Below are 57,671 nucleotides of genomic sequence, written 5' to 3'. Positions count from 1 at the left end.
GGGCTACGGTGGCGGTTATTATGACCGGTTCGCAGCTCGTCAGGCTCAGATCAGGGAGCAGAGCAGCTCACGAATGAAGACGATCTGGTTCGGAACGGGCTTCTCAGCTCAAGTGGTTGATGATGTCCCTATGCAAGGTCATGATCAACGAATGGATGGTCTTGTGACAGAGAACGGCGTCCATATGTGTAAGGAAATATGATTGTGGAGTGACAAGAATGGAATTCACGCATTTCAATGAGCAAGGCAGAGCTCACATGGTTGATGTAAGCGATAAGGAAGTCACAACCCGAACCGCTGCAGCTCGAACATCAGTTACAATGGCTCCAGAGACACTATCTCGAATCAAGGCGGGCAAGATCGGCAAAGGTGATGTTCTAGCGGTATCCCAGGTAGCAGCAATCATGGCTGCCAAGAAGACGTCGGACTTTATACCAATGTGCCATCCGCTTCCATTAACAGGGATTAATGTTGCATTCGATGACAATGGAACGAATGAGCTTTATATAGAAGCAACTGTGAAGACGACTGGCAAGACAGGTGTAGAGATGGAAGCCTTGACGGCAGTGTCAGCAGCAGCACTTACCGTGTACGACATGTGTAAAGCGCTGCAGAAGGACATGGTAATTGGACCTACCTATCTCGTCATGAAGACAGGCGGCAAAAACGGTGATTACCAAATAGAAAACCCATGATCGGACTAGGGATGGGAGGAAAAGTACATGCACTGGAAAGTAGCCATATTGACAGCAAGCGACAAAGGTTCACGCGGGGAACGTGAAGATACGAGTGCGCAGGTTATACGCGAGCTAGTAGAAGAGGAAATAGGCGGCGTCATCGTTGACTATCGAATCGTACCGGATGAACAGGACGAGATTATGGCAGCCATTATAGAGATGACAGAGTATTATCAGGCAGATCTAGTTCTGACCACTGGCGGTACGGGTCTTGCGCTCAGAGATGTAACTCCCGAGGCGACATTGAAGGTTGTCGACAGAGTTGTCCCTGGGATTGCAGAAGCAATGCGAATAGGTGCTCTGCAGAAAACTAGACGTGCTATGCTGTCCAGAGGTGTATGTGGGATAAGAGGACGCTCGCTAATCATTAATTTGCCCGGAAGTCCAAAAGGGGTTCAAGAGGGCTTGATGGCGATTATGGATCAGCTGCCTCACGCACTGGAGATTCTCTCTGGTCGGCATGGAGATCATGGCTGATGGTGAATGGGAACCATAAGGAGACTCAACAACAGGAAGCGGCAGTTCCCCCTGCGATTAGCGGAACGATTCTGAAGGAAGTACCGGTGCATGAAGCGGTAGGCATGCGTCTTGCTCATGACTTGACTCGCATTATACCAGGTGAATTCAAAGGCCGTCTTTTCACCAAAGGTCATATTATTGAGGAAGCAGATATTCCTAAGCTTCTCGATATTGGCAAAGAGCATATTTATATTATGGAGCTAGGGCCTGATGAGCTGCATGAGGATGATGCCGCTATTCGAATGGCTGAAGCATTATATGGAGAAGGTATCAAGCTTTCTGATCCACATGAAGGCAAGGTAAGCTTGAAGTCCGAAGGGCTAGGACTAGCTGAGATAGATGCTGATATTGTACATGCTATTAATAGTCTCGGTGAAATCGCATTAGCCACTGTTAAGACGAATACCGTCGTTCAGGCAGGGAAGCAGCTTGCGGCTACACGCGCCATTCCTTTATACGTATCCAAATCGAAGGTTGAAGAAGTGGAGCGCCTTGCGAGTGAGTACCGTATTAAGAACGAAGGCAAGGCTCCGCTTCAGGTGACACCATTCCGTAAGCTCAGAATCGGATTGCTAACGACTGGCGGAGAAGTGTTCACAGGCCGAATTCAAGATAAATTCGGTCCAGCTGTTCGGGCTAAGGTCGAGGCATTAGGCTCGGAGATTGCGGAGCATCGCTTCGTACCGGATGATCGTGAAGCTATAGTAGCGGAAATTAACTACTTGCTTAATCAACGGTATGATATGATACTAGTGACAGGCGGGATGTCAGTTGATCCCGATGATCGTACCCCAGGAGCTATCAAAGCGGCAGGAGCTGCGATTGTAAGCTATGGGACGCCTATGCTGCCAGGCTCCATGCTGCTCATCGGATATTTGAATGATGTGCCGATTATGGGACTGCCAGGCTGTGTTATGCACGATCCGTATACATCATTCGATGTACTGCTGCCTCGTGTATTAGCCGGACAAACCATTGTACAGGCTGATATTGTCGCAATGGGTTACGGTGGGCTAGGCTAGGCGGATATTAATTTCATATTGCAAATATAGGTAGGGAGGTAACAAGGATGTCGGGTATAGGCACAACAGGAATTATCTTTTTGGTGCTGGTTGCGTTATTGCTATTCGGACCGAACAAGCTGCCAGAGCTTGGCCGTGCTTTTGGGCGTACACTTAAGGAGTTCAAGGCAGGGGCAAAGGATATGATGGACGACAATGATGACCAGAAGAATAGCAAACGGGTTGAAGTGAATCGGACAGAAACGAACACCGATTCGGATAATAAGCGGCTTCCGGACTAACCGGTTCCCGCTTTTTTGTTGAAAGGGGCTATGATAGGTGAGCAAGGCGCAGTCGCACAATGAAGCCTCTGAGTTCAACAGAGAAAGGCTTCGAGAAGAAGGGCTTATGCCGCTGCTGGAGCATCTTGGCGAGCTCCGCAAACGTATCATTTATATGCTTGTGGTCATCGTACTTGGCATGGTGATCGGACTTGTTATAGCTGAGCCGGCTTATAATTTCCTTATGAATCAGAAGCCGGCGAACGAGATGTCGCTGCATGCTTTTTCCTTATGGGATGGTATCGGCATGTACATGAAGTTTTCGCTAGTTATCGCGCTTATTCTTGCCATTCCTTTTGCTGCTTTTCAGCTGTGGGCTTTCGTGAAGCCGGCACTTAGGAGGAATGAGCAGCGGGCAACGATTAAATATATTCCGTTTGCGCTACTGATGTTTTTGATCGGGTTAGCCTTTTCTTATTTCGTTGTTTTCCCACTTGCTTTTCATTTCACAAGAAGTGTTTCGGCTAATCTTAACTTAGAAGAAACAATCGGGATTACACAATATTTTGCGTTTATGTTTAATATTCTTATTCCGATTTCGTTACTCTTCGAGCTCCCGCTCGTTATTATGTTTCTTACAGCAATTCGGGTGCTTAATCCCTTGCGCCTTCGCAAAATGCGGAGAATTGCGTATTTTCTTATGATATTGATCGCTGTGCTTGTGACACCTCCGGATTTCATATCCGATGTGTTGGTAGCCATTCCGCTTCTGATTTTGTATGAGATCAGCGTCTTTTTGTCAGGGACGGTATATCGCAAGCAGTTGGCGGCAGATAAGAAGTGGGAAGAGGAAGCAGAAGCAGGAGTGGAAGCTTAGTACATAAGGTGTTCAATAAGGGACTCATCTCTTGCCGATGGGTCTTTTTACTGTTCTCATTCTGATAATAATTGACGTTGAGAAGGATTATTAATTACAATGAATTATAGGATCGGACAAGCGGTACAAAAGGCGGGACAATGGATGAAAAGAGTTTTACTCGTAGAAGATGAGAGAAATCTAGCACGGTTTATAGAATTGGAGCTAAAGCATGAATCATTCATGATCACAGTCGCTTATGATGGACAGAGTGGTCTTGAGCTCGCTGTTCGCGAGGATTGGGATGTTATTTTGTTGGATCTCATGCTGCCTGTAATGGATGGGATGGAAGTATGTCGTCGTATTCGAACGGTAAAAGGAACACCGATCATTATGCTTACGGCGCGAGACAGTATAACTGAACGAGTATCGGGTCTGGATAGCGGAGCAGATGATTATATGCTCAAGCCATTCGCAATTGAGGAGCTGCTTGCGCGTATTCGAGTCATATTCAGGCGGCAGGAGAAGCTTATGGAGGAGAAAAAATCGATGCTGATTTTCCATGAGCTGAACGTTGATTTGGATGCAAGAGTGGTAAGTAAAGGCGAGGAGACCATTGAATTGACGAAGAGAGAATATGGGCTGCTAATCGCATTTATGGAAAATACGAATCGAGTGCTCACTCGCGAATCGCTGCTTGATAAAGTATGGGGCTTTGAAGCTGCTGTTGAGACGAACGTCGTAGATGTATACGTTAGATACTTGCGGAATAAGATTGATACTCCCGGTGAAGCAAGCTATATTCAGACACTGCGCGGTATTGGATATGTGATGAAAAGATGAATAGATTGATGTTAATGTTCTCTCGTATACCCATTAAGTGGAAGCTGACGATCTGGTCTACACTGCTGCTCTTTTTGTTATTTGCTGCTTACAATGTCGTTCAATATATTTTTGTGGAAAAGTGGATGGTCAAGCAGGCGGAGTCGAATACCCAGGAGGATATGAGCGAAATACTGAACTATATGCTGGAAAAGGAATTTACATTCGATGAGTCAGAATATGCGGCAATCCGCAGCTTTTTGGAGAAAATAAATGAAAGCAATCAATTAATTCGAATTTTGGATAATGAGGGGAATCCGATCATGGTAGTATCGGAGGACATTCCAGCCCATTGGGATCAAGCGTATCCGGATTCTCTTCGAGCTTCGGGGGCTGCAATTATTTTAGAGCCGAATCTGCTGCTATTGAGCAGTCCGCTGACGATCTTTTCTTTTAATGGAAGAGTAGAAATCGTTAAAAACATAGAAGAGTTCGAGCAGCTGAGTGCTGCTTTCTTGCGTATAATGTTCTTATTCTGCCTAGGTGCCATTATCATCAGCGTGCTCGGTGGAGGGTTGCTAGCAAGGCAAATGCTCAAGCCACTTCAATCGATGAATGAAACGATGAGGAACATTAAGCGGAAGGGCATTAAAGAGAGGGTTCCACTTAATGAGAATAAAAATGATGAAATTGCGGAGTTAATGAAACTTTTTAACAAAATGATGGACCAGTTGGAGCGCTCATTCAATCAACAGAAGCAATTTATTGAAGATGCATCCCATGAATTAAGAACGCCGGTAGCCATTATTGAAGGGCATCTTGCGCTTCTGCAGCGATGGGGGAAGGATGATCCGGTAGTGCTGGGTGAATCTCTGCATGCATCAAGGGAGGAGCTTGAGCGCCTAAAAGGATTGGTACAAGAGCTGTTGACGCTATCACGAATGGAAGCAGACGCTATGAATGCGTTGGCGAAGTCGACTAATCCTGAGCGAACGCTACAAAAGCTAATAAGCAATGCTGCCATTCTCCATCCAGACTACTCCTTCGAGGTGGAACTGCACGTATTGTCACAGACAGCCTTAAATATAATGGAGCAGCATCTAGAGCAGCTCATTCTCATCCTTTTGGATAATGCGGTTAAGTATTCGGGCTTACGTAAAACGGTTCAAGTAAGGGGCTATCTGCTTGGCAAGGATAAGGCAGTCATAGAGGTCATTGACTATGGGATAGGTATATCTGAGAAGGACCTGCCACTTGTTACGAATCGTTTCTATCGGGCAGATAAGGCAAGGAACGGGGAACAGGGAGGGCACGGATTAGGTTTAGCCATTGCACAGCGAATAGTAGAAAACTATGACGGGAACTTGCTCATTGAGAGCGAGGAGCATGTAGGAACGACTGTATCCGTCTTTTTACAACGAACGCTCTGAAAAAAATTCAGGGCTTTTTTTATTTTCACATCATTTTCTCATTTTGGTTCGTTACAATAGGTACTGTTGAGTCGATGGTAATGATATTCATTATCACGAATATAAAGGATGAGGGGTACGAATGAAGATGACGAAGAAATACATATCGGGTATCGCTGCACTTATGATGATGGTGGTGCTCGTACTAGCTGGTTGTGGAGCTAACAATACGGATAATAGCAAGGCATCTCCAGAAGCCAGCACAGAGCTAGCTCAGAATAGCAGCAAGGATCAGGTCGTTAACGTTTATACGGCGAGACACTATGATGTGGACACTCAATTGTTCGATGCATTCACGAAATCAACAGGTATTAAAGTCAATGAGATCAAAGGTACGGCAGAAGAGCTTGTGGAACGGTTAAAACGTGAGGGTGCTAGCTCTGAAGCGGATCTCTTCATAACCGTAGATGGCGGTGTATTGAATTATGCGAAGCAGAATGATGTGCTGCAGCCGATCGAATCTACTGTTGTTGATAGCAATGTTCCTGAGCAGCTGCGCGATACAGAGAAGAATTGGGTAGGAATTGCAACACGTGCCCGTGTAATTGTCTATGCGAAAGATCGTGTCACACCAGAACAATTGTCTACCTACGAGGATCTTGCAAACGAGAGCTGGAAAGGAAAAGTTCTTGTACGCTCCTCCTCCAGTCTATATAATCAGTCCCTGCTTGCTTCCTTCATTGAGCTGAATGGGGAGCAGCAGGCTGAACAGTGGGCGAAGGGGCTTGTCTCTAACTTTGCTCGAGATCCAGAAGGCGGAGACCGTGACCAAGCGAAAGCCATTGCTGCTGGTATCGGTGATGTTGCTATTATGAACACCTACTATGTTGGACAAATGCTGAACTCTAAAGACGCTGAGGAAGTGAAGGTAGCGCAGCAGATCGGTGTATTCTTCCCTAACCAGGATACGACTGGTGCTCATGTGAATATTAGTGGAGTAGGCCTCACTAAACATTCTAAGAATAAAGACAATGCGCTCAAGCTGATTGAATACATGACGGGCAAGGAAGGTCAAACACTGCTAACACAAGGCAGCTTTGAATTCCCGGTTAATGAAGCAGCAGACAAGCCAGAGCTTCTGAATAACTGGGGTGCATTCAAGTCGCAGCAGCTTGATTACTCCAAGCTTGGGGAGCATAACAAAAAAGCAGTTGAGCTTCTAAACAAGGTAGGCTGGAAATAAATATGAATGTTTCAGCATCCTTGCGAAACCTAAAGAGAAAGCTGAATGGTTGGATTATAATAAGCGTAATAGGGGCCTTCGGGGCCCTTATTCCGTCTCTTTATATATTATTTGGTTTATTCCGTAGACCAAATGAGAATTGGAAGCAGATTAGAGATTACATGCTGCTGGATTCCGCTGTACAATCGTTATGGCTTGTACTGGGGACTGGAGCTTTATCCATTATTATTGGTGTGACGCTTGCCTGGTTTGTGGCTGCGTATGAATTCCCGCTCCGTCGGTTCTTCCATTGTGTGTTCCTGCTTCCGCTAGCGATCCCACCATATATTGCAGCGTATACGTATGCAGACATGCTCAGTTATACGGGCAGCATACAGGCATTTATGCGCAATAGCCTTGGTATCACACCTAATCCAGCTTATTTTGACATTATGTCCATGAAGGGCGCCATTGCCATCTTCACCTTATTCCTTTTTCCATATGTATATTTGATTACCAAAACGTTTTTAGAGAGGCAAAGTGCAGCTTTTATCGAAAATGCTAGATTGCTAGGGAAGGGTCCCCTTCATGTGTTTTTTGGTATTGTTCTTCCTATATCACAAGGAGCCATTATCGCAGGCTTCAGTTTAGTTGCCTTTGAGGTAATTAATGACTTCGGTGTTGCGAAGCATTATGGAATTCCCACCTTCACAACGACAATTTTCAAAACCTGGTTCGGTATGTATGATGTTGATTCGGCTATTCGATTAGCTGGGCTGTTGATGAGCTTTATCATTGGCTTGTTTATTATTGAGAGGTTGATCCGCAGGCGTCGAATGTATCATTCGAACACTAGCAGAATGAATCCGCTCCAAAGAAGAAAGCTGAAGCACTTTCCTGCCGCCTTGCTTATCGTATTCAGTACGATCATTTTCGCGTTATCATTCGCCATTCCAGTTCTGCAGCTCATTGTCTGGGCAGCGTGGACGTACAGGGAGGTTTGGAATGGCCATTTATTAATCTTAATAGGCAATACTCTAGCTGTTGCAATAATCTCGATTCTGCTGCTGATGCTGCTGGCTGTTGCTGTCGCCAATGTGAGCCGCTGGTCTAAGCAATCCATATTCACGTTAGTCTTAACGAAGCTTATCGCTATGGGCTATTCCATTCCAGGAGCAGTGCTGTCAATAGGTGTATTGGCTTTGTTCATCTCCCTTGATCATCATCTCAGTGGATTGTATGTCTCTCTCGGATGGGGCTCAGGTAAGCTCATACTAAGCATGTCCATCGCAATGCTGATCTTCGCATATATCATTCGTTTTCTAGCAGTGGGTTTCAATGCTGTAGAAGCGGGCTTCGATAAAATAGGCAACCGCTATTCAGAAAGCTCGAGAATGCTTGGCTTTGGAATGAGCAGAACTTTCTTTAGGGTAGATCTGCCTTTAATAAAAGGGGCAGTCCTATCCGGCTTCGTATTGACCTTTATGGAAATGATTAAGGAGCTGCCGCTTACCTTGCTGCTGCGTCCCTTTAATTTCGATACATTGGCTACAAAAGCTTATCAATATGCCAGCGATGAACAGATTCACCAGGCTTCCATACCCTCCTTGGTCATTATTTCAGTAGGGATGCTGTCTGTCATTTTCTATTATTGGCTGGGAGAGGAGAGGCACACATGACTTTTTTAGAGGTATCTAACCTTTCATTCGGGTATGCAGGTGATAAAGGGACTGTTCTTGAAAACTATTCCATGCAAATGGACAAGGGGGAAATCGTCGGTGTGCTCGGGCAGAGTGGAAGTGGGAAGAGCACGCTTCTGCGAATTATTGCCGGGCTAGAAGCTCCTGACTCAGGGAGTATTCGTGTTAATGATAAGATCCTTGTGGATGAGCAGAGATTCGTTCAGCCTGAGCGGCGCGGAATCGGATTAGTCTTTCAGGATTATGCACTATTCCCTAATTTGACAGTGAGAAACAATATATTGTTCGGTCTGCATCGTCTTTCTAGAAAAGATCAGCTTATTCGATTGGAAGAGATGCTGGAATTGGTACAGCTGCAGGATTACGCGAGGCAGTATCCGCATGAGCTAAGTGGGGGGCAGCAGCAGCGGGTCGCATTCGCCAGGGCATTGGCTCCTGCACCAGAGCTGCTGCTAATGGATGAACCCTTCAGCAATCTAGATGCAGAATTGAAGGGTAGTATTAGGATGGAGTTAAAGCACATGCTGTATGCCGCTGGTATTACGGGTATTCTAGTAACCCATGATAAAGAGGATGCAGCTGTTATATGCAGTCGTATTATTGAGGTGAAGAAGACAAAGTAAATTGACAAAAAAACCACATATCGGCTATAATTTAAACAATCGTTTCAAACGATCGTTTGAATTTTGGAGGAGTGGTAGAGAGATGAAACAAGCACTACAAGCTTTTATGAAACGTCCAACGACATGGGTCGGTATTATTACTGCGCTTATGTTCCAAGTCATCTTCTCAGGGATCTGGATGACAGGCTATGATGGTGTCACTGATCGCACGGAGCAGCTGCATATTGCAATTGTGAATGAGGATCAACAGCTTGGCATTCAAGTAGCGAGCAATCTGGAGAAAGAGCTTCCCTTCGAGATGCAGCAGCTCAGCAGTCTGGAGGAAGCGAAGAGTCAGCTCGATCAACGCGAGGTCCAGATGATTATTCATTTGCCTGCTGACTTCACGCAGAAAGCGACTATGGCAGATAGTAAGGCGCCGATTGAGTATTGGATTAATGAGTCTAACCCCGCTCTTATCAAAAGCATTATGAGCAGTGTGGCGGCTAATGTGACAGCGCAGGTGAATCAGCAGGCGGTAGCCTCTGGTGTGAGTACGGTATTAGGACAAGCCGCACAGATGCCAGCTGATCAAGCCGCTCAGTTATCTCAAGGGCTGTCTGAGCGCGTAACGACAGATATTCATTCTACGAATGTCGTACAAGGGATGAATAATCAGATGGTGCCGATGATGCTCGTGCTAGCTTCTTATGTTGGTTCCATGATTATGGGGATGAACATGGAGCAATCCTCCTTAGCGATTCGCGGTCAAGTGGGGCGCTGGAGAAGATTCGGGGCAAGAAGCATTATTAACGTAGCAGCTGCAATATTCGTATCGCTGGTTGGCGCAACACTTCTGCTGTCGTTCGGCGGACAAATGGAGCAAGGCTTCCTGCAATTGTGGGTATTCCAGTTCGTTACCCTATTAACATTCATGTTCGTGTCACAAATGTTCTTATACCTGTTCGGAATGTCAGGTATGCTATTCAATATTATTGCTCTATCGGCACAGCTCGTGTCATCCGGTGCAATCGTGCCTCGCGAGCTGCTCTCGAGCTTCTACGTCGGACTCGGGAATATGCTTCCAGCTACCTATGCAGTGGAAGGGAATATGAATCTGCTGTTCGGTGGACCTAGTATCGGCAGTGAGGTACTCTCGCTTCTGGCAATCTGGGTTGTCGCTGCAGTTGTCAGTGTAATTGCTGTTGGTCTTAAGCGTAAGTCCTCGTTACAGCCTACGGGAGCGATGGTTAAGCAAGCAGGCTAAGTTGGAGGGATAAGATGACAATTCCCGAAATGGATATAAAAACGCGGATTCTGCAGGCTGCCAAATCGTTATTCTCTAAGCAGGGGTTTGACGGTACGTCCGTCAGACAAATATGTGAGGCAGCTGGCGCTAACGTTGCGCTTGTATCGTATCATTTTGGCGGGAAAGAAAATATGTTCGGAGCCTTGTTTGAGGCTTTTTTTCCCAATGAGCCCATTGCCTCTATCGATCCTGATCTGGAGCCGGTGGCCGGCATTAGACTTCTTATCGGTGAAGTCATCCGCTTCCGTTATGCAGACCCGGAGCTTGTTCGTATTATACAGAATGAAATTATGATGAATACGCCGCGTATTCAGAAGATACGGGAGCATGTGATGCCGATATGGCGTCTGCTGCGAAGCTGGATGGTTAAGGGGAGAACACAGGGAAGCTTCACCTTCGATTCGCTGGATTCAACCTTCATGTCAGTTATCGGAGTGCTGTTAGCGGATCGTCATTCTTCGTATTGGTCGGTCGTGCTGGATAACAACAATCCAAGCTATGAAGAGACTGCCGAGAATACGACTGCTTTTATTATGAGAGCCCTTGGCGTGAATTCAACAACAAATATGCAATAAGAATAAGCCGTCATGCACTTTACAAAGTGTATGGCGGTTTTGTTATATGCCTAGGAGGGGAGAAAGTCAAAATAGTGATATAGGTTATCAAAATACCGTTAAGGAAACCTGCTGCTTATTTTCTATAATAACGATATACAACAGCTAATCGAGGTGAAGAATATATGAAATCGTTACAAGACGCTTCCAGACGAAGAGGTGGAGCTATGCAGAGAAGAGAGACCATCGCCGGTTTCCTGTTCATTAGTCCGATGCTCTTGGGGGTTACGGTGCTCACGCTTCTGCCCATTGTAGCAACCTTCGCGCTGTCACTAACCGACTGGAACTTTATTGCTGGCTTGGAAGGGCTGAAGTGGGTTGGCTCCGACAACTTTGAGCGATTGGCCGCTGATTCGACATTCATTAAATCGCTCAAGAACAATGCTTATTTTCTGCTGACCGTACCGATCTATCTGGCCATATCCATGCTGCTCGCCATTCTAATTGATAAGCATGTATATATGAAGAGCTACTTCAAGGTAGCATACTTCATGCCCTATATATCAAGTGTTGTAGCGGTCGCTATTGTGTGGCAGGTGCTGTTCCACCCTTCTGCGGGGCCTGTGAATCAGCTTCTTATTTCATTAGGAGTGGATAATCCGCCGAAGTGGATTGCTGATCCGAAGTATGCGCTGCCTTCGCTTATGATGATCTCCATCTGGACATCCATTGGGTTCAACATGATCGTATATATTGCGGGGCTGCAGTCTATTCCGAAGGATCTATACGAAGCAGCTGATATGGATGGGGCTAACGCCTGGGTGAAATTCAAGAGCATCACATTCCCGCAGCTCTCCTCTACTTCATTCTTTCTACTCGTGACAGGCATCATCTCTACATTCAAGGTGTTTGATCTTATCGCTGTATTGACCAAAGGCGGACCGATCTCCTCTACGAGTATGATCGTATGGTATTTGTACGATACGGCATTCGTGAATTTGAAGATAGGTTATGCTTCGTCGATGGCTGTCGTGCTGTTCGCATGTGTTCTATTTATTACACTGGTGCAGTGGATTGGACAAAAAAAATGGGTCAATTACTAGAGAAGGGAGTGCTAGTTCATGATTGAAACGACAGCCACAAGGTGGCGAAAAGGGATCATCACGGTCATCATGCTCCTATTCAGCCTATTATTCCTCCTGCCTTTTTTCTGGATGCTGTCAGCCTCGTTTAAGATTGAAGCCGATGTATTCACCTATCCTGTGAAGTGGATACCGACTACCTGGCATATGATCGAGAATTATAAGGAGGTGTGGGTAGGCAGATTCCCTTTCTATAAATATTATTTGAATTCGATAAAAGTAACCGTCCTGACTACCTTATTGTCTGCGGCGATATCAGCACTCGCTGCGTATGGCTTCTCCAAAATCAAGTTCAAAGCGAGTAAATACTTATTTCTCATCGTACTTGCTACTTATATGGTCCCTCATCAGGCGATTCTTGTGCCGCAGTTTATTTTGTATCGCTCGATTGGATTCTTCGACAGCCATATTGGCTTGATCCTATTAAGCAGCTTCAGCGTACTAGGTACGTTCATGCTCCGGCAATTTTTCATGGGCATTCATAACGAGTATATCGAATCGGCTCAAATAGATGGTGCGGGCCACTGGCGAATCTTCTGGCGGATTGCTTTCCCTCTAGTGCGGCCAGCTGTTGCGACCTATGCGATACTTCGTTTCATATGGACGTGGAATGACTATCAGAATCCGCTTATCTTCCTGCGGACTGACAAGCTCTATACGATCCAGCTCGCGATGCAGAAATTCACTACGATTAATGGTGAGTTCTACTCTCTGATTATGGCCGCTGCTGTATCTGCTATACTCCCGCTGCTGCTTATCTTTATAATAGGACAGAGAAGTGTCATTGAAGGAATTGCCTTAGGTGGTGTGAAGGGTTAGAGAGATGGAAGTCAAAATAGTGGTAATTGTAGTCAATTTTACAGTATAGATGGCATGATCGCGATTGCTACAATGAATATAAGAAAGCGCATTCAACGTAATGCGACTATCGTTCATACACTGTCAGGAGGGGTAATATGTATAAAAAAACGCTATCTATTATTGTTCTATCGATTCTTCTCGTACTGGTTGGCTGTAGTGGCAATACCGCAACGAACAAAGAAAACAACGCAGCCAGTGACAGCACAGCTTCACCAGCTCCAACCGCCGAAGCAGCAAAGCCGGTAACGATCAAGCTGCACACGTTCGGCAACGAAGCCAACTATAATTGGAAAGCTACGATCAAGGCATTCGAAGATAAATATCCGAACATCAAGGTTGACGTCATCGTGCTCAGTGAGAAAGGCGATAGCCAGGAAGCGCTGCAGAAGCTTGATCTTGCAGCATCTTCAAGTGAACAGATGGACGTCCTGATGTTCAGCGATGCGGCGAGCTACGCTCAGCGGGTAGGTCTTGGCATGGTCGCTCCAATCGATGAGTTCATCGAGAAAGAAGGCTACAAGGTTAGCGAGGATTACAAGGTGGATACGATGCTGGACGGCAAATATTACTCCTTGCCGGGCAAGTTCAATCCATGGTATGTGCTGCTTAACAAAACGCAGCTGGATGCAGCTGGACTGAAAGTGCCTACGGATTGGACTTGGGATGAGTTCATGACCTATGCCAAGACTCTAACGACTGGTGAAGGGGCTTCCAAGCATTACGGCACATACTTCCATGGTCCGCAAAATGGCGGATGGATGGAGTTCATGAAGCTTGCGCTTGCGAATCAGCTCGATAATACAGAGTTTCTAAAGGCTGACGGCACATCGAACCTTGATCATCCATTGTTCCGTAAAACGTTGGAGCTGCGGCTACAAATGGAGAAAACAGATCAGTCCGCTACCCCTTACACCGATATGATCTCCCAGAAGCTGCACTATCGCAATCAGTTCTTCAATCAAGCAGTCAGCATGGTCATGATTGGAAGCTGGATGAACACAGAGCTTGGCGGAACCGAGCAGTTCCCGCTTAATTTCGAGGTTGCCGTAGCACCTATTCCGAAGAATAATGCTGAGGATACAGGCGGATACACGATGGTGACGACGGATTATGTAGCTGTAGCTGCTAACTCCAAGAGCAAAGATGCCGCTTATACCTTTGTACGCTGGTATACGACGGAAGGACAAATTGCGCAAGGGAAAAATGTACCTGCCTGGAATGGCGTTGACGATTCGCAGCTGGAATCCATCATTGATACGATTCTTAGCGCAACTCAAAATCCTGAGAAGGTAGACAAAGCATCGCTGCTAACCGTTCTCAAGACAGCCAAGTCGTCCAAAATCATTCCACCGGTTACCTATCAGTCCGAAATCTATAAGGTTATTAATGAAGAATACGAGAAGCTCATATTCGATCAGCAGGATATTGATAAGACGATAGCAGCACTGCAGGAGCGGGTACAGCAAATTATTGATGCGAATAAACAATAATAAGCTATAATTGTATGTAATAGAATCCAAGGGGTGCAGCTCTAACCTGCACTCCTTTTTTTGTCCATTATCCAGGCGGGGGAGTTGTACATGTGGCAACGTTTCAAGCAGATCATTCGCATACAATCCATTCGCTATAAGCTTATCATTGCCGCAATCGTCTGCATTCTTCTCCCTGCATGCATTACACTGACGATGTATAGTGTTCTGACGAAGGATGCGGTCAAAGAAGAAGCGATCTCCCAATCGAATCAGAGACTGGAGCTGGTGGATGGATACGTCACGAATTTGTTCGAATATATGCTCTACGTGGCCAATAATGTTCAGAACGACACGGAGCTCAATGTTGTGCTCAAAGCTATTGCTGCCGGTAAAATCTACGAGGGACCGAACGCCGAATATGATCAATACACAGACAGATACAAAATTACGAATAAGCTTGATCATATGAGAATACTTGGGGATAAGGTTTATGTAACCGTTTTATTGAAAAACAACACCTTTTTCACCAACTATGCTCTAGATGAATACAATCCGGACTTACTGCGGGAGGAGCCTTGGTTCAGTCAGTTGAATGAGCTATCAGGCATGCAGTCTTTATGGATAGGCACGGCACCTACCGTTTTTTTTAGTGAGAAAACCGTAAATCCCTATCAGCTCTCCATTGCAAGAACGCTACGCGGCGGCGGGCTGCAGCCTTATGGTTATGTCATTGTCACGATAATGGAGAATCAGGTCAACAGCATATTCAAAAAGCTCGCCGTTGAGCAGGAAACGATGCTGCTGGATGCCTCTGGTCATATCTTGTCTCACCCGGATGCCGGTCGGATCGGAGATCATGTTACCTACGGGGAAGTAGAAGAACGACAAGCTGATGCTTCTATCATCGGAATCAACCATCAGGATTATATTATTTCACGTCACACTCTGTCCATGACGGGCTGGAAGCTGGTGTCGTTAACGTCTTATGAGGATGCGGTATACAAGCTCAATACGATTTTCAACCGGGTTATTGTCTTTCAGATTGTTTCCTTCTTCGTTTTTTTGCTGCTGCTTGTGTATTTGCTGGGCACGTTCACTAGACCGCTGGTCCGACTCGGAAGAGTGGCAGAGACGGTGCAGCGCGGCAATCTGGAGGTGCGCTCCAACATAAGAGGGAATGACGAAATCGGCCATCTAGGGCATTCGCTGGATATGATGCTCGATACGGTGAAGGCGATGATTAATGAGGTGACGATGACACAGACCCGGAAGCGCAGGGCAGAGCTTGCCATGCTTCAGGCTCAGATCAATCCGCATTTCTTATTCAATGTCCTGAACTCTATACGTATGAAGGTGATGCGCAAGGGCGATCTGGACAGTGCGGAGATGATCAGCTCGTTGTCTAAGCTGCTCAGAATGACGATCAGCCAAGAAAAGGCTGCGATTGCTCTTCATGAAGAGGTAGATATGGTTATCGACTACTTTAAGCTAATGAACTTGAGGCAAAAGGAAAAGGTAGAGCTACATCTGGAATTGTCTGACAGCAGCTTAATGGCTCCGGTCCCGCGCTTTTTCCTGCAGCCTATCATTGAGAACGCCCTTATACATGGACTGAGTCAGAGAGCAGGAGTGATAACGATTCGTTCCAGTGATAGGGATAATTATTTCATGATTACCGTTCACGATAATGGTCAAGGTATGGAGCTGGAGGCACTCGAAGAACTTAGGCAGAAGTTGCAGCAGGGAGTGCCATCGAATGGATCTGCTGGGTCTGTTGAGCAGGATGTGAAGGGCAAGTTCTCCAGCATAGGGCTGTCGAATGTGAATGAGCGGATGAGGATGACTTATGGCGAGCACTACAGGATGGAAGTGCTGAGTGATGGTGCCATGGGTACAGCGATTACGTTATGGATACCGATACAGGCGGTGGATACCCATGTATAAAGTAATGCTTGTCGATGATGATTATCCAGTGCTTGAGTATATTTCTTATGCAATAGACTGGCAGGGACATGGTCTGGAGCTGATCGGCATGCATGAGAATGGAGCTGCTGCCTACGAGGCGGCTATCCAGAACATGCCGGATATTATTATTACCGATATTGGGATGCCCAAGATGGATGGACTGACACTGCTTAAGCTGCTCAAAGAGCGCAAGCCTGAGCTTCGTGCAGCTATTCTCTCCTGTCATAGCGAGTTTCAATATGCGCAGCAGGCCTTGAAGATGCATGTTGAGGACTACTTGCTTAAGGATACTCTAAATCCTGCTGATTTAAATCAACTATTATATCAATTCAAAGAGGAACTAAACGAGCAGAAGCAGAATGCTAATAAGAAGCTCTTGATGGAGCATATGATTGATCGGAGCAAAGCCCTCATGAAGGAAAGATTTATTCGGGCGACTATTCATCAGCCACTGCTTGATCCACAGAAATGGCTGTTGGAGCTTCGATCGCTGGGGCTGTCCTTCGAGCCTTCCGAGGTTGCTATTCCCGTACTGGGTATGATCGATGAACTCCGCTCTGCCAGACATCGCTACTACTCGGATGATATGCTTGGTTTCGCTATTGATAATGTGGTCGAGGAAGTCATCAGGAATAAATGGAAGCGCTCTATTCAGTTGTCCTATAGCGTCAGTCAATCGGTATTTATTCAGGTCTTTCCTTCCGGCCTTCAAGTAAACGGCTATGATGAAGTGAAGCAGATGATGCGTGATATTCAACACAAGCTGAGGATGACCTTGAAGCTGTCCATGTCCTTTCTAATCGGGGATAGCAGCAGTACGCCGGAACAGCTGAAGGGATCATTAACAAGGCTAATCGGGAATGAAGCAGAACAATTCTATCGGTCCCCAGGTTTGATTAAACGGGCTGTTATCAGAAATACAGAATACCATTCATTGTTCGATGGGTTCCAGCAAGCGTCTGAACGTTTAAGGGAGCTGTTGATCGGGCGGGATAAATCATCGTTGAGACCTCAAATCAAGCAGTGGCTGGCCGCAGCGGAGATGATGCAGTGCCCGCCCGAGCAGGTGAAGGATTGGATATTGAAGCTCTTGCTGGATGTGCTGCTGAAGCTTCAGCTCATGCAGCATACCTCACAGATGCAGTCGGCCTACACAATGGATCTCTATCACCATGAGCTTCTTAGCATAGATAGTCTAGATGAGCTGAGTGAATGGTTCATTCATCACACAGAGTCTCTCATTGCTGCAGCAGAGACAACCAGCATGGCTAGTAGACGTAGAGAAGTGGCGGATGCCTGCCAATACATATCTCTTCATCTGAATCAGCGAATTAGTCTGGAACAGGTGGCGGACCAATTGTTCATGAATGCCAGCTATTTCAGCAGGCTGTTCAAGAAGGAGATGGGGGAGACGTTCATTGAATATGTGACACGAATGAAGATGACACGTGCGATGGAGCTTCTGGACCAGACAGGAGCTTCTGTAGGACAAATATGTGAAACACTAGGCTATGACAACCAAAGCTATTTCATTAAGCTGTTCAAATCGTATGCCGGTGTGACCCCAGTGGAATATAGGGTACAGCACAGACGAGGATAGGAGCGACAGATAAGCATGAAGCAGGAACAGATTAAGGATAGGATAGAGCCGCCCAGTAGGCGTGGACTACCGCTGCTTATCGGCCAATTGGAGAGCTTGGAGGATAAGCTCAATCGCATTCGTGCCTCAGAGGGGCACATGGAGCTAATCGCGGAAATAAAGGAAGAAGCTGAACGAATGATGGGCGAGGGTGATCCTGAGCTTACGTATTCCTTATTTCGTGTTTATTATGATACAGGGGATCGGCTGACCTATGAACGCGTGTATTTTGAACGGCGGAAGCGGCTCAATGCCTTCGTTATCCTGTCCCTGCTGGAGCGGGATAATGACGTTTATGTAGAGGCTATGTGCAATTCTCTATGGTCCATATGCGGTGAATACACATGGAGTCTGCCAGCCCATTATTCATTCGAATCCGAGCAGCCGCCTATCGATTTATTCGCAGCTGAAACGGCATTCACGTTATCCGAGATAGTAATGCTGATGGAAGACAAGCTTCCTCCCATTCTCCGGAAGCGAGTGCTAGAGGAGGTGGAGCAGCGTGTGTTCGTTCCATTTCTCCATAATGGCCCCTATGGCTGGGAAGCGCTGGACAATAACTGGGCAGCTGTATGTGCAGGCTCAATAGGTGCAGCTGCACTCTATCTGATGGACGATTCTGATCGTTTATCAGCGCTGCTCGCCCGAGTATTGGAAGCAATGGAGTGTTACATGTCAGGCTTCGGCGATGATGGCGCTTGCGCTGAGGGTTATCTCTATTGGCAATATGGATTCGGCTATTACGTCTATTTCGCTAAGCTCCTGCAAGAAGCAACGAGTAGTAGAATCGATCTATTCCGCTCGAGTAAAGTGAAGGCGATTGCTCTCTTCCAGCAGAAATGCTTCACAAGCGGCGGCTTGGTCGTGAATTTCTCCGATTCGCTTCCCGAGAGCGGGATATTCATGGGGCTTAGCAGCTGTCTCCATGATGAATACGATGAGGCAGCTCTGCCTGATGCGTCACTCCGCGCTGCCTATAAGGCAGACCATTGTGGGAGATGGGCACCTGCTATTCGTGAATTGCTCTGGTGGAGAAGCGATGAACAGAGGCCTAGCGGGGAGCAGTCTGAACAGCTATGGCCGGCAGAGTCCTATTATATGAGTGATGTCCAATGGCTGATTGCAAGGCATTACACGGATAAAGGCAGTACATACAGCTTCGCTGCGAAGGGCGGACATAATGATGAACCGCATAATCATAACGATATCGGCCATTTCATTATCCATGCTGATGGAGAGACTTACTTGGCGGATTTGGGCAGCGGAATGTATACCTCACGGTATTTCAGCTCAGAGCGATATTCGATATGGTGCAATGGTTCGCAGGGACACTCCGTTCCGATTGCTCTTGGGAATAATCAACAGTCTGGGCGTACTGCCCAAGCCGTAGTGAGGACTGCTGAAACCGGTGTTACGAATGATCGCCTAGTCTTGGATATCAGCGCCGCTTATGCGGAGCATGCTGGCTTATTGCGGTATGAACGAAGCTTCTTATGGAATAAAAGCGATTCGCCTTCCTTAGTGCTGGAGGAATTCATGGAATTCGATCAGGCAGCATTAGGAGGAGGAGATGTCCGCGAGTGGACAGAGCGCTTCATTACACTGCTGAGGCCAGAGCTTATCACGCCAGGCCGAATTGTATTGCAAGGCAAGCGGCAGCAGCTCAGTATCTCCTATGATGCGGAGGTTTGGGAGCCTGTCGTAACAGCTCGAAGTGATAAGAATCATTTTGGACAGGAGCGGCATTGGTATACGCTTGATTTGCTGGCTCAACCAGAAGGGAACAGCAAGGCGATATTTGTATTTCAATTCGAGGCTTAGCATGGATGGTATAGATATTCATGTGTATTGAAGGAGAGTGGAGGAAGATGATGGAGAAGCGTGAATGGGTGGATGAGGCTTGGCAGAAGGTTCATGGCAAGGTGACGAGAACGAGCGAACGAATCGGACCGAGATTCCCGCATGCAAGCGTTGAAGGGACCTACGTGCTTGAGGCTGCGCATTGGTGGACAGCGGGCTTCTGGCCTGGGCTTCTATGGCTGCTATATGCCGATGAGACATCAAGCGATGAACGATATAGAGCGATAGCAGAGGAATGCGAGCAGCAGCTTGATGCGGTCATTATGGGGTATGATCGGCTTGATCATGACATCGGCTTCATGTGGTCTTTAACCAGTGTGGCACGCTACAAGCTGCTCGGAGAAGAGCAGTCACGGAGACGAGGCCTGCTTGCAGCCAACCTGTTATGTGGCCGCTTCAATGTCAAAGGCCGCTATATTCGGGCGTGGAATCCTTGGCGGGAAGGGGAACGCAACGACGGTCTGGCCATTATTGATTGTATGATGAATCTGCCGCTGCTCTATTGGGCGAGTGAGACAACGGAGGACCCTCGTTACAAGCATTTGGCGATGGCGCATGCAGATACAGTGCTTGAGCATTTCATTCGCAAAGATGGCTCCGTCAATCATATTGTTGAATTCGACCCTGAGAGCGGAGAGCAGGTTGCTGTCCATGGCGGACAGGGCTTTGGTGCGGAATCTGCATGGTCGCGAGGTGCATCATGGGCGATATATGGTATGGCTCTGAGCTACCGCTATACAGGTGAGCAGAGATATCTCGATGCTGCCAAGCAGACGGCGCATTTCTTCTTGGCTAATCTGCCGGAGGATGACGTGCCGCACTGGGATTTCCGGCTTCCAGCGGGTGTCGAGCGATTCCGTGATTCCTCTGCTGGAGCATGCGCAGCCTGTGGTCTGCTTGCAATTGCTGAAGCCGCCGGGGAAGTCGAGTCGTCTTTATATCATGAAGCGGGAGAGCGAATTCTTCGCTCGCTCTACGAGAATTATGGTGCTTGGGATCATGCAGGGGAAGAAGGCTTGGTCCTGCATGGAACGAGCCACTATCCTGAGCGCAAGAATATCGATGTTCCTCTTATCTATGGGGATTATTTCTTCGTGGAAGGCTTATCCCGACTCAAGGGCAATAAGAGCATCTTCTGGTAGAATCATATTCAGCAGGAACAAAATAGGATGGAAGGTGGAATGCGGCATGCCAACTAAGATGGCTGTCTCTGAGTTAGGATTAGTAGATCGAGTATATTGGGTGGAGCAGCTATGTCTTATAAGTAGACCTGTGCTGGAAGCGTTGGCTGAACGCCGATTGAAGCTCACGATGCCGATAGAAGCGGTTGAAGGCTCTGATCGTTCAGATGTTACACATCTGGAAGCATTAGGGAGACTGCTGTCTGGAATGGCTCCTTGGCTGGAAAGCGGTGCTAGGGATGGAGAAGAAGGGGCTCTAAGAGAGCGATTCTCCACTCTTGCGAGAGAGTCCATTGCGGCAGGGACTGATCCTGCATCACCGGATTATATGAATTTCACGGAAGGCTATCAGCCTATTGTGGATACAGCATTTCTAGCACAGGCTATCTTGCGCGCACCAGTTGAGCTGTGGGAGAAGCTGGAGCCTGAGGTGAAGGCGAATACTATTCAAGCACTTAGGCTTACACGTTCGCGGAAGCCATTCGCCATGAACTGGCTGCTGTTCTCAGGTATTATTGAGGCTGCGCTATATGTGATGGGGGCTGAGGACTTTGATCCGATGCGTATTGATTATGCGCTCAAGCAGCATGAACAGTGGTATGTCGGTGATGGCACCTACGGTGATGGACCTAACTTTCATTGGGATTATTACAACAGCTTCGTTATTCAGCCCATGCTGATCGATATTCTGGATGCAGTAGGCGATCGGTATGAGGATTGGAATGAAATGAGGGATACAGCTGCGCTGCGGGCCCGTCGTTACGCGGGGGTACAGGAGAGGCTCATCTCGCCGGAGGGAACCTATCCTCCACTTGGTCGATCACTAGCTTACCGGTTCGGAGCCTTTCAGAGTCTTGCTCAAAGCGCATTGCGAAGGGAGTTGCCAGAGGAGGTTGCTCCGGCACAGGTGCGTTCTGCTCTAACGGCAGTGATTAGACGGACGTTGTCCATGCCGGGAACCTTCACAGACGATGGCTGGCTGACCATCGGCTTCTGCGGGAAGCAGCCAGATATAGGCGAAGGCTACATATCTACAGGAAGTCTGTATCTATGCTCGGAGGTGTTCCTGCCGCTGGGGCTGCCTGCCTCAGATGAATTCTGGAGCGCAGAACCCCAGGATTGGACGGCTCGGAGAGCTTGGTCAGGGAGCAGCTTCCCAATTGATCATGCGCTGCAGCAATAGAGAAAGAATCGGCAGCCAAGGCTAATGCCTGGCTGCCGATTCTTGTATTGAAGGATAAGAGCGAACTTAAGCTTCTAGAGCAAGAGGATTACGGACAATCTTCACTTCGTAGAAGGAAATCTTGTTATCTAGAATATACTCAGGTGTTTTACGATGGGAATGGGATTCACGGAATGCTTCACTGCGCGTCCATGCTTGGAAATCCTCCTTGGAGTTCCAGCGCGTACTAACAGTTACTTCATCATATTCCTTGGTATTCTCAGTTAGCATAACTTCTAGACCGAGGAACCCTTCCATACCTTCTACTTTGCCGACTTTGTTGAAGCGCTCGATCAGCTTGTCGCCGTCACCCTTCGTGATCTTCGATACATTCGTTACAATAACCATCGTTGATTCCTCCTCGTATTTGTGTGGTAATGGAATAATAATAGGGTAATCATCTTCGAAGCTTACTCTGGCTTCAATCTCGAAGACGTCCCTTAGAAACCGTGGGGTAATAACAGCTTGTGGACTACCGACTGTAGAGATTTGACCGCCGTCCATAGCAATCAGATAGTCACAATAAGCAGCAGCCTGTTGAAGATCATGGAGAACCATGACAATAGTCAGATTGAGCTGCTTGTTCAATTTGCGGAGCATCTCCATAACATCCAGCTGATGGGACATATCTAAGTATGTAGTAGGCTCGTCAAGTAGAATGATATCTGTCTTCTGTGCAATAGCCATCGCGATTCGCGCTTTTTGTTGTTCACCTCCCGATAGCGTATGGAACATACGATCCTCATGACGACGAATGCCGGTCATCTTCAGTGACCAATTAATGATCTCTTCATCTTCTTTGGTCAATCGTTGTCGCAGCATTCCCTGATGGGGAGAGCGACCGAAGGCAACGAGCTCACGAACGGTTATATCCGGAATGCTCTCTTTGGACTGGGGAAGCATGGAGATCGTTCTGGCGAACTCGGATCGTTTGAACGCATTAGCCGGCTTACCGTTAATGAGCACCTCTCCGCTATCTGCACTCAGCAGTTGGGCCATAAGCTTCAGCAAGGTAGATTTGCCAGAGCCGTTGGGACCAACGATAGCGGTTATTTTCCCTTGTGGAATGGAGGCTGTTACGTCTTGCAAGTGGAACATGCCACGCTCGAGATTGAGCTCGTTCGTTTCAATAGCTTTCATCGTATGATACTCCGTTTCCTCAATAAAATTAAAAAGAACGGTGCTCCCAAGCAGGCTAACAAAATACCAACAGGAAGCTCTATAGGATCGAACCAAGATCTTGCAATAGTGTCTGCCAGTACGACAATTGCTGCTCCTCCTGCTATGGATAGTGGCAAGAGAAAGCGATAATCCTCACCGATCATAAGTCTGATCGCATGAGGGACTACTAGGCCTACGAAGCCGATTAGGCCTGCTACGCTGACAGCTGTTCCTGCGAGCAGTGCGGCAAGAATAATAATGAGCAGTCGCTGGAGCTCAACTCTTTGACCGAGCAGCTTGGCGGAATCATCGCTGAGCATAAGCATATTGGCTGGTTTGATCGCTAATATACTTAGCAGCAGTCCGACAATGGCATAGGGAGCCATGAAGGACAGATGGTACCAGCTTCTTCCGTTAAGTCCACCTGACAGCCAGGGCAGGACAGCTTGCACACGGTCACTGAATACAACCATTACACCGTTCATTATGGCACCTAACAGAGCGTTAATGGCTACGCCTGCGAGCACAATTTTGAGTGGAGAGCTGCCTTTATCATAAGCCAGCAGATAGATGATGATAGAGGCGAGAAGCGCACCACCAAATGCAGAGACAGGGAGCAGATAGCTGTATTGCGGAAGTAATACCATCGTTATAACGGCAGCAAGCCCACCGCCAGAAGATACGCCAATGATGCCGGGATCAGCCAGCGGGTTCTTCATAATGCCTTGTAAGAGAGCTCCTGATGCCGCAAGACAGGCGCCTACTAAGAGGCCGATCAGCACACGAGGCAATCTCAAATTCATAATAATGGCCTCATTGACCGACTCGCCATTGCCTGTAAATACGATCCATATATCCCGTAGTGATATGTTCACAGAGCCATAGGTTAAGCCATAAAAAGTGACAAGCAGAAGTGCGATAGGGGCTGTGGCGAGCAGCCATTGTCTACGTGTAGTGCGAGTTTGTTTATTCATCTTGGTCTAATTCACGTCCTGCAGAAGAGCATATAGGAAATCAAGAGCATCCATTACCTTGGTTCCTGGATTCGAACCGAACAGGGTGGAGGGAAGAATTTCTACCCGATCATTGATGACAGCATCAAGCCCGCTCCAAGCGGCATTCGATTGCATTTCTTTCAAGAAGCCCTTCCGAACCTCCTCCGGATTGCCATGCGTCATAATGAGAATAAGCTGGGGATTGGATTGAATAATTCTCTCTGTGTTCATCTGTGCATATTGCGGATAGCTCTGGAGAGCTGGGAAATCAGAGGCGATATTATGCCCGCCGGCCTTCTCCAGCAGATTGCCGCTTAACGAATTGGGCAACGCAGCCATATACGTTCCGGGAGCACCGTATACGATAAGAACACGAGGGCTATTCGTAGATGAGGCTGCTTCATAGCTGCTAAGCTTCTCATCTATTGAAGCAATCAGCTCGCTTGCTTTTTGTTCCTGCTGCAGCAATTGTCCGAATAATGTAATCTGACGTTTAATCTCATCAACGGAATTGGCGCTTGTGAGAACCATCTTGGCACCGATACTCTCGATAGCGGCTACATCCTTCGTATTCATCGGATTATTGCCTAGCACGACATCGGGCTTCAGAAAAGTTATTCTCTCCAGGTCAACCTCATGCGTTGATCCAATCTGGGCAACATCCTCAGTACCCTCTAAGACTGCCTCTCCAGTACTGTTGGGCTTCCCTACAAGATTGCCGCCAAGCGCATGTATAATATCTGTTTCTCCATTGCTTAGGGCTATTATATTGTGCGGTATTTGCTGGAATGCCACCTTGCGGTCGGCAAAATCAGTAATCGTAAGCACCGAAGTGATGCCATTGTCGGCTGCCTGCTGAGCGGATGTACTGCATCCTGTAAGGATAGTCATAACAATGACTAGCGTAAGAGGCAAAAGCTTGTTCATAGGGTCCTCCATTAGTAATGAAAATGAAAATCAATATCAATACAATTACATACATGATAATGATAATTGTTATCGACGTCAATAGAGAAATTGTTATAGTTTGACTGATTTATTTTTTTATATTTAGTCATAAAGTAATAACATATTTTTATCCAAACTTTTCTAATCAATAGTGTTGACAATGTCAGAAAGGATACGTTAATATCTTCTCTAGTTTAGTAAAGCACGAGCATGTAGTTGAATGAGAGCGAGGAAAATGGATGAAATAAGAAATACATACGAGAGTAAAGATGATTGCCAGCCGATGGGAAGAAGTGTGGAAGGCCTGATATATCAAGGTTTTATAGAGGTAGTATGTAGGGAGTCAAAAGTAACGATTATTTTTTTTGAGATTAAATTGATAATGATAATCATTCACTTCTATATGTTTCAATTCAAATGAGTTCCATTTATTAATATCGAAAAATCATAATAAAAGATAAATAAATCATATTTTTTTCAAAATTAAGGAGGATTGCAATGAGTAGGTTTATTGCTGCAAAAGCAATACCGCTGCTAGCCCTGTGCTTCATGCTCCTATTCGCTGCTCCAGTAGCAAGAGCTGCGTCTGATCTGGCTGATGGGACATACACCATTTCTTATACAGTGCTGAAGGCTGAGGATGATTCGGCCTCTATGGCTAACGATTATTGGGAGAAGCCCGCAACACTGATCGTGGAGAATGGTCAAACGACCGTGCAGATGAAGTTGAATCATAGTCAGTGGGTTACACAATTCAAGGTTCCAGGAAACGGCGGCTATGTAGATACCAAGGTCATCAGCTCAGACAAGAAGGCGGATACGAGAGTGACGCAATTCAAGATTGATGATCCTTCTAAGCCTGTCATATCCAAGATTCATGTCACGGTAGAATCCATCGATTATGACCATGATTATACGATTCGTCTGGTGTTCGATACGGACTCTCTCAAGCTGATTAAAGCGGCAGAGCCAGCAGTAGAAGAAAGCAGCACGGACAGTAAAGATACGGCTGCAGGCACAACAACGGACGATAAAAAAGAGGAGAGCAAGCCAGTCAGCACTCCCGATCAATCCGGTACAGTGACAAGCGGCTCATCTCAGGGGGCTAAGGATGCTAGCAAGGCAACAGCTGCTCCCAGCACTAGCACGGGTAAGGAAAGCGGTACCGTAGCTAGTGGTGGCAGTGGAAGCAGCAAATCTCCAGAAGCCGAAGCAACAGCTAAGCCAGAGGCAACAACTGCACCCGAAGCTACAGTAGAGCCTAAGGCAGAGGCGGAGTCTGAACCAGAAGCGACACCTGCGCTAGAAACTGCTGATCAGCAAACAGCTGATGCTGCTGAAGCAGAGGATGAAACAGCTGGTGAGGTTCAAGCTGTAACAGATGCTGGGGTCCTCCAAGCAGGTACAGGCGCTATCGAAACAGCAGCCGAGCCTTTGTCAGGTGCAAGCGAGAAGAATTCTTCTTCTATTTGGATTAGAAGCGGTGCTGTATTAGTCGTTCTATTAGGTGGAGCTTTGTTCTGGTATAAACGCAATAAGCGTGGAAGCAAGGCATAATCACATAACTATCAATGAGAGTCAAGAAAAAGGAGAATGTTGAAGTTGAATAATAAATGGATCAAGCTAGTCTCAATGATAACGTTAATGTTCGTATTGCTAGGAAGTGTACAGTTCTATCCGGCTGTAAAGGCTGCTGGAGGCGAGTCAGAGGCTGAGGCGTATACCGTAGATTTAAAAGTATTGGCAGATGGTACGGAGACAGACTCCTATATGGCTCAATATGTAGAAGGTCCTGCTAATGTAACCGTTACGGAAGGCACTTATTATGTTTCTTTTACTCTGAAGCAAAGCGAGCAAATTACAGATTTCAAAGTGGAGAACGCGGATGGCGTTCTGACAGCAACCGACGTATTAAGTACAGATACGGAAGCGAATACGAGAGTGGTCGGCTTTGAAGTAGCTGATCTGACGAAGAAGCTGAATGGCTGGGTCAAAGTGTATTGGCCAGAAATTGATTATGATGCGGAACATGATGTTGATCTTGTTTTTGGCACGAATAATACGACTGAACCAGAGCCTGAGCCGGAACCGGAACCAACAGAACCACCGACATCTGGTACAGAAATCGCATTATTAGATGGTACTTATACGATTAACTATCAAGCCATGCATTTAACCGAAGAGAAAGCTTCAAGCATGGCAAGATATTTGAACAATCCAGCTGTACTTACGGTTAGCAATGGTACGCTGAAAGCAGCTATTACAATTAACGATCATACAACGGTTACCGCGCTGAAAACTAAAGTAGCCGGTGAGCTAGTTGATGCAACCGTTCTGAATACAGATGAGACAGCGAACACGAGAACCGTACAATTTACAGTAGAGGATTTGCAAGCAGCACTTGAGGCAAATGTGTCTTATCAGACACTCTTTAATGGTCAACCTTATAATGGCTCAGCAGGCTTCCGTATCGTATTTGATGCAGAAAGCTTGAAGCTAGTCAAATTGGCGGATGGAACATACAAGATTAATTATGCAGCAAAGCATGCTACCAAAGATGAATCATCAAGCATGGCAAGATATCTTAACAATCCAGCTGTACTGACGGTCAGCGATGGCATTGTAAAAGCAGCTATAACCATCAATGATCACAAAACGGTTACAGCATTGAAAACAAAAGTAGCCGGCGAGCTAGTAGATGCTGCCGTATTGCATACGGATGAGACAGCAAACACGAGAATTGTACAATTCACAGTAGAAGACTTGAACACTGTAGTTGATGCGAATGTAGCTTACCAAACGACTTTTAACGGTCAGCCGTATAATGGCTCAGCCCCTTTCCGTATCGTATTCGATACGGCTAGTGTCCAAAAAACACTGGCAGACGGAACATACACAATTAATTACGCAGCTAAGCATGCAACCAACGACGCTGCATCCAGCATGGCAAGATATTTGGTGAATCCAGCTGCACTTACAGTCAGCAACGGTGTGATTAAAGCTGCGATCACGATTAATGATCATAAGACAGTTACAGCGTTTAAAACAAAAGTAGCTGAAGAGCTAGTAGATGCAACTGTATTGAAAACGGATGAGACAGCGAACACAAGAACGGTACAATTTACAGTCGAAGACCTGTCCGCTGTCGTTGATGCGAATGTAGCATACCAAACGACTTTTAACGGTCAGCCGTATAATGGCTCAGCACCTTTCCGTATCGTATTTGATCCAGCAACGGTTACGGCAGTAACGGATCCAGGTACAACAAATCCAACGAATCCGGGTACAACCGTGCCAGCACCAGATACACTTGCAGACGGAACTTATAATCTGCAATTCACGATCCTTGAGAATGGTAAATCGAACGCTTCGGTAATGAATGGCTATGCTGTTCATCCAGCTAAGCTAGTGGTTCAGAACGGAACGAAGAAAGTTACGATTCGACTCGGAAGAAGCAAAGAGATTACAAGCTTTACGATTAGTGGGGTTTCATTAACTACGACGAGCACTAATGAAGATAAGAACACGAGAGACGTAACCTTCACTGTTGCAGATCTTACGACGAAGCTGAATGGCAATGTGAAGATTGACTGGGATGAAGTTGACTATCACCACCAATACCCTGTCCAAATCGAATTCGGCAGTGTAAGTGCGGATACAGGAGATCCAGGTTATACAATTAACCCATCTTTACCAGGAGGAGAAGTTGAAGAGGGTGAAGAAGAGGGCGGCGAGACGACAACGCCAGCTGTTGAGCTGAAGGATATTGCTAGTCACTGGGCAAAAGAATCCATTAATCGTGCTGTATCGCTAGGCATCGTTACGGGATATACAGACGGCAGCTTCCGCCCTAATGGAACGATCAGCCGCGTGGAGTTCACAGCTCTAATTAGCAGAGCGCTGAAGCTTGCGAGCAATTCCGAATCACCAGCTGGTTTCACGGATTCAGACAGCATCCCGGCATGGGCGAAGTCTTTCGTAGAGCAAGCCGTAGCAGCAGGTATTATTAGCGGCTATTCCGATTCCTCGTTCCGTCCGGCTCAGAATGTAAGCCGTTCAGAAATCGCTGTTATGATCGTTCGTTCGCTTGGGCTGCCAGTCGAAGAGAATGCAGAGCTGACATTCGCTGATGCGGATCAAGTTCCTGCCTTTGCTAGACCTTATGTAGCGGCAGCAGTGAAGTACGGCATTATCAATGGCCAAGAAAACAATAAGTTCGCGCCGAATGCGAATGCTACTCGTGCTGAAGCAGTCACTCTCATTCTACGAGCAGTGGATTATGCAGCGGCTCAAGCTCAACAAGCAGAAACAGCAGCACAATAAGGACAGCATTATACAAGTGGTGCTAACGAGAGGATGCCAAGATAACTGGCGTCCTCTGTCCATTTGTGTACACAAGGGAGAGAGGAGTTAACGATCGCAATGAGAAAGTCCATTCTAACATTGACAGTAATGATTCTAGTCCTGCTGGCTGCCGGCTGTGGAGGCGGCAATTCCGATTCCAATAATACGTCAGCTCAAGCACAGGCTAACAGCACGGAGGCAGCTGCTGAGCCAGCGGAAGCAGAGCAAAGGGTTGTAGCTACGACAGTTGCTATTACTCAAATTATGGATGCTCTAGAGATTGATCTTGTAGGTATCCCTACTAGCGTGAAGACCCTTCCTACAAGATATGACAGCGTGAAAAAGGTTGGCAATCCGATGAGCCCAGATATGGAGCTCGTCAAATCTCTCAAGCCGACAGAGGTGTTGTCGGTTACGACGCTTCAATATGATCTGGAGCCAGTGTTCGAGGGCGTGGGCATTGAGGCGCAGTTCCTGAATCTAACAAGCCTTGCAAATATGCAAAAAGCGATTACAGAGCTAGGCGCCAAATACGGCCGCGAAGAGCAGGCAACCGCGCTAGTGAAAAGCTATGACGACAAGCTAGCAGAAATTCAGAGCATGTCGGAGGGTGAGACGAAGCCAACCGTGCTTATTCTGCTTGGCGTACCGGGCAGCTATTTGGTTGCGACAGAAAACTCTTATATCGGCGATCTTGTTAAGCTTGTCGGTGGAGTGAACATTGTCCAAGGTGAGAAGGTTGAATTCCTTGCCTCTAATACGGAATATTTGCAGCAGGCGAACCCGGATGTCATCCTGCGTGCCGCTCATGGAATGCCGGATGAAGTGATCAAGATGTTCGATGAAGAGTTCAAGAAGAATGATATATGGAAGCATTTCAATGCGGTGAAGAACGATCGTGTCTATGATCTGGAAGAGGAGCTGTTCGGAACGACCGGCAACCTTGCAGCGAATGATGCGCTTGATACGTTAACAGAGATGCTGTATCCATAATCATTGCAGATCAAGGACAGAGCTGTTCGAAGCTAATGGTTCCATAGAGCATGGAGGAAGTTGAATATGTACAAAAATGTAATTAGTTTCATTAGCGTCATCGTACTGCTGCTAGCGGTAACGATCATTTCTGCAACGACAGGAAGCATAAAGGTCGGCATGATTGAATTAATACAGGGCTTATTCAGCGGCACGAATGAAGAGGTTGAGGTTATTCGGGATTTGCGTCTTCCACGTATTATTGTGTCCTTGCTGACGGGAGCGGCTCTGGCGGTATCTGGTGTACTGCTGCAGGCTGTAATGAGAAATCCGCTTGCTGACGCTGGCGTTATCGGAATTTCGGCAGGTGCGGGCTTCATCTCGCTATTAATGGTGACGATCTTCCCGGCGATGTTCTTCTGGATGCCATTCTTCTCGTTCCTCGGCGGCGCGGTTGCCTGCTTCCTCGTCTATTCGTTCTCTTGGAAAAGCGGCCTGAGCCCGCTGCGCCTTATTCTAGTTGGGGTTGCGATTAATGCGACGTTCACAGGACTCGGTCAATCGTTCAATTATCGAGGGAGCTACGCGGTTACTTCCGTGAATCAGGCGATCAGCTCGATCTTCACGATGAAGACATGGACTGATGTAGAGATTCTAGGGCTCTATGGCTCCATTGGATTAATTCTAGCGCTCTTCTTGAGCACATGGTGCAACCTGTTGTCGCTTCAAGATAAAACAGCCGGCAACCTTGGATTCCGGGTCATGCGGGCACGTCTGGTCATATCTGTTGTAGCGGTGCTGCTCGCTTCTGTCGCAACGGCAGTAGGCGGTCTGATTGCTTTCGTTGGACTGCTCGTCCCGCATATAGGCAGGCTGCTGGTCGGCTCTGACCATAAGGTGTTGATTCCGTTCTCTATCTTGTTAGGTGCACTTCTTATATTAACAGCGGATACGCTTGGTCGAACGATTGTTGCGCCGACAGAAATACCCGCTTCTATAATAATGACGATTATTGGCGGGCCATTTCTCGTATTTATGCTAAGAAAGAGTGATCGTATTCATGGAGCTTAACGATATTTTTTTTTCCTATGATAAGAAATTAGACCTGCTCAAGAACATCCATGCAACGATTGAGACGGGAAGGGTTACAACCATCGTTGGGCCTAATGGAAGTGGCAAGTCGACCTTGCTTGCCGTCATGTCCAAAAACCTGAGCCCTCATAAAGGGGAAGTCGTGCTGGATGGCAAAGCGTTAGTTGCCTACAAGCCGAAGGAGCTAGCCCAGAAGCTCGCAGTCGTTCACCAGCATAATGAAGCGCCAACCGATATGACTGTGGAGAAGCTCGTAAGCTTCGGACGCATGCCGCATAAGAGCATGTTTCGTCAAACTCAGGAGGAAGATGAGAAGGCGGTGGAATGGGCGCTTACTTGTACGGATCTGCTGGGCAAACGCGATAAGCGCATTGTAGAGCTGTCCGGCGGGGAGAGGCAAAGGGTATGGATCGCGATGGCGCTAGCCCAGAAGACGCCAATTCTTTTTCTCGATGAGCCGACGACTTATCTCGACATTTATCATCAGTTCGAAATTCTGGAGCTTGTGAAACGTCTGAACGAGGAGCATGGCATCACAATTGTAATGGTGCTGCATGATATCAATCAGGCGATTCGCTACAGTGACAGCATTATGGTCATGAAGGACGGCGAGGCAGTAATGAAAGGTGCCCCTGAAGCGGTCATTACCGAGCAAACGATGCGTACGATCTATGATGTGGATGTTGTCATTAAGCATGATGAGCATACAGGCCTGTACATGGTGCCCCTTGGTATTCATGAAAGGTAACAATTAGCCCTCCGTTCGCGTCAGTAACGATAGAATGGAGGGATTGTTATGTTCAGAATGAGGTTGGGGTTGTTCGTGGTAATGGTAATGCTGCTGGGGGCGTGCAGTAATGAAGGGAAGCCAGCGGCTGAAGCTCCCCCGGCTATAGAGACACCCGTGGATCAGGAGCTGAGCATGGTATCCGAGATTCAACAGGGGGATTTCGTGCTGCGATTAACTTCGGAGAAGCAGAGCTATAAGCCTGGTGAGAAGGTGCTGATGAAGGCCATGCTGAAATACGTCGGCGATAAGAGTGAGGAGACGATCTATCATGCGATGTATCCTCTTGCCTTTGGCGTTACCGAAACGACTCGTGGTATTGATATGGGGACCGAGATGGAGCAGCCTTTGCTCACCACCGTTATGAAGCAAGGAGAGTGGGTTACTCGAGTATATGGGAAATCAGGCGGTTATGATGCAGGAGATGCTTCGGAACGAACGGCCTTTGTTAAGCAGTTCTTACAGGGTGAAGGGTTCCCGGAGGGCATCTATAAGGTCAATGCCATTGCTGACTTTTATACGGGGGAAGAGGACGATAAGAGCGAGTATCATTTTATGACAGACATTAGTATCGCGGTTGAATAAAAGGACAGGAAAAAGTTATTCCTTCCTTATAGGTTAAATGGGATAAGGCTATAATGGATAAAGTGCCAGAAGCGCTGCTCGCTGATTAAGTAAATTTACTGCAAAAATGACGCTAGGCACTTGAAATTGAAGCGGAAAATAGGTATGATAAAAATGGTTGTTAGCACTTTACGCTTACGAGTGCTAATAAAAAACAATAAGCGACAATTTTTTAAAGGAGGCTATTTTCAAATGATCAGACCTTTGGGTGAACGTGTATTGATTGAAGCTATCGCGAAAGAAGAAACAACCGCTAGCGGTATCGTATTGCCGGACAGTGCGAAAGAAAAGCCGCAGGAAGGCAAAGTAGTAGCAGTTGGAACGGGTACGTTGAAAGACGGCGTACGTATTGCCCTTGAAGTAAAAGAAGGCGACCGCGTTCTTTTCTCCAAATATGCGGGAACAGAAATCAAGTACGAAGGCAAAGAGTATTTGATTATGAAAGAAAGCGAAATCCACGCGATCTTTGAATAGGCCACCTTTTAGGCACACATAGACGTTAGGCAGCTTGTATACTTACCACTTCTGGTGGGAAACACATTATTTTAAATTTTTGGGAGGTTAACCGATAATGGCAAAAGATATTAAATTCAGTGAAGACGCTCGTCGCGCGATGCTGCGCGGGGTTGATGCGCTTGCAAACGCGGTTAAAGTAACACTCGGTCCTAAAGGCCGTAATGTCGTTCTGGAGAAAAAATTCGGCAGCCCGCTCATCACGAATGACGGCGTGTCCATCGCTAAAGAAATCGAATTGGAAGATGCTTTCGAGAACATGGGCGCTCAGCTCGTTAAAGAAGTAGCAACCAAAACGAATGATGTAGCTGGTGACGGTACGACTACTGCTACGGTTCTTGCTCAAGCGATGATTCGCGAAGGCTTGAAAAACGTAACAGCTGGCGCTAACCCTATGGTTATTCGCAAAGGTATCGAAAAAGCAGTTAAAGCTGCAGTTGAAGAGTTGAAAGCAATTGCAAAACCAATCGAAGGCAAACAATCGATCGCACAAGTTGCTTCGATCTCATCTGCTGATGAAGAAGTTGGCCAACTGATTGCAGAAGCTATGGAAAAAGTCGGCAACGACGGCGTTATCACTGTAGAAGAATCCAAAGGCTTCGTAACGGAGCTTGAAGTCGTAGAAGGTATGCAATTCGACCGCGGCTACGTTTCTCCTTACATGATTACTGATACGGATAAAATGGAAGCTGTCCTTGACAACCCATACATCCTGATCACAGATAAAAAAGTATCGAACATTCAAGAGATCCTTCCGGTTCTTGAGAAAGTCGTACAATCCGGCAAACAGCTTCTGATCATTGCTGAAGATATCGAAGGCGAAGCTCAAGCTACTCTAGTAGTGAACAAACTTCGCGGCACATTCACTTGCGTAGGCGTTAAAGCTCCTGGCTTCGGCGACCGTCGTAAAGCAATGCTGCAAGATATCGCTGCTCTGACTGGCGGCCAAGTGATCACAGAAGAGCTCGGCCTTGAGCTGAAATCGACTACTGTTGATCAACTGGGTTCTGCTCGTCAAGTACGTGTAACAAAAGAAAACACGATCATCGTTGACGGCAGCGGCAACTCCGCTGACATCGTTGCTCGCGTTAACCAAATCCGCGCTCAGCTGGAAGAAACAACTTCCGACTTCGACCGTGAGAAGCTGCAAGAGCGTCTGGCTAAACTAGCTGGCGGCGTTGCGGTTATCAAAGTCGGCGCAGCTACTGAAACAGAATTGAAAGAGCGCAAGCTTCGCATTGAAGATGCCCTGAACTCAACTCGCGCAGCAGTTGAAGAAGGTATCGTATCCGGTGGCGGTACTGCTCTTATTAACGTATACAACGCTGTATCTGCTGTTAAAGCAGATGGCGACGAGCAAACTGGCGTTAACATCGTATTGCGCTCCCTTGAAGAGCCGCTTCGCACAATCGCTGCGAACGCTGGTCAAGAAGGTTCCGTAATCGTTGAGCGTCTGAAAAACGAAAAAGTTGGCGTAGGCTACAACGCTGCTACTGGAGCATGGGTTAACATGTTCGAAGCAGGTATCGTTGACCCTGCCAAAGTTACTCGTTCTGCTCTTCAAAACGCAGCTTCCGTTGCAGCTATGTTCCTGACAACTGAAGCCGTAGTTGCTGATAAGCCAGAAAAAGACAAACCAGCTATGCCTGATATGGGCGGCATGGGTGGAATGGGCGGCATGATGTAATAAGGGTGAAAAACCCTTATACATCAGGGGTTTCCATATAAGGAAACCCTATTCGACCACAAATTTACACATGGTGTAAAAAAAGGCATCTGATGAGTTCACGAACTCATCAGATGCCTTTTTTCCTTACAATTATTTATTCCAAACGTCAACGGCGAATTTTATGCTATTATTGGAAAATAATATTGAATAAGGGGTTGGAGACGATCGTCCCAGATAAGAATCATATCATTGGAACGCTAAGCACCAAGTATAGTTGCAGATTAACAAATATCACAAGAAAACAGATCATGTTCGAAGGTGAAAGTAATGGGAATCGGATTGTTGTTTGTACTCTAGGCTCAAAAATTCATGTCAAGGGCAGTGGATGGTTTGATCTGAATGTATCTCAAGTTCAAATATTAGATGACTCTGATATTTCCATCTTGGCTGTTAGGTTAGAAGGTGGAAAGGTGTATTATGTTGATTTTAAAGAATTGAGAAAGAGGATTACTTCTGATCTTATTGTTTATACACCATCTATTGGTGAGCATTGGAAGTTTTTTGTTTGGGAAGCACATATAGAAATACAAGGAAGTAAGAACAAGTTTTATGCTCAACCTGAACTAGTTTCTTAGTGAAAAAGGCTTCCTTTAGATGAAGCTCAGCTATAATTGAATTTAAAAAATCTAGAGGCGTCTCATCAGTTCACCGAACTTTTGAGAGGCCTCTTTTTTCATGGTTTTTGTAACATGAAGATAAACCCTCTTGGTAATCTCATCGTCTTGATGGCCCACTCGTTCCATGATCTCACGTATGCCCACGCCCGCTTCTGCAAGAAGGGAAGTGCGCGTATGACGTAAGGAGTGAGGAGTCAAGCGCTTATTAAGGTTAGCAATCTTCAGAAGCCTTCTCATGCGGTTCTGAATTGTCTTAATGAACTCAGGATAACCCTTATCCTTCTCAGTTTTAGCGAATACAAAGGTTATCGATTTCGACTATAGACGCCACTAATACCATTACGACGATGGATTAGTCATTTCCAGTAATTAATTTGCTCCGTTTGAATGGATTCTAAGGCATAATACATATTTGCTTGTATATCATTGACTCCTATGGGTTAGTTTTTGCTATACAAAAATAAGGATGTCCTGCCATTAGAACATCATCATGGGGATAAATAGTTAAGATTGCTTGGGAAAACTCATTGTTTTGGTCTTCAATAGTGAGATCACAGTCCAGTTGCTCACTATCTAAAACTTGAAGGAACAGTAACAATCTGCGGTAAGTCATTTGTGAGCTCATGAGAAGTGACCACGCTCCATTAAACTCACGAACGTGTCAGAACCAATAATGATATGATCGAGTACCTCAATACCGATAATGTTTCCTGCTTCCTTTAATCTTTTCGTAATTGAATTATCTTTCGTTGCTAGGTTCAGGATTGCCACTTGGATGATTATGAACACAGATAATAGAAGCAGAACTTCGTTTGATTGCAAGACGAAACACTTCTCTAGGATGAACAGGACTGGCATTAAGCGTGCCAATCGAAATGACTTCTTTACCTGTGATACCATTTTTCGTATTAAGGAAGATACAAATGAACTGCTTCCTGCTGAAGGTATTTAAGTTCGTTACCAAGTAGAGTGAATACATCTTGTGGTGAGCGGATATATTTTTTTACGTGAAGGTGTAGAAATAATTCTAGATAGCTTTACTGTTGCTATAATCTGTCCAGCTCTTACTTTGCCTACACCTTTGATTTTAAGAAGTTCTTCTTCTGTCGCATTTACGGCTCAGCAACGGTTGGTAATCGATGTTCAATCTCATTCACGATATAACTGTTTGATTTTTCACGTAGAGATAGAATGAGAAGCGATTTAAGGTTGTCTGATAAATGGGACATGGTTGAATGTGACTCCTTATTATGGATAGAAAATAGAAGAACCTATCTTCGTCAATGAAGATAGGTGCAATAAAATAGCTTCGATATCCGCTTACTTTTCGCTTGGATGCTTGAAACTAAACCATTAATACCTATCAAGTAGGTCGTTTGTCATCCGGCTATGAAACCAACGAAGAATTCCTTCTGCATGTTTCTTTACCGTCTTGGCTAGATCCATCATGGGTTCCAATTGCGAATGTCTAGCCCATCCTAACCAATCTCGCAAGTAAATATAAGCAAATATGTGGGGCGTCATCCATAGCTCCTGCATAGCTAATTTTAAGCGATAAGCCCTACCTTTTTTTAAGTTTCGACCCTTGGTGAAATTTTTTGTAAAATTTAATTTGGTTCTATGTATTATATTTAGATGATAAAAAAATCGTGAATGCAAATTTATATTCCTCGTTTGTGAATTTTATTGCTTGTGATATAATCTAAAGATGCAATAATACGAATATTTAACGTATGCGGAGGTGTGCTCGATGGAAGTTAGTTATAAAAAATTATGGAAACTTCTAATAGATAAAGATATGAAAAAAAAAGATCTAAAGTTAGCTGCAAGAATAAGTTCAGGTTCAATGTCTAAACTCTCTAAAAATGAAAATGTTACAACAGATGTATTGCTCAAGGTTTGTAGAGCACTTGAATGTGATTTTAATGATATTATGGAGGTTAGCGGAAATTCAGGGTGATAACTGTAAAAGGTATCGTTAATTTACAAAATCTCTAAGTTAGGGACATAATTTGGAGGAAGAAAAAAATGCGAGAGATTAATATATCTCAATGTAAGCAACGAAACTGTTTATAAGAGAATCGAGCAACGTGATATGCCAGGCCATCGAGTAGGACACCGTTGGATGTTTAAACAGTACGTGGTAGATGAATGGGTTCACTCTGGTGGTGCAGCGGACACAACGAAAAGGATGAACAAGAATCGATGGAACGATTGAATAACACAACAGAACATGGCGTGTATAATACCGCAATAAATGTTATCGGAGGACTGAGGGATTGCAATGTCATTTTCAAGGCCATTGATTCTCATTTCAGTCAATCCGACTCAATAAAAGAACTCGTCAATCAACGGAATGAATTCAACCTGCGTACTGAACGGAGCCGAACAAGAATTGAACGCGAGGTAAGAAAAGCATTCTTACAGTTTGAAAATGAGGATCATCAAGAGCTCATTCAGGGGATATTTAGCGAACGCGTTCCACCACAGGACAAAGAGTTGGTTTTGGTCTGGCAGTTTGCTTTGAACAATAGGCTATTCAGAGAAATCACGTTAAGGGTTTTCTCCAAAATTTATTACTCCGGACGCGCGAGCATTTCTAAGGATGACATCACAGCCTATCTAAAAGAGTATCTTTTTCAAAATGATTCATTGCAGATCAGTTGGTCAGAAAATACAATTAACACCATTTCGACCAAATACCTCAATTTGATGAGTAAGCTCGGTTTTCTAAGTGCAGGGAGAGTAAAGTCATTTAAGCATATACGTCCATCTTCGGAAGCACAGGTACTGTTTCTATACTTTGCGAAATTATTTTCTCCGAGGACCAGTAACATCTTAACTAACGATCTATTTCCCGTTAGCTTTATCTCTTCTGAGGACATCCAGGATCGGCTCAAAAAACTCTCTCTGAAAGGTTATTTTAATATGAATTTCAACGGTGTCGCTTTGGACATCGAACTAACCCATAGCTATAAAGGAGTTTGTGATGTCTTATATAACTGATCATCAGCAAAAGTTTATGGATTTAGATTTTCATATAGAAAACCAAGATCTCCTTCGTCGACAGGCAAATGGCGGGAATAGTATTTTGTTCTCGTACCCGCCTGAAGAAGAACAGCAGTATTTCGAAAAAGCGAAAGGGCTTTATGCTGATAAGGCTGTATTTATTGATGTCAGCAAGCTGCTGGTTCAGTTCATTGATGAGGACGGTTGGGAGTCGTTTAAAGAGTATTACAGTGACTTTAAGAATACTCCCCACCTAATCTTTCGTTCTGATGACCCTTCGTATGATCTGTTTGACTTGATTATTGGCGAGATTGAGAAAGCCTGTCAGAACGACAGAATTCCCTTTCTAATAAGAACTGGTTGCCTTATTGGTACAGGAATCGAGAACGTAAACATCATGGAGCATAAGGTCATTATGAATCTAACTCATCCTCTAGTGATATTTTACCCGTCTAAAATTGAGAACGACAACATTTACTTTTTAAACTTCAAACTTGCATCGAAATATCGTTGCACGTTAGTGAAATAAGGGGGTCCTGTTCATGACAAAAATACACGAAATACTGGCACTGGATCTTCAGGAGGATATAAAAAGTGTGATCGATCTTGAAGATCGATCCGAACTGGAAATCCAGCAGGAAATTGAATCATACATTGTGACTGAAGGAATCGGTCGGCATCTTTACAATTTCACTAACCAATTCACCTCCAATATTAAAGAAACTGGGGTGTGGTTGTCCGGCTTCTACGGATCAGGTAAATCTTATTTCGGCAAGATGCTTGGGTATATTATCGACAATCCGATGATTAACGGAACACCTGCCAGAGAGCGATTCATCCCAAGGATGAAAGGTGTGTCGGACGAAAGTCTGATAGAAAACGCCATCCGCAATCTTGCAGTGATCAACAGCAGGGTCGTGTTTCTCGACATAGCCAAACAGAATACAGACAAAGGACTGGCATTCACTCTCTTTTTCAACTTGCTGAAAAACCTCGGTTTCCGCGATGATGAATACGGCTACATGGAATTTGATTTATATATCGATGGCAAACTTGATGAGTTTAAAAGTAAAGTCAAATTGCTTGAGGGACAAGAATGGGATCAGTTGAAGATCAGCAATCGGCAGGTTGCAAGGGTCATGCGGAAAGTATTTGCTGAAATGGGTTATAGCGAAGCTGACTACTCAGAAACACGGAACGTTTACAGTTCAGCCATTAATAATTTCTCTGCGAGTAAGTTCAAAGCTGAGCTTGAGAAATACTTGAATTACCGGCCGGAGGAGACGCTGGTCTTTGTCTTTGATGAAGCCAGCGAAGCGATCAGTCAGAAGAAATTCACTTTGTTGGATCTGGAGGGTATTAGTGAAGCTCTTTCAAGTATCGGCAACAAGGTTTGGACTATTGCCATTGCTCAGGAAAAACTAGATGATGTCATTAACAATACAAATGTGAATCGAAGCCAGCTGACCAAGGTAACCGATCGTTTCAAGACCAAGATTCACCTTGAATCTACAGAGGTTGATGTCATTATCCGAAGCCGTCTGCTCCAAAAAACGGATTCCGGACATCATCAGCTCGTGAATTACCATAAGAAAAATGAAGGCCTAGTATCCGACGCCACCAACTTGAAATCATCATTTCCGACTAAAACGGCAAATGCGGATGAGTTTGCAACTTACTATCCATTCCATAAATATCAGTTCGACATTCTTCAGAAGTTTTTATTCAGCTCTAATGCGTTGGTAGCCACTCAGATCGCCGCTCGTGGAATGATCATTACAACTTTTGATATTCTTCGAAAGCAAATGCGGGAAAAAGAACTCTACAGCTTTACCCCGGGCTACGCGATATGTACCGAGGCTCAAACGGCTCCCCCCATTGGACTGGTAAATAAATACTATACTTCCAGAAAGATACTGAACGAGCGTAACAGCACCATTGACGGTGAAAGACTGCTGAAGACGATTCACCTTATGGCCGATTCAGAAGTCATTTCACCGACAGTTGAGAATATCACTAAAAGCTACATTTCCGACATCACAACCTACTATGATGTGAAGCCGGTCATTGAAGAGGCTCTAGGACTGCTAATCGAAGCAAAAGTTTTGCTGCTTACAAACAACAACTACAAGATTACTTCTGACCTTGAAGGCAAGTTCCTTGAAGAGATGAAAGATTTCGATGTTGAGCTATTTAGTAAAAAACGGTCTTTGATCAACAACATCAAGGACTACAAGCTGTTTACAACGGTAGCTACCTTTAATGACGGAATTGACACTTTCAAATTTAGCGTTCTTTCCGATCAAGATGATGAACTAACTGGTCAAGGCAGCAAGCAATTGAAATTGGTAGCGTATAGCCTCTTCAACATCAGTGAAAATCGACAGGATTTTATTGAGAACCTCAAGCTGGAAACCCAGTATCAAAAGGAACTTATCACGCTGATACCAGACAATAAAGAATTTTTAATGATTGATAAGTTAATTGGTGAAGTAAGCCGTTACTTATACATGGAAGATAAATACTCTAATGAATCTGATTCCACCAAGCGTCAGATTATACGGGATTTCTCTATCATTCGAGAGGAAAAGGAAAAAGAGCTTCGGGTAATGATTGAGAACGCGTATCGTAATGCCTCTTTGATCTATATGTTTGACGAGTACCTTCTCGATGCAGACAGCTTCAAAAGCACCATCAGCGAAATACAACGTAAGCTGATCAAGAATATTTATACCAAAAGACTAGCTTCTGGGCTTTCTGAAAGTCTGGTTTCCAAAGTGTTCAGCAGTCGCAAAGAAGGGTTAAGTCGCGTGTTTTCCGGAGATGACTTTAAATTTTTTGACAGCCATGGAAACTTTATCGGTGATCACCTGAAAGTAGTCGAAGAGATTAATTCTAAGATCAAAAACCGTTATGTTGATGGCCGCACGCTGGAGTCAGATTTCTTCGTTGCACCATGGGGATACTCATTTGGAACCATTGTATCCACCTTGGCAGCTCTTTTCAGGGCTGGTCGTCTGTCCGTGAAATACAATGGCGATACATGGTTCTCACATGAGCAGAACGGTATACAGGACGCCTTTACCAATGGTACGAAATTCAAGGCGGCTTCATTTAAGTCTATTACGGCGGCGCTGACGTCTGCTAAGAAAAATCAGGCCGTCCAACTGCTAATGGACCTTGAAATTGAATCCCATACCGGACGAAAGATTGACTGGAATACCAACGACTTTGATCTTGCCGACAGCATTCGGGACTTGGCTGATTATTTTATTCGCGCACTGACGACGCTGAGCGATACCGTCGAAGGTTTCGAGTCGCTGTTCCCAACTGTAGTCGACCAGAAACAGGTCTTACTCAGTTTCGCTGGGAAGATAACCGAAAGCAATTACATTGAAAAGGTTGAATATCTCCTTACTAACAGCGACCAGTTCTCGGGTGCTATTCATATCATCCTGAAAGCGCAGAAATTCATTAAGAAGAACTTTGCTAAGGTCAGGGAGTTTAAGCGATTTGTGGAAGAGGTTACGAAAGAACTCAAAAAAGCAGACCGATCCGATAACACAATACTGGAAGCACATGATGAATTTCTCCGTCTCTACAAGCAGGACATGGTCAAGAATTTTGGTAATTTACAGCAGCAGGTACAGATTGTTAAAGACAGTTACTACAAGCTAATTAAAAATGCTGCTGCCGGAATGAGCCATGAATATCAAATTCTTAGCGGAAAAGTGGATGAGGCGCTTAGAACACTGAAGGGTTATCCAGCTGAGTTGAATATACAGAACCAGAAAAAGTTGGATGGCCTTAAGCGTTACTGTGTGGATAGAAACATCAAAGAGCCGGTACTAGAGTATGCCATCACTTGTAAAAACTGTGGCTACTCATTCTCAGATATTCTGAACTATACAGCACTGGCTCCTACCAAGGAGAACGAACTTCTAATTATTCAAAGTAGCTTTATTACAGAGAATCCCAAGCTTGAACCGGAAAACGGTGGTGCTCCGGATCAGCCTCCTGCGCCCAAGAAACCGCGCAAAGTTCGTTTTCAGATCACTAGCAAGATTATGACTGTACAGGATTATAAAGCGCTCCTTACGGCTCAGTTGGCGTCTTTGGCTGCTGCAAGACCCGATGAAGAGATTGAACTGGATATAGAAACAATACGATAGGATGGTAGCAGATGAAGCTATTAGAACATGTTGATAGACTCCGGGAACTTATTGAGGCGGCTTTTGATAAACATTTCGCCCGACTGGGTATTGGAAGAAACAAGCAGTTAGATATTGAAAACCTTGCCCCAGAAGTCATCTCGGAGCGGCTGCGTTTTGAGGAGATGCTCGAAAACCATATCGCTGAAACCGGTAAGTACGAATATGCACGGGAAAAGCTCATTGATGAGTTGACCTTTACACTGTTCAACCGTATGGCTGCTGTCAAAGTCATGGAAGTTGCTGCGCTATTCCCGCCGGTGCTAACTAAACAGCCGGAGCATGGCGATCGCTCATTTGGCCACAAGGCATGGCTGGAAATGAACCAGCACATGCGTTCCGAAGAATTGGAAGGCATCCGTGAATATCTTAAACACGCCTTTAACGAGTTGGGTAAAACTCTTCCGCTATACAGCAAAGCCTATCAGTATGCCTTGCTGCCTGATGCCATCAGCCTCAATGAGATCATCGATGCCTTCAATGCTTTGGAAAAAGATACACAGGTAGGCAACGACATCTGGCAAAGTGATGATGTCCTTGGTTGGATGTATGAGAGCTATAACAACGTAAAGAAGAAGGGCCACAAGGACAGTGGGGACAAAACCGAATACTATAAAGTCTCTCTTCAGTCTCAGGTCTATACACCGCGCTGGGTCGTACAGTTTCTGGTGGAAAATTCTTTGGGAAAACTTTATCTGGAAATGTATCCGAATTCCGAGATCAAGCGTCGTTACAAGATTGCTAACGCTCCCCAGACCCAGGAGCGCAAGCCCAAACCACTGCATGAAGTAAAGGTAATTGATCCAGCATGCGGATCGGGGAATTTTCTGCTCTATGCCTTTGACTTTTTCTATGAACTGTATATCGATCAAATCGATAACTATGGGGCTGATTATGATGAAAAAGATATTCCCAAGTTGATTATTGAGAAGAATCTACACGGAATCGATCTGGATGATCGGGCGGTTCAACTTGCCCAACTCGGCCTATATATTAAAGCGAAGAAAAAACGTAGAACAATTGGAGAACTTGTCTTTAATGTGGTCTCCTCAAACTTTTATTTGCCGGAATATGAGGCTGTTGAGCACATTTTCACAAATGGGACCACGCTGTACCAAAGCCAACAAGAGCTTATTGCAGACATCTGGACCGATCTCCAGTTTGCCTACAAGTTTGGATCCTTAATACGTCTAGATGAAAAGGTAAAGGCAAAATTACGTCAATTGTTAGAACAGCGTGATGGTGAAGAAGGAAAACTTTTCACAGATCAAGAACTTGGAATACCTTTAAAACCGGTTCAAATTGATATATTTACTGAGCAGGATATTGAAAAAGAAAAAAAATTCACGGATACCTTCTTCACCAACTTGAAAACCGCTGTCGAACGATACGCTCAGGCACAGGGAAATACCTTCCTAACCAGCAAGACAAGAGATGCAATAATCTTCCTTGAATTACTCACCGCAGAATACGACGTGGCCACCGCCAACCCGCCGTATACCGACAGTGCCGACTTTGGCCCTGAGTTGAAGGAGTTCATTGAAGACAATTACAAAAAGCCATACAAGTTCCACACTAACCTGTATGCAACGTTTATCAAGCGGTGTTATGAGATGACGGGATCAGATGGGAAAATTGCCATGATCCATCCTCACACTTTTATGTTTATTAAAACCTTTGAAGAGGTCCGTAAATTTATGATCGATAAAGGCCATCTGGATGTAATGGTAGATTTCGGTTTGGATCGTGTAAACCTGTTTGGTCCTGGAATCCTATTGGATGCAACATTCTACGTTTTAAGCAAGGGGAAAAGCGATAGAGATGGGCTGTATTTCAACTTGACAACTAACCTTCAGGAAAAATTGAAAAAAGGTAAATTCCTTGATGCGTTGGATGATTATGTTTCTGGTGTTTCAAATGATCGTGTGTATACACTTGAACAAGCCAAGCTGAAGATCATCAAGTCCTGGCCTTTCATTTACTGGATCTCCAATGAATTCCGGGAGAAGTTTGGAGCTGCTGATATCAAATCATTGCTTTCACCAGCTCAGGGTGCTGCAACAACAAACAATTTAAGATTCTTACGTTTTTGGTGGGAAGTTAGTAGCTCGAATATCTCCAATAATTATCAAGAAGACAGGAAGAAATGGGTAGTTTACTCAAAAGGTGGTCCGTTCGAAAAATGGTATGGAAACCTCTGGCTTGTTGGTAATTATGAAAATGATGCAATCGAACTGAAATCAGCTGGTGCGGTATTGCGGAACAGTAATCTTTATTTTTCAGAAGGAGTTACCTATTCAGCATCTGGTTCAAAAGGGGCTTCATTTCGATATCTCCCCAAGAATTGTTTCTTTGATACTGGGGGTTCAAGCATTTTTGCCAACAAGAAATTCAAGAATAATTTCTATTTACTTGGCTTTATGAACTCGAAGTTAGTTTCATATATAATAAACTGTCTAAATCCAACGGTTAATGCACAAGTTGGTGATATGCAGCGTATTCCTTTTGTTTTACCTTCAAAAAATATCGAAGAAAAATTAGCTGAACACGTTTCTCGCAACGTTGAAATAAAAAAAGGATTATGCCTTGATCATTTAACAGAAAGAAATTCAACTCAACTCCCTTTTGTTAGTAGTAAAGAAATGAGAGAATATTTCCAAAAAGAAAACCACCTGCTAACTCAGGTTTTGATAAACGAAGCCATAATAAATGAAAAGATCTTTGAGATCTACGACCTGACTGAACATGACAAGGACATGGTGCTTGTCAAAGAAGGAAAAATCATTGGTCAGCTTCCGGTCTTGACAGAAGCCCGGGATGCATATCTTGTAGATACAGAAGAAACCAAAGAATACCCATTGGATGCGATTCGCGATTTCATCGAGTCACTCCCAACCAGAGGATTCACTGACGAAGAGCGTGAGGAGATAGAAAGTGGCTTCCCGACCCTTTACCAGAACAACAACGATCTCGAGGAGTTTTGTATCCGTCATCAGGTCAACCCAATTAATGTATGGTACTTGTTCAAACAGAGTAATGTGATTCCGCAGCAGCGGATGCACACGCTAGCGATGGAGTTTCTCGCTGATATAATTAGGGAAATCCTCATGGAGGATAAAGACGGCATCATCCCGCTGGTGCCCAATGCCGGAGAAAAGGTATTACTAGATCGTATTGAGGGAAAATTCCGAGAGAAAGGTTTCAGTTCGGCTCAGTACTCCAGTTTTGACACAGTTCTCGGCCGTTCGATCCATGAGTACCTAAATAAGTTTTTCTTTGCAGAGCTATCTGACCATCTGAACCTGTTTATGTATTTGCCGAAGACCCCATTTATTTGGCACCTCTCCAGCGGTCCGGAACAGGGCTTTGACTGTTACATCATCATTTACAAATGGAGTCGTGATAAACTGATGCGCCTGCGCTCCGTCTATATCGAGCATCGGGAACGCTCATTGATCAATCGTCAAAGCGATCTGGCTGGTAATGAAAGTGCCGAAGCCCAGAACGAAAAAGACTGTATCTTCAGGCAACTCAAAGAGATTGATACCTTCAGAGCCAAGATTGATGAACTGCTCGCTGAAGGATACGATCCCGTCCTCGACGACGGTGTCGGCAAAAATATTGCCCCCCTACAGAAAAAGGGAATGATTCCTTACGAGGTGCTCAATGCAGGTCAACTTAATAAGTACCTTAATGCGGAATGGTAGGGAGAGCTGACTATGATTGATATATGGTTTAAAAATGACCTACTGAATATTTTCGACCGTCATTCGGTGGCGGTGTTCATTGATGAATCCGGCGATGCGGAGTTTTTGCTGAAGAGTGTCGGGGATGAGTTTACCATCTATCAGGCAAATTCCGAGATAGAAGAGCTGCATGTGAAATATCTCATCGAAAAGTCTCAGCCCACTTATGAGAAATTCATGATCTATACTCGCTTGAAAAAAGATGAGCTTAAGTTCATTCGGGAATATTGCGAGACCTGCGGCTGTCTGGAAATCCGTTACTTACAGAACTACATCAAGGACAAGGTACATCAGACCCTGAATATAAACATCAATCTCTCCAAGGAAGAGCTGTTTGCCGCAGCAAAAGTCAGCATTGGTAAAGATCGCACCTACTGGATGGATCTTAGTCATAAGGGTGCAACAGAAATCTTTGACCTGAATAAGGAGCTACTGCCTTTTGTTCATGATTCCGATACTTACTCAAAAGAGAAATACGATGCACAACTTCGGGAAATATTTTACCGGAAGGTCAATGAACTGCTCGATCAGGACTATTTGAATAAGCCTGCGATCACATTAGCCGGTGAAGTAGTGAAAGCCATGCTCGATGGCTTGGCTAAAGGATACTGCAATAAGACGCTCGAGTCTGTTTATCAAAACTGGCTCGACTCAGTTTCCTACCGGGATTCGTTTAATGGGTATCTTGGCGATTATACACTCCCGACAAAACTGGATATCTGGAATGTCAGCATCCATCATCCCTTTCTTCAGGTGGACGAAAGATGGCTGGCTGAAATCGGGAAAAAGCTTTCAGATAAAGCTTTTATTACGAATACCCTTGCCAAATTGCGTCAGCGCAATCAGAGCAGACAGGCTCAGGCGCTTGGCATTCACTTCTGGAATGATGTGATTGCACTGCTGGAGTTTGATCCCAAGGATATTACTTACTTGAGTTCGTTTAGTGAGTGTGTCGAGTTCTATAAAAATCATTTCTACAAGCTGGATACCGCTATTCGTAATCTGTATGCAGAGTTTCTCAATAAAAAAGCGCTTCTTGAACCATTTCAGGAAATCTACAAAGATCACGTCTCTATTTTTCTGGACAAATGGTTCAAAAACTGGAGCGGTTACAAAGAAAACCAGACCGGGACACTGCAGCGGATCATTGATGCAGCTGGTGGTTTGAAGACGGCCGTAATTGTTGGGGATGGCGTTGCCTATGAAATTGCTGAGCTTGTGGCCTCCAAAGTTAAAGGCTCAGTAAATCTCAAAAGGGGTTCAATTCTTGCTGATACCCCTTCCGAGACCGAAAACAACATGAGCCGCATCTACATGGACAATGGTGTTACCGAAGCGGTTCAGGGCAACCGAGAGAAATATCTGGTAGCGCAGAATCCTGATGTCACCATTGACTTTATTCGCCTTGATGAGGTCAATGAAGAGGCACGGGGGGGACAGATTCTAATTTGTACCTATAAAGATATCGATGATATGGGAGAAAAGCTTCAACAGAAAGCACTCAAATATTTCCCCGAAACTATCGATTTCTTTGCTGAGAAGATATCACTCCTCTTGTCCAGCGGATACGCAAAAGTTAACCTGATTACAGATCATGGATTTGTTCTTACCGGGCTGTTGAGTGAAGCGGATAAGATTTCAATATATCCGAAAGGTGTCTTTGAAAAGTCAGAACGATATATTCGCACAGAAAGTAAACAATCAGATCTGACACCTGCATTTATTGAGACTGAAAAGATCTATAAACAATTCGGATATATTTACACTGCAAAGAACATCAATCCTTTCAAGACACCTGGCTTATACGGATTCTCCCATGGAGGTGTAACACCACAGGAACTGGTAACTCCTTATTTCTGCTGGGAACGATCCGGAGCTTCTGTCGTGCCGCTGACTGTCAGTATTGAAAATAAGAGTGACTTAAAAGATGTCACCGGTGAATTGTTTTCAATCAAAATTCAGGCTGACAAAGGTGCTGGGGATCTGTTCTCCATGGAGCGAAAAATTTATCTGGTCTTCTTTGCCAACAGAACGCAGGTGAATAAAAGCGATGTATTCACAGTTCAACGAAATGAGCGGATCACCAAAGAATATACGTTTGACGGCCATTCGGAAATAGAAGTCCACCTTCTAGATGCTGCCACGAAACAACAGCTTGACCGGGTCTTTGTTAAACAAAATAAAGATAGAGATTTAGGTGGGCTTCTCTAATGAAATGGAACCATTTGAAATATCACAGCGTTGGCTTGGTAAATTAACACAAAAAAGTGAAGATGGGAGGCATCTATTATGGCAGTATTGAATGACTTAGATATAAAACTTCTGGAACACTTCAGAGGGTACGTGGTCAAGAAAGACCTTGTCCGCTCCGTAAAGGTTGGAGCCAATGTACCGGTGTTTGTGCTTGAATACCTGATAGCCAACTCCTGCTCCACTGACGACGAAGAAAAGATTCGTATCGGGATGGGAAATGTGAAAAGGGTTCTCAGCGAGCATTATGTGAATCCTGAAGAGAGCTCATTGATTCATTCCAAGATTCGTGAGAAAGGCCGCTACAAGATCATCGATAAGATTTCCGTGGAATTGGATTCCAAAAAGGATATTTACTGGGCGAAGTTACAAAATAGCAATATCAAAAATGGAAATATCAGCGATGACCTGGTAAAACAGCACGAAAAGATGCTGATGGGGGGCATCTGGGCTATTGTCGATGTGGAGTATGATCCAAACATTAAAGTCGGACAGAATATATTCCCGTTTGTTATTACAGAGATCAAGCCGATCCAGCTTTCTAGCTTTGACAATACCAAGATCATCAACAAACGCAAGGATTTCACAAAGAGTGAGTGGCTCGACATTCTCTTGAGAAGCTGCGGCTATGAACCAAATGCAGAAGGTGTCTCAGATCGAATTAAAATGCTCTTGGTGTCCAGATTGCTCCCGATGGTTGAATCGAACTTCAATTTCATCGAATTGGGACCACGTTCGACAGGTAAGTCCTTTGTTTATAAAGAACTCACGCCATATGCAGTGTTGATTTCCGGTGGTCAGGGAACGGTTGCTAAACTCTTTGTCCATGGTTCAACCGGAAAAGTTGGTGCTGTGGGTCAATGGGATGCAATCTGCTTTGATGAGGCTACTGATAAAATCTTTAAGGAACGAGACTCTGTACCTCTAATGAAAGACTATATGGAGTCCGGATCTTTCTCAAGGGCTGGTGCCGGTGGTGAAATTACTGGAGTCGCTTCCATTATCCTAAATGGTAACATTAATCAGCCTGTCGAGACTGTTCTTCAGACCTCCCATCTGTTCAGTCCGCTTTCAGATGAAGTCAACAATGATACGGCCTTTTTAGATCGTATCCATTTCTATCTGCCTGGCTGGGAAATGATCAAATTTTCACCTCAGCATTTCACATCTAGCTTTGGCTTCAGTACGGATTACTTCTCTGAAGCTCTAAAATCTCTGCGGCGAGTTACCTATACCGATGCACTCGAAAAATACTATTCACTAGGAGCTCATCTGAAACAGCGTGATACCAAACCGGTTAAAAAGACTGTTTCCGGATTTATCAAGCTCATGCATCCGGATGGTGAATACACCAAAGAAGACATAAAGGAGTATTTGGAAATCGCTCTCGAGATGCGTCGACGTGTTAAAGAACAACTGAAGCGTATTGGGGGTATGGAATTCTGGGATACCAATTTCTCGTACATTGACAAGGAAACCCAGGAAGAGTTCTTTGTAGGTTTGCCCGAAGAAAAAGGCTCACACCTCATTGAAAACACACCGCTGCCACCTGGGATTTGTTACACAAGTACCAGTGATGGCGAAAACGTGGCGCTGGTGAGGATTGAATCCATCGCGGTAGCAGGATCTGGAAAGTTGAATATTACCGGGGTCAACAACATGGCCGTGAAGGAGAATATCAAAAACACCTATCAGTACATAAAGGCTAATGAGAAAACGATTCTGAGCGACAAGCATTCGCTGAATAATTATGACATCACTATCCAGGTAACTAATCTTCTAGGTGCTGCAATCTCGTCTGGTATCGGATCAGCAGTCTATATAGCAATAGTATCGGCCCTTTACAAAAAGAATCTGAAGGCTGGTCTTGCAGTCCTCGGGAATTTCTCTGTGGGAGGTGCTATAGAGCGAGTAATTAACTTTGCCGACAAAGTTACCATGCTATCTGAGAACGGGGCCAAGAGCGTGATCGTTCCGATGGATAACCTCAATGAGCTTTCAAATGTACCGCCAACAGTCCTTGGCAGCACGGATGTGCCATTCTACCAGAACAATCAGATGCTAATGCAAAAAGCAATATTGTTGGACTAAATCGAAGTGAATTAAGGGAATGCATGATGAGCGGTGAGATAGAAAACATAGGTAGTAAATCTTTGGTCGTTCACCGTAAAAAGTTTATCATAAGAGTCTAGTTTAGTTTGCCGTCAAAGTAATCAACCACTGTGGTAGCGAGGTGCTAAAGGGTTATTATGATCTTGTATGTCACGGTTCGGTATATTACCTTGTCTGATAATAAAGACTTATTTCTGTCGGAGGCATATTTTGAAGATTTGTCGGGATATTGCTGAGCATACGTTTGTCTATCATGTACAGGATAATGTGGTAGTGGGCGAACAAAACTGACTCGGCGTATACTAGTCTAATCGCATTTTGATATAACGAAGACATGGAAATAAAAAACAGGAACTCTTACAATGACAATGTAAGGGTTCTTTTTTATATTGTGTTTTATTTGAAGCGAAAATAACTGTGAGGTGACTTTGAACTCTGAGACTCTTTTATTTACGAACTTATGTTTGCTGACAAGCCATTGTCAATAAACTAATGTATTATTTTACATGAAAGATATTATTGAAAAAGGGTATTTTTTAATCTTGTGGAATAAGTCTTAAGAACTAAAAAGGATTTAGAATATACACAGGTGATCAAAGATTTAGTGATCAGTGGATATTTCTTTATATTTTCTCGGAAAAATTAACTTAACAAGGTGGGAGTTAGATGTTAAATTCAGATCTGAAAAAAAGCGCATTAAATCAATTGAAAAAGGCCAGTGAACAATACGCATCAATTGGCGAGAATGTGCAAAACGATGCAATAAAGCTTTTGGAAATTAGAAATAATGCATCGGTCCTCATAAGAATAGTTGAGGAGTATATTAATACGCTTGCTCATACACCTAAGTCATTCGCAAGTCAGTTCGAGAAGGTCAACATACTTCTGAATAAGTTTCGAGCTCTTCTTGATATCAAATACGATGAAAAAATGGCAAATAAAGTGACCGGAGGGATCTCTGGAGCCGGTGTTGCTGCTGGAATCGGGATAGCCGCTTTTGGACCAACAGCTGCTCTAGCTGTCGCTACTACTTTTGGAACCGCATCAACTGGCGTTGCTATCTCATCTCTTACGGGCGCAGCGGCAACGAATGCGGCATTAGCTTGGTTGGGCGGCGGAGCAGTAGTTGCTGGTGGTGGTGGTATGGCGGGTGGTAGTACTCTTCTTGCTCTCGCCGGACCAATAGGATGGGGAATTGGTGGAGCTGCACTTGTCACTGGAGCGGTAGTCGCAAATAAAAAGAACAAAAAAATAGCAGTTAAAGCGCAAAAGGAAACCGTAGAAATCGTGAAGCAAATATCGGTATTACAAGGAGTCAATCTGGAAATTGAGGAGCTAAAGTTCCTGACTGAAGAGCATAGCAATGGATTATTCACTTCGCTTGATAGACTTAAAAAGACAGATGTAATCGATTATTTGAAATTCACTGAGATGCAGAAACAAGAGTTAGGTGTGCTAGTGAACAATACATATTCGTTATCAGAACTCATTAACAAGAAAGTGGGAGCATAGGAGAAATGAAACGGATTCATAAGGCATCCCTTGATCAGACAATTGGCTCCTCTGTTCACTATTGGAACGAGGAAAGGCAGGCTGAGCTTCGAGATCAATTATTACGTCTCAAAAAATTGGAACAACTCGAGTTACAGGGTCAGGACGAAGCTTTATTTAAGGCTATGGAACAAGTAGATAAGATTCGTGAATTCCTAAAAAATCCTGGGAATATATTAGGTAGTGATTTAACGAAACATGGAGAAATAGCTGAAAACATCGAAGTTAATATCCGGAATGCCCGTGATTTACTCGAGGGTAGGCATGCATCTGCGACATTCGAAAACGTTGGGCGGACTGCACCAGAAGACTTCTTAGTCGAAGGTATAAAGGTACAATCGAAATTCATAAATGGCCTCAATAATAATTTGGACCATGTACTCAACCATATGGGCAAATACGACAGCTTCGGAAAAGACGGTTCGTATTACAGTATTCCAAAAAATCATTACGAGCAAATAAAGATGATTTTGAATGGCCAAAAGCCAGATGAGCTTAGCGAACGGACCGCTCGCAAAATTCTCGAGAAGGTACGCGAAATCGAACGTGAGACGGGGAAGCCATTCGATCAAGTCGTTAAACCCTCGATATCTAATTACGCTGAGGTTCAACAAGGAACGGCAAATCAGACAATTAACGAGAATGGAGAAAAGCTGAGTCAACGAAATGAAGAAATAAAAGATGAAATACGGGAAAAAACGGGTGAAAAGAAGGAGCAGGCGCAGCAGACGAGCAAGCCGAGCTGGGAAGATGGAATGAAGGTAACGTTAATCGGTGCCCTAATAGGCGGTGGTATAAGTGTCATCGCAGGCGTATACAAAAAGAAAAAGGAAGAGGACAAGAGTATTTACCAATTCACCTCCGAGGATTGGCAGGATATCGGTATAGACTTCGCAAAAGGTGGCGGACGTAGCGGGGTTTCGGCAGCGTCTATTTATGCATTGACGAATTATACAAAGATGGGAGCACCATTGGCAGCGGCTTTTACATCAGCTGCTTTTGGGGTCGCCTCGTTAGCGATGGATTATAATAACGGTTTAATTGATATGGGAGAGCTTATTACCAATGGGCAGATGGTATGCATGGAATGCGGTCTGACAACGCTTGGGGCAGTTGCGGGACAGTTGATTATTCCTATTCCCATTATCGGTGCATTGGTGGGGAGCTTTGCTGTTGGAGTACTAGCATCATTTACAAAAAAGTATTTAGCCGAGGATGGTAGTAAGGTCAAGCAGCAACTTGACCGAATTTTCTTTGACTCATTGTCTAAAATCAGTAGAGAATACGGGAGCATTGTTGATAGGATTATGGTCGAATATGAGAAGCTAGGAGCGATAACTCAAATGGCTTTTAACTTTGATAGTAACGCTGCTCTTAGATTCGACTATAGTCAAAAGCTTGCGGAAGCTCACGGGGTCGAAGGCAGTAAAATAATAAAGACCGTTAAAGAAGTTGATGATTTTTTCCTTGAATGACAATCATAACAATTAATTTGGTTTTATCTGTTTAAATCGACTCCAAATCCAACGACTTCTAATTTTAGAAAGCTAAAATAAATAGGTACATTTCCAATCAATTCTTTAATTAACTCCAAGACCCCCTAATAAAACGGGAATATACATATCCAAATAAATTAAAGTAAGAATAAGTGAGATGAATAGGTATGGGTGGCAAGAGAATTAAAGAGGAAATACGTATGAAAATCGTTAGCGAGGCATTGGCTGGAATTAAGATAGGGGTGCTTGCTCACATTTATGACGTTCATCTAGAGAGCATAAGTCTATGGGTTAGAGATTACCTTGACTTAATTCCACCTGAGGAAATACCAATGACAAACGAATATACGCAAGAACTTCAATGACTAGAAGATTTGGAAGATCGTTACGAAAAGGCTGTCAAAGTACGCTGCGAAAGGTCGCTGCGCACCACGATACTCACTTACATCCATAGGAGAGCGAGTAAGTGACAAACAAATTAAGGAATGGCTGCTGCAGCTCCTAGATGGCGAAGACTGTTAATAACAGTGACTACAGTGTCAAATCTTGAAATTAACCTAAAAAGGAATGATAGGTCTTGATTGAATCAGCTAATAAAGACAGCGCCAGCTATAAACAGATTTACGATGATAATCACAAGTTTGTCGGTGAACATGAAGTAGAAAAGTATAAGAGTATGATGGGTATTCATGCCGGATTTGGAAAAAAGAAAATCGTAGCAGGTGGTGCTTTTGTTGCTCTTGTTTTTCTCACCAGCCTGTTGCCACCAAAGGCCCGTGTTTCCTATGAATTAAGCGATTACTGGTTCTATTATGTATTGCTCTTGGTGGGCGCTGTGGTACTGAATATTGCTATAAGCTTTTTCCTGCATTATGCCGCATATTATAAACTGGTAAAGAACTACATCGAATCCGAAAAGGGTCTTATTTCGCAGATCTCTGAGCAATTGAGTTCTGTATTCAATTCTGCAATAAAAGTATTATCTTTTCTAATTTCACCAGATTATTATTTCGCTTCCAAGTATAAGGCCATGCTTATTGAAAAAAGGATTCCCTGTACTTTCACAACCTGCTACAGAGACTCTGAGCATCGTGCTTGTCCAGGCGAATGGGATACCATCCGGAACTCCAGAAAGTTCTTTGTTGAATTTTCCAACTGGTACAACGTCATCGTAACAATATGGACCGCGATCATCACCGCGATATTACTTATGTGGTTCTCTGATCACGTTATGCCCGTCCTGGAATTCTTATTTTGCTTATTACTTTTCCGACTTGTGTCTCGGTCCTTCGAGATTTGTTGGGCCTACTATAAGGATATTGTGAAAGTGGATGTGATTAGGTTCACCAAGGAGCAGGTACCGGGAACAGGTACGCTGGATGAGCCTTTTTTTAACGGATGGAAGAGAAGCTCAATAAGACGCTCTGGGAGAATTTCGTTAGCCGTACACACATTGTTCGAGATGATGATCTTCTACAGCCTGTTATATTACTTTCAATATGTATTTTATATTGAATCTTTTAAGGAATTCATGGGATTCAATGGACAGGAGGTATATTCCTACTATAATTTCCTGCTCCATAGCATTTCTGTATCCTGTTTCAATATATCCTTCGGTCCTTTTCCTACTAAGGGGTGGCTCTTCCTACACGTTTCCCAAGTGCTGCTCAGCATGGTACTAATTATCGTTTCTCTGGCTACCTATCTAAGCTCCAGGGACGATGTGACCTACAGGGAGGAAAATTTCTTTAAACGGGTATTGTCTCGAAATTAAACTTGATGGCATTTTCGTTGTATTCGTTTTAGGAATGGGTGTGAGAGGGGAGGGATTCTCATAAAGGCCAGTAAGTCCGAGATACCTTTTCATGTGGGCTAGATATTTGGAAACCGTCAGAAAATCAGTTCAGTTCTCTCAAATGTAAATTTAATCTTTTGGATTAACTATTCTGATCATTATCCTGCCGTAAAACTGCTGCAAAAATTCGTGATAAAGTAAAGAAAGAGAATATTAAGATAACTGACTGCAAGTACATTGATTCTGTACGATATTAAGCGACTATAACTGATGCCGCGGGAATAAGATTGCTTCCCCCATACGACACATGTACTTTCTGTCACATGCCCAACAATTGACCACATTTTGCCCACCAATTCTATAAACTCATAATAATATCGTAGTACATAATGGACAAAATATTCGTGGTCGCAGGACAGATTTACCACTTTTGAACCCATAAAACTCATCAAACTGTTAAAGCGGAATGGGTGGCATGATGTAAGGACTGACAAGGCTTCACAGCCTTTCAGTTCTAAATCATCAGACCATTTAGCTTCATAAATTGAGGTCATTGTGAACACAATTTGTGAAGCAGTCACTGGTACAAATAATAGATAAAGCAAAGACCACTTCTTAATGAATTTATTAAGGAGTGGTCTTTTGTGTTGTTAAAGTTTGGGTATAGGAATGTTTTAGACGAGAGGTGCGTTTAGCAGCATCAGACCGGAGATTTTCTTTGTTAAATAGAAGGAGACCCTTCCGGCTGGATAATGTCCAGCCGGAAGGGTCCGCATTTTTCTGTTTACGCCTTTACTTAGCCAGATATTCGACGAACCTTCCAAAGATAGTGGCTACTTCGGCACGGGTAGTGCTGCCTTGAGGGTCAAAGATGTTGTTAGCCTTGCCTGTTACAATGTCGATGCCTTGTAGCGCCTTAACGGCGTTCATTGCCCACGAACTGATACCGCTTTCATCCGCGAAGGACTGAGCTTGGCTTTGAGGAATCTCATAGCCCTTATAGTTCATGTAGTTGTACAGTATCACTAGTGTCTGTTCACGTGTCAATGATGCATTAGGATCAAACAGATCTGCGCTTATACCGTTGACTATGCCGTTCTCAGCCGCCCACTCGACTGCCGCCGTGTACCACTGTCCGTCCGTCACGTCGCTAAAGCGGGAACTCGTGTAATCGGAGCGGTCTACGTTCTCAAGATTGGCCAGTACCTGTACGAACATCGCGCGTGTCATTGAGGTGCCCGGTGAGAACGTCGTGGACGTCGTGCCGTTGAAAAGACCGAATGTGTAAGTGGAGTTTACGTAGCTGTAGAACCAGTCATCCATGTCGACATCATTGAAAGAATTGCCCGATACCACGATGAAGCC

49 protein-coding genes and 1 pseudogene (2 of these 50 running past the window's edge) are annotated in these 57,671 nt (G+C 44.7%); 41 read left to right on the top strand and 9 right to left on the bottom strand.

The window, feature by feature from the left end:
- The 21 genes from AC6ESP_RS10580 to AC6ESP_RS10480 all read left to right on the top strand — a co-directional run.
- On the top strand, positions 1-202 hold the 3' end of the coding sequence (locus tag AC6ESP_RS10580) for a 5-formyltetrahydrofolate cyclo-ligase (RefSeq protein ID WP_497096674.1). 431 nt of this gene lie to the left of the window's left edge; 202 of the gene's 633 nt are visible here — the last part of the coding sequence; the start codon falls outside the window, past its left edge; it ends in the stop codon at positions 200-202.
- Between the two features lie 16 nt (positions 203-218).
- The gene (gene moaC / locus AC6ESP_RS10575; RefSeq protein ID WP_497096673.1) at positions 219-695 is read left to right on the top strand and encodes a cyclic pyranopterin monophosphate synthase MoaC; all 477 of its coding nucleotides are present in this window, start codon (positions 219-221) and stop codon (positions 693-695) included.
- Between the two features lie 27 nt (positions 696-722).
- The gene (locus AC6ESP_RS10570) at positions 723-1,214 is read left to right on the top strand and encodes a MogA/MoaB family molybdenum cofactor biosynthesis protein (RefSeq protein WP_497096672.1); all 492 of its coding nucleotides are present in this window, start codon (positions 723-725) and stop codon (positions 1,212-1,214) included.
- Positions 1,214-2,278, top strand: a complete 1,065-nt coding sequence (locus tag AC6ESP_RS10565; RefSeq protein WP_497096671.1) for a molybdopterin-binding protein — start codon at positions 1,214-1,216, stop codon at positions 2,276-2,278. Before AC6ESP_RS10570 ends, AC6ESP_RS10565 begins: the two co-directional genes overlap by 1 nt.
- Before the next feature lie 47 nt (positions 2,279-2,325).
- Entirely contained in the window at positions 2,326-2,559 is a 234-nt protein-coding gene (locus tag AC6ESP_RS10560) for a twin-arginine translocase TatA/TatE family subunit (protein ID WP_497096670.1), read from the top strand.
- A gap of 106 nt (positions 2,560-2,665) precedes the next feature.
- The gene (tatC, locus tag AC6ESP_RS10555; protein ID WP_497096731.1) at positions 2,666-3,415 is read left to right on the top strand and encodes a twin-arginine translocase subunit TatC; all 750 of its coding nucleotides are present in this window, start codon (positions 2,666-2,668) and stop codon (positions 3,413-3,415) included.
- Between the two features lie 144 nt (positions 3,416-3,559).
- Positions 3,560-4,237: a response regulator transcription factor gene (locus tag AC6ESP_RS10550; RefSeq protein ID WP_497096669.1), complete on the top strand. Its 678-nt coding sequence runs from the start codon at positions 3,560-3,562 to the stop codon at positions 4,235-4,237.
- On the top strand, positions 4,234-5,646 hold the full coding sequence (locus AC6ESP_RS10545; protein ID WP_497096668.1) for a HAMP domain-containing sensor histidine kinase: 1,413 nt from the start codon (positions 4,234-4,236) through the stop codon (positions 5,644-5,646). Before AC6ESP_RS10550 ends, AC6ESP_RS10545 begins: the two co-directional genes overlap by 4 nt.
- A 127-nt stretch (positions 5,647-5,773) precedes the next feature.
- A complete protein-coding gene (locus AC6ESP_RS10540) occupies positions 5,774-6,868 on the top strand; it encodes a Fe(3+) ABC transporter substrate-binding protein (protein WP_497096730.1) in 1,095 nt (364 codons plus the stop codon).
- A gap of 2 nt (positions 6,869-6,870) precedes the next feature.
- The gene (locus tag AC6ESP_RS10535) at positions 6,871-8,526 is read left to right on the top strand and encodes an ABC transporter permease (protein WP_497096667.1); all 1,656 of its coding nucleotides are present in this window, start codon (positions 6,871-6,873) and stop codon (positions 8,524-8,526) included.
- Positions 8,523-9,170 (top strand): ABC transporter ATP-binding protein, encoded by a 648-nt coding sequence (locus tag AC6ESP_RS10530; RefSeq protein ID WP_497096666.1) that lies wholly within the window; start codon positions 8,523-8,525, stop codon positions 9,168-9,170. The genes AC6ESP_RS10535 and AC6ESP_RS10530 overlap by 4 nt, the downstream gene beginning before the upstream one ends.
- Positions 9,171-9,252: 82 nt before the next feature.
- On the top strand, positions 9,253-10,416 hold the full coding sequence (locus tag AC6ESP_RS10525) for a YhgE/Pip domain-containing protein (protein WP_497096665.1): 1,164 nt from the start codon (positions 9,253-9,255) through the stop codon (positions 10,414-10,416).
- A 14-nt stretch (positions 10,417-10,430) separates the two neighbouring features.
- Complete coding sequence (locus tag AC6ESP_RS10520) at positions 10,431-11,033, top strand: TetR family transcriptional regulator (protein WP_497096664.1); 603 nt, start codon at positions 10,431-10,433, stop codon at positions 11,031-11,033.
- A gap of 164 nt (positions 11,034-11,197) precedes the next feature.
- Positions 11,198-12,115 (top strand): carbohydrate ABC transporter permease, encoded by a 918-nt coding sequence (locus tag AC6ESP_RS10515; protein ID WP_497096663.1) that lies wholly within the window; start codon positions 11,198-11,200, stop codon positions 12,113-12,115.
- 18 nt (positions 12,116-12,133) lie between these two features.
- Positions 12,134-12,973: a carbohydrate ABC transporter permease gene (locus AC6ESP_RS10510; protein WP_497096662.1), complete on the top strand. Its 840-nt coding sequence runs from the start codon at positions 12,134-12,136 to the stop codon at positions 12,971-12,973.
- A 137-nt stretch (positions 12,974-13,110) separates the two neighbouring features.
- Entirely contained in the window at positions 13,111-14,505 is a 1,395-nt protein-coding gene (locus AC6ESP_RS10505; RefSeq protein WP_497096661.1) for an ABC transporter substrate-binding protein, read from the top strand.
- Positions 14,506-14,595: 90 nt separating this feature from the next.
- Positions 14,596-16,431: a cache domain-containing sensor histidine kinase gene (locus AC6ESP_RS10500; RefSeq protein WP_497096660.1), complete on the top strand. Its 1,836-nt coding sequence runs from the start codon at positions 14,596-14,598 to the stop codon at positions 16,429-16,431.
- Entirely contained in the window at positions 16,424-18,052 is a 1,629-nt protein-coding gene (locus AC6ESP_RS10495; RefSeq protein ID WP_497096659.1) for a response regulator transcription factor, read from the top strand. The genes AC6ESP_RS10500 and AC6ESP_RS10495 overlap by 8 nt, the downstream gene beginning before the upstream one ends.
- A gap of 15 nt (positions 18,053-18,067) precedes the next feature.
- Entirely contained in the window at positions 18,068-19,912 is a 1,845-nt protein-coding gene (locus AC6ESP_RS10490) for a heparinase II/III family protein (RefSeq protein ID WP_497096658.1), read from the top strand.
- 47 nt (positions 19,913-19,959) lie between these two features.
- Positions 19,960-21,093, top strand: a complete 1,134-nt coding sequence (locus tag AC6ESP_RS10485) for a glycoside hydrolase family 88 protein (RefSeq protein WP_497096657.1) — start codon at positions 19,960-19,962, stop codon at positions 21,091-21,093.
- 46 nt (positions 21,094-21,139) lie between these two features.
- On the top strand, positions 21,140-22,315 hold the full coding sequence (locus AC6ESP_RS10480; protein ID WP_497096656.1) for a DUF2264 domain-containing protein: 1,176 nt from the start codon (positions 21,140-21,142) through the stop codon (positions 22,313-22,315).
- Positions 22,316-22,381: 66 nt separating this feature from the next.
- Here AC6ESP_RS10480 and isdG read toward each other — a convergent pair whose 3' ends face one another.
- Genes isdG through AC6ESP_RS10465 form a run of 3 tightly spaced genes read right to left on the bottom strand, consistent with a single transcriptional unit; the run spans position 22,382 to position 25,437 of the window.
- Positions 22,382-23,494, bottom strand: a complete 1,113-nt coding sequence (gene isdG, locus AC6ESP_RS10475) for a heme oxygenase (RefSeq protein ID WP_497096655.1) — start codon at positions 23,492-23,494, stop codon at positions 22,382-22,384.
- Positions 23,491-24,489: a FecCD family ABC transporter permease gene (locus tag AC6ESP_RS10470; protein WP_497096654.1), complete on the bottom strand. Its 999-nt coding sequence runs from the start codon at positions 24,487-24,489 to the stop codon at positions 23,491-23,493. The genes isdG and AC6ESP_RS10470 overlap by 4 nt, the downstream gene beginning before the upstream one ends.
- Before the next feature lie 6 nt (positions 24,490-24,495).
- A complete protein-coding gene (locus AC6ESP_RS10465; protein ID WP_497096653.1) occupies positions 24,496-25,437 on the bottom strand; it encodes an ABC transporter substrate-binding protein in 942 nt (313 codons plus the stop codon).
- A 519-nt stretch (positions 25,438-25,956) separates the two neighbouring features.
- Here AC6ESP_RS10465 and isdC point away from each other — a divergent pair.
- The 9 genes from isdC (at position 25,957) to AC6ESP_RS10420 (ending at position 36,094) form a co-directional block, all read left to right on the top strand.
- Positions 25,957-27,015 (top strand): heme uptake protein IsdC, encoded by a 1,059-nt coding sequence (isdC, locus tag AC6ESP_RS10460; protein WP_497096652.1) that lies wholly within the window; start codon positions 25,957-25,959, stop codon positions 27,013-27,015.
- 45 nt (positions 27,016-27,060) lie between these two features.
- The gene (locus tag AC6ESP_RS10455) at positions 27,061-29,781 is read left to right on the top strand and encodes an NEAT domain-containing protein (RefSeq protein ID WP_497096651.1); all 2,721 of its coding nucleotides are present in this window, start codon (positions 27,061-27,063) and stop codon (positions 29,779-29,781) included.
- A gap of 93 nt (positions 29,782-29,874) precedes the next feature.
- On the top strand, positions 29,875-30,795 hold the full coding sequence (gene isdE, locus AC6ESP_RS10450) for a heme ABC transporter substrate-binding protein IsdE (protein ID WP_497096729.1): 921 nt from the start codon (positions 29,875-29,877) through the stop codon (positions 30,793-30,795).
- Between the two features lie 66 nt (positions 30,796-30,861).
- Positions 30,862-31,845, top strand: a complete 984-nt coding sequence (locus tag AC6ESP_RS10445; protein ID WP_497096650.1) for a FecCD family ABC transporter permease — start codon at positions 30,862-30,864, stop codon at positions 31,843-31,845.
- Complete coding sequence (locus tag AC6ESP_RS10440; protein WP_497096649.1) at positions 31,835-32,614, top strand: ABC transporter ATP-binding protein; 780 nt, start codon at positions 31,835-31,837, stop codon at positions 32,612-32,614. The genes AC6ESP_RS10445 and AC6ESP_RS10440 overlap by 11 nt, the downstream gene beginning before the upstream one ends.
- A gap of 48 nt (positions 32,615-32,662) precedes the next feature.
- Positions 32,663-33,238, top strand: coding sequence for a hypothetical protein (locus AC6ESP_RS10435; protein ID WP_497096648.1), 576 nt, complete (start codon positions 32,663-32,665; stop codon positions 33,236-33,238).
- A gap of 231 nt (positions 33,239-33,469) precedes the next feature.
- Positions 33,470-33,751, top strand: coding sequence for a co-chaperone GroES (gene groES / locus AC6ESP_RS10430; RefSeq protein ID WP_497096647.1), 282 nt, complete (start codon positions 33,470-33,472; stop codon positions 33,749-33,751).
- A gap of 97 nt (positions 33,752-33,848) precedes the next feature.
- Entirely contained in the window at positions 33,849-35,477 is a 1,629-nt protein-coding gene (gene groL / locus AC6ESP_RS10425; RefSeq protein ID WP_497096646.1) for a chaperonin GroEL, read from the top strand.
- 290 nt (positions 35,478-35,767) lie between these two features.
- The gene (locus AC6ESP_RS10420) at positions 35,768-36,094 is read left to right on the top strand and encodes a hypothetical protein (RefSeq protein WP_497096645.1); all 327 of its coding nucleotides are present in this window, start codon (positions 35,768-35,770) and stop codon (positions 36,092-36,094) included.
- Between the two features lie 51 nt (positions 36,095-36,145).
- Here the strand turns inward: AC6ESP_RS10420 and AC6ESP_RS10415 are convergent.
- The 5 genes and pseudogenes from AC6ESP_RS10415 to AC6ESP_RS10395 all read right to left on the bottom strand — a co-directional run.
- Positions 36,146-36,439 (bottom strand): annotated as a pseudogene (locus tag AC6ESP_RS10415) (tyrosine-type recombinase/integrase); the annotation flags it as partial.
- Between the two features lie 318 nt (positions 36,440-36,757).
- Positions 36,758-36,907 (bottom strand): JAB domain-containing protein, encoded by a 150-nt coding sequence (locus AC6ESP_RS10410; protein ID WP_497096644.1) that lies wholly within the window; start codon positions 36,905-36,907, stop codon positions 36,758-36,760.
- On the bottom strand, positions 36,876-37,115 hold the full coding sequence (locus tag AC6ESP_RS10405) for a JAB domain-containing protein (RefSeq protein WP_497096643.1): 240 nt from the start codon (positions 37,113-37,115) through the stop codon (positions 36,876-36,878). Before AC6ESP_RS10405 ends, AC6ESP_RS10410 begins: the two co-directional genes overlap by 32 nt.
- Entirely contained in the window at positions 37,094-37,222 is a 129-nt protein-coding gene (locus AC6ESP_RS10400) for a hypothetical protein (protein ID WP_497096728.1), read from the bottom strand. The genes AC6ESP_RS10405 and AC6ESP_RS10400 overlap by 22 nt, the downstream gene beginning before the upstream one ends.
- A 267-nt stretch (positions 37,223-37,489) precedes the next feature.
- A complete protein-coding gene (locus tag AC6ESP_RS10395; RefSeq protein ID WP_497096642.1) occupies positions 37,490-37,795 on the bottom strand; it encodes a transposase in 306 nt (101 codons plus the stop codon).
- A gap of 91 nt (positions 37,796-37,886) precedes the next feature.
- Between AC6ESP_RS10395 and AC6ESP_RS10390 the strand changes: the two genes are divergently transcribed.
- From AC6ESP_RS10390 to AC6ESP_RS10340, 11 genes are all read left to right on the top strand, one after another.
- On the top strand, positions 37,887-38,096 hold the full coding sequence (locus tag AC6ESP_RS10390) for a helix-turn-helix domain-containing protein (protein WP_497096641.1): 210 nt from the start codon (positions 37,887-37,889) through the stop codon (positions 38,094-38,096).
- Positions 38,097-38,287: 191 nt separating this feature from the next.
- Positions 38,288-39,142: a BrxA family protein gene (locus tag AC6ESP_RS10385; RefSeq protein ID WP_497096640.1), complete on the top strand. Its 855-nt coding sequence runs from the start codon at positions 38,288-38,290 to the stop codon at positions 39,140-39,142.
- The gene (locus AC6ESP_RS10380; RefSeq protein ID WP_497096639.1) at positions 39,126-39,674 is read left to right on the top strand and encodes a hypothetical protein; all 549 of its coding nucleotides are present in this window, start codon (positions 39,126-39,128) and stop codon (positions 39,672-39,674) included. Before AC6ESP_RS10385 ends, AC6ESP_RS10380 begins: the two co-directional genes overlap by 17 nt.
- Before the next feature lie 13 nt (positions 39,675-39,687).
- Entirely contained in the window at positions 39,688-43,317 is a 3,630-nt protein-coding gene (gene brxC, locus AC6ESP_RS10375) for a BREX system P-loop protein BrxC (RefSeq protein WP_497096638.1), read from the top strand.
- Between the two features lie 11 nt (positions 43,318-43,328).
- A complete protein-coding gene (pglX, locus tag AC6ESP_RS10370; RefSeq protein WP_497096637.1) occupies positions 43,329-47,063 on the top strand; it encodes a BREX-1 system adenine-specific DNA-methyltransferase PglX in 3,735 nt (1,244 codons plus the stop codon).
- Between the two features lie 12 nt (positions 47,064-47,075).
- On the top strand, positions 47,076-49,313 hold the full coding sequence (locus AC6ESP_RS10365) for a PglZ domain-containing protein (protein WP_497096636.1): 2,238 nt from the start codon (positions 47,076-47,078) through the stop codon (positions 49,311-49,313).
- A gap of 78 nt (positions 49,314-49,391) precedes the next feature.
- On the top strand, positions 49,392-51,443 hold the full coding sequence (gene brxL, locus AC6ESP_RS10360; RefSeq protein ID WP_497096635.1) for a protease Lon-related BREX system protein BrxL: 2,052 nt from the start codon (positions 49,392-49,394) through the stop codon (positions 51,441-51,443).
- Between the two features lie 687 nt (positions 51,444-52,130).
- The gene (locus AC6ESP_RS10355; RefSeq protein ID WP_497096634.1) at positions 52,131-52,976 is read left to right on the top strand and encodes a hypothetical protein; all 846 of its coding nucleotides are present in this window, start codon (positions 52,131-52,133) and stop codon (positions 52,974-52,976) included.
- A gap of 5 nt (positions 52,977-52,981) precedes the next feature.
- On the top strand, positions 52,982-54,490 hold the full coding sequence (locus tag AC6ESP_RS10350) for a hypothetical protein (RefSeq protein WP_497096633.1): 1,509 nt from the start codon (positions 52,982-52,984) through the stop codon (positions 54,488-54,490).
- Positions 54,491-54,711: 221 nt separating this feature from the next.
- Complete coding sequence (locus AC6ESP_RS10345) at positions 54,712-54,876, top strand: hypothetical protein (protein WP_497096632.1); 165 nt, start codon at positions 54,712-54,714, stop codon at positions 54,874-54,876.
- A 212-nt stretch (positions 54,877-55,088) separates the two neighbouring features.
- A complete protein-coding gene (locus tag AC6ESP_RS10340; RefSeq protein ID WP_497096631.1) occupies positions 55,089-56,285 on the top strand; it encodes a hypothetical protein in 1,197 nt (398 codons plus the stop codon).
- 813 nt (positions 56,286-57,098) lie between these two features.
- On the opposite strand, the gene AC6ESP_RS10335 is transcribed toward AC6ESP_RS10340, so the two are convergent.
- A protein-coding gene (locus AC6ESP_RS10335) for a sugar-binding protein (RefSeq protein WP_497096630.1) crosses the window boundary here: on the bottom strand, positions 57,099-57,671 show its final stretch. Its footprint extends 4,944 nt past the window's final position; the window shows 573 of its 5,517 coding nt (coding positions 4,945-5,517); its start codon lies beyond the right edge, outside the window; its stop codon occupies positions 57,099-57,101.

Source organism: Paenibacillus xinjiangensis (genome assembly GCF_059686975.1).
Note: the sequence above shows the minus strand (reverse complement) of the source record. Positions and strands in the feature narration are given on the sequence as shown.

What these genes read in the sequence shown, in the direction of transcription:
- AC6ESP_RS10520 (WP_497096664.1), top strand. Translation starts at nt 10,431, where the DNA reads ATGACAATTCCCGAAATGGATATAAAAACGCGGATTCTGCAGGCTGCC.
- AC6ESP_RS10495 (WP_497096659.1), top strand. Translation starts at nt 16,424, where the DNA reads ATGTATAAAGTAATGCTTGTCGATGATGATTATCCAGTGCTTGAGTAT.
- AC6ESP_RS10545 (WP_497096668.1), top strand. Translation starts at nt 4,234, where the DNA reads ATGAATAGATTGATGTTAATGTTCTCTCGTATACCCATTAAGTGGAAG.
- AC6ESP_RS10470 (WP_497096654.1), bottom strand. Translation starts at nt 24,489, where the DNA reads ATGAATAAACAAACTCGCACTACACGTAGACAATGGCTGCTCGCCACA.
- AC6ESP_RS10560 (WP_497096670.1), top strand. Translation starts at nt 2,326, where the DNA reads ATGTCGGGTATAGGCACAACAGGAATTATCTTTTTGGTGCTGGTTGCG.
- isdC (WP_497096652.1), top strand. Translation starts at nt 25,957, where the DNA reads ATGAGTAGGTTTATTGCTGCAAAAGCAATACCGCTGCTAGCCCTGTGC.
- AC6ESP_RS10565 (WP_497096671.1), top strand. Translation starts at nt 1,214, where the DNA reads ATGGTGAATGGGAACCATAAGGAGACTCAACAACAGGAAGCGGCAGTT.
- AC6ESP_RS10530 (WP_497096666.1), top strand. Translation starts at nt 8,523, where the DNA reads ATGACTTTTTTAGAGGTATCTAACCTTTCATTCGGGTATGCAGGTGAT.
- AC6ESP_RS10535 (WP_497096667.1), top strand. Translation starts at nt 6,871, where the DNA reads ATGAATGTTTCAGCATCCTTGCGAAACCTAAAGAGAAAGCTGAATGGT.
- AC6ESP_RS10405 (WP_497096643.1), bottom strand. Translation starts at nt 37,115, where the DNA reads ATGTATTCACTCTACTTGGTAACGAACTTAAATACCTTCAGCAGGAAG.
- AC6ESP_RS10485 (WP_497096657.1), top strand. Translation starts at nt 19,960, where the DNA reads ATGATGGAGAAGCGTGAATGGGTGGATGAGGCTTGGCAGAAGGTTCAT.
- isdG (WP_497096655.1), bottom strand. Translation starts at nt 23,494, where the DNA reads ATGAAAGCTATTGAAACGAACGAGCTCAATCTCGAGCGTGGCATGTTC.
- AC6ESP_RS10465 (WP_497096653.1), bottom strand. Translation starts at nt 25,437, where the DNA reads ATGAACAAGCTTTTGCCTCTTACGCTAGTCATTGTTATGACTATCCTT.
- brxL (WP_497096635.1), top strand. Translation starts at nt 49,392, where the DNA reads ATGGCAGTATTGAATGACTTAGATATAAAACTTCTGGAACACTTCAGA.
- AC6ESP_RS10490 (WP_497096658.1), top strand. Translation starts at nt 18,068, where the DNA reads ATGAAGCAGGAACAGATTAAGGATAGGATAGAGCCGCCCAGTAGGCGT.
- groL (WP_497096646.1), top strand. Translation starts at nt 33,849, where the DNA reads ATGGCAAAAGATATTAAATTCAGTGAAGACGCTCGTCGCGCGATGCTG.
- brxC (WP_497096638.1), top strand. Translation starts at nt 39,688, where the DNA reads ATGACAAAAATACACGAAATACTGGCACTGGATCTTCAGGAGGATATA.
- AC6ESP_RS10380 (WP_497096639.1), top strand. Translation starts at nt 39,126, where the DNA reads ATGTCTTATATAACTGATCATCAGCAAAAGTTTATGGATTTAGATTTT.
- AC6ESP_RS10540 (WP_497096730.1), top strand. Translation starts at nt 5,774, where the DNA reads ATGACGAAGAAATACATATCGGGTATCGCTGCACTTATGATGATGGTG.
- AC6ESP_RS10365 (WP_497096636.1), top strand. Translation starts at nt 47,076, where the DNA reads ATGATTGATATATGGTTTAAAAATGACCTACTGAATATTTTCGACCGT.
- AC6ESP_RS10390 (WP_497096641.1), top strand. Translation starts at nt 37,887, where the DNA reads ATGGAAGTTAGTTATAAAAAATTATGGAAACTTCTAATAGATAAAGAT.
- tatC (WP_497096731.1), top strand. Translation starts at nt 2,666, where the DNA reads ATGCCGCTGCTGGAGCATCTTGGCGAGCTCCGCAAACGTATCATTTAT.
- AC6ESP_RS10525 (WP_497096665.1), top strand. Translation starts at nt 9,253, where the DNA reads ATGAAACAAGCACTACAAGCTTTTATGAAACGTCCAACGACATGGGTC.
- AC6ESP_RS10550 (WP_497096669.1), top strand. Translation starts at nt 3,560, where the DNA reads ATGAAAAGAGTTTTACTCGTAGAAGATGAGAGAAATCTAGCACGGTTT.
- AC6ESP_RS10500 (WP_497096660.1), top strand. Translation starts at nt 14,596, where the DNA reads ATGTGGCAACGTTTCAAGCAGATCATTCGCATACAATCCATTCGCTAT.
- AC6ESP_RS10355 (WP_497096634.1), top strand. Translation starts at nt 52,131, where the DNA reads ATGTTAAATTCAGATCTGAAAAAAAGCGCATTAAATCAATTGAAAAAG.
- moaC (WP_497096673.1), top strand. Translation starts at nt 219, where the DNA reads ATGGAATTCACGCATTTCAATGAGCAAGGCAGAGCTCACATGGTTGAT.
- AC6ESP_RS10350 (WP_497096633.1), top strand. Translation starts at nt 52,982, where the DNA reads ATGAAACGGATTCATAAGGCATCCCTTGATCAGACAATTGGCTCCTCT.
- AC6ESP_RS10385 (WP_497096640.1), top strand. Translation starts at nt 38,288, where the DNA reads ATGGGTTCACTCTGGTGGTGCAGCGGACACAACGAAAAGGATGAACAA.
- pglX (WP_497096637.1), top strand. Translation starts at nt 43,329, where the DNA reads ATGAAGCTATTAGAACATGTTGATAGACTCCGGGAACTTATTGAGGCG.
- AC6ESP_RS10440 (WP_497096649.1), top strand. Translation starts at nt 31,835, where the DNA reads ATGGAGCTTAACGATATTTTTTTTTCCTATGATAAGAAATTAGACCTG.
- AC6ESP_RS10435 (WP_497096648.1), top strand. Translation starts at nt 32,663, where the DNA reads ATGTTCAGAATGAGGTTGGGGTTGTTCGTGGTAATGGTAATGCTGCTG.
- AC6ESP_RS10480 (WP_497096656.1), top strand. Translation starts at nt 21,140, where the DNA reads ATGCCAACTAAGATGGCTGTCTCTGAGTTAGGATTAGTAGATCGAGTA.
- AC6ESP_RS10345 (WP_497096632.1), top strand. Translation starts at nt 54,712, where the DNA reads ATGAAAATCGTTAGCGAGGCATTGGCTGGAATTAAGATAGGGGTGCTT.
- groES (WP_497096647.1), top strand. Translation starts at nt 33,470, where the DNA reads ATGATCAGACCTTTGGGTGAACGTGTATTGATTGAAGCTATCGCGAAA.
- AC6ESP_RS10515 (WP_497096663.1), top strand. Translation starts at nt 11,198, where the DNA reads ATGAAATCGTTACAAGACGCTTCCAGACGAAGAGGTGGAGCTATGCAG.
- AC6ESP_RS10505 (WP_497096661.1), top strand. Translation starts at nt 13,111, where the DNA reads ATGTATAAAAAAACGCTATCTATTATTGTTCTATCGATTCTTCTCGTA.
- AC6ESP_RS10445 (WP_497096650.1), top strand. Translation starts at nt 30,862, where the DNA reads ATGTACAAAAATGTAATTAGTTTCATTAGCGTCATCGTACTGCTGCTA.
- AC6ESP_RS10420 (WP_497096645.1), top strand. Translation starts at nt 35,768, where the DNA reads ATGTTCGAAGGTGAAAGTAATGGGAATCGGATTGTTGTTTGTACTCTA.
- AC6ESP_RS10570 (WP_497096672.1), top strand. Translation starts at nt 723, where the DNA reads ATGCACTGGAAAGTAGCCATATTGACAGCAAGCGACAAAGGTTCACGC.
- AC6ESP_RS10510 (WP_497096662.1), top strand. Translation starts at nt 12,134, where the DNA reads ATGATTGAAACGACAGCCACAAGGTGGCGAAAAGGGATCATCACGGTC.